The sequence below is a fragment of the Cohnella hongkongensis genome, from assembly GCF_042654645.1.
GTDB classification, from domain to species: domain Bacteria; phylum Bacillota; class Bacilli; order Paenibacillales; family Paenibacillaceae; genus Cohnella; species Cohnella hongkongensis.
Genome location: NZ_JBHSEP010000031.1, coordinates 1 through 57,671, shown reverse-complemented (window position 1 = coordinate 57,671; position 57,671 = coordinate 1). Strand labels below are relative to the sequence as shown.

The following is a 57,671-nucleotide window of genomic DNA, read 5'->3' as shown; positions in this document are numbered from 1 at the left end:
GCCCAGAAAAATCTGATCGAATTGCTTTAACGTCGAGATGCCGTCCTCCGGCATCATTTCCCCATGCTGCAAATAATATTCGCAATTCCACGGAAAGAACGTCCAATTCCATTTCAACCCGCCGTGGATATCCGCCACAGCCTCCAGACAGCGGAGCGCGGCGGGAACGACCTCCTTCCCGATCCCGTCCCCGGGTATAACTGCAATGTTGTATGCGTTCATCGATGCGCTCCCGTCTAATCGATGTGGATCGATACGAATTTCGTCTCCAAGTAATCGGCCGCGCTGTCCGGGCCGCCTTCCCTGCCGATGCCGCTCTCCTTCACGCCGCCGAACGGCCCCTGCACCGTCGTCGGCACAGCGTCGTTGCAGCCGACGATGCCGTACTCCAGCGCCTCGTGCACCCGGAACATCCGGGAAAGATCGCGCGTGTAGAAGTACGCGGCCAGCCCGTACGGCGTATCGTTGGCCATCGCGATCGCCTCCTCTTCCGTCCGGAACGTCGCGATCGGCGCTACGGGGCCGAACGTTTCCTCCTGCATGACGAGCATGTCCGGAGTCGTGCCGGCAAGCAGCGTCGGCTCGAAGAAAAACCCGGGCTCGCCGGCCTTCCTTCTTCCCCCGGTCAGCACGCGGGCGCCTTTCTCGACGGCGTCCTCGACGTGGCGCTGCGCCTTCTCCAGCGCTCTCTCGTCGATGACCGGCCCAAGATCGGTCTGCGGATCGCGTCCGTGGCCGACGACAAGCCGTTCGACGGCCGTCTTCAGCTTATCCGAGAACGCCTCGGCAATCGATTCCTGCACGTAGATGCGGTTGGCGCAGATGCACGTCTGCCCGGCGTTCCTGAACTTGCTGGCCATCGCGCCCTTGACCGCCTCGTCCAGATCGGCATCCTCGAAGACGATAAACGGGGCGTGCCCGCCCAGCTCCATCGACATCTTCTTGACCTGATCGGCCGCTCCGCGAAGCAGCTTCTTCCCGACGGCCGTCGATCCGGTGAACGTAATCTTGCGAATGGCCGGATTGCTCAGAAGCTCTCCGCCGATCTCTTCCGGGTCGCCGGTGACGACGTTCAGCACGCCCGCAGGCAGCCCCTCTTGTTCGGCCAGCTCGGCGAACTTGAGCGCCGCCCCCGGCGTCTGCAGCGCCGGCTTGAACACGACCGTGCAGCCCGTCGCCAATGCGGGGCCCAGCTTGCGCGCCGCCATCGACAACGGGAAATTCCACGGCGTGATCGCGCCGATCGGACCGACGGGCTGCCGGATCGTCATCAGCCGCTTGTTGGCGACCGACGACGGTATCACTTGCCCGTAAGCGCGCACGGCCTCCTCGGCATTCCACTTCAAATATTCGATCGCGATCTTGACCTCGCCGCGGGCTTCGGCCAGCGGCTTGCCCATCTCCAGCGTGATCAGCTCCGCCAGCTCCTCGGACGCTTCGCCCATGCGCGCCGCGATCCGGTGCAGAAGCTCCGCCCGTTCCTTGACCGGCCGCTTCGACCATGCGGGGAATGCCGCCGCAGCCGCGGCAACGGCGCGCTCCGCGTCCGCCCGGCCGCCGTACGGAGCAATGCCGACCGCCTTACCGTCGGCCGGATTGATCGTCTCGTAAGTCGCGGAAGAGAGGGCTTGCGCCCACTGTCCTCCGATATACATGGCCCATTGCTTCATTCCGCTTCCTCCTTGCGCTGTCGCGCGCTTCAAGCTTTGCCGGCCGTGCGGAAGTCCTGCAGCCGTCCGGCGATCACCGTCCGCGCCGTCTCCTTGCCGGAGGCGGCAACGTTCAAGTAATCGATGCTTTCGCTTCGCGAAAGCTGAACGATCCCTTCCATATAGGCTCGGGCAAACTCGGTGAAAATGTTGATCTTGGCAATGCCGTTATCGATGACGCTATGAATCTCGGCCAGCGGCGTCTCCGAGCCGCCGTGCAGCACAAGCGGAACGTCGACCTTCCGGTTGATCTCCTGCAGCACGTCCAGACGGAAAGTCGGCTTGTCTCCATGGTAGTGTCCGTGCGTATTGCCGATCGAGATCGCCAAATAGTCTACCCCTGTACGCTCGGCGAAATATTCCGCCTCGTCCGTGGAGGTCACTTCGTTCCCGTCTCCCGCCTTGGCGCTGCCGACGTGGCCGAGCTCCGCTTCGACCGATACCTGGACCGCATGAGCCGCCCGGACGATGTCCCGGGTCGTCGAAATGTTGTCTTCAATCGGGAGCAGGGAGCCGTCGTACATAATGGACGTGAAGCCAAGCCGCAGCGCCTCGATCGCCCTTTCCCACGTTCTGCCGTGATCCAGATGCAGCACGACGGGAACGGCCGCCCTGTCGGCTCTGCGCTTGATCGCATAGACGAGACTTTCGATATCCAGCACCGGAAAATGACGATCCACCAGCCCGACGATGACCGGCGCCCGGAACGACTCCGCCGTGTCGATTACCGCCTCCACCATTTCCAGATTCAATACGTTAAATTGCGGCACCGCATATTTTCTCCGCTTCGCGTCCCGCAGAAGCTCGGTTCCGTTGACCAAAGCCATTCCGTTTCCTCCCTTGTTGTCTCGCAGTCTTCTCGAATTCCCCCTTCACTATAAAACAGTTTCGTATTTATGTCTATACGAAACCAAATCGAATCATTTATGTTTCGAATGAAATTAATTTATTGAATTCGAAATTCGTTTCCGATACAATTAGCTCATCCGAATGACTTTTCTAAAGGAGAATCAGCGAGATGAGCTACTTAGCCGCCGAATTTCAAGGCCCCCATCAACTTCAACTCGTGCGCAAGCCGATCCCCGAGGTCCGGGGTCAGGACGTGCGGATCCGAATCAAAGCCGGTACGATATGCGGAACCGATCTGCATATTCTGGCCGGACATCATTTCGCGGAAGCGCCCGTCGTCATCTGCCACGAGTTTTCCGGATACGTCGACGCCGTCGGCGATCAGGTGAGCACGGTGAAGGTCGGCGACCTGGTCACAGTCGAGCCTCATCTGTTCTGCGGCACCTGCAAATACTGCCGGATCGGCAAGGAGCATCTGTGCTTGAGCAAGCTCGCCTTCGGCGTACATCTGGACGGAGGCTTCGCCGAGCTGTGCGTCGTTCCGGAGAAAACGGTGTACAAGGTGCCGGAAGGCATGAGCGCCGAAGTCGCCGCGCTGACGGAGAACATCGGGTGCTGCATGCACGGCGTCGATCGCCTCGAGGTCAAGGTCGGCGATTCCGCCGTCATTCTGGGCGGCGGCTTCGTCGGCATCGTGCTGGCCGAGCTGATCCGCCGCAGCGGCGCGGGCAAGATTATCGTCGCCGAGCCTAACGAGATCCGCCGCCATCTGTTGGCCAAGCGCGGCTTTATCGTCGTCGACCCTCTTCGCGACAATCTCCCGGAGCGAGTGCTGCAGGAAACGGGAGAACTGGGAGCGGACATCGTCGTGGAGGCGGCCGGCCGCAGCGACACGGCCAAACAGTGCTTCGAGCTGGCGGGACGCGGCGCGACCATCATGTTCTTCGGCGTTGTCCCTCCTTCGCAGAGCATCGAGATTTCCCCGAACGACATTTTCAAGCGGGAGCTTAAAGTGCTCGGATCGGCGATCAATCCCTATACGCATCACCGCGCGCTGGAGATTATGCCTGCGCTGGAGCTCGAAGAATTGATCACTCACCGCTACCCGCTGGAGGAGGTCGCGCAGGCGTTCGAGACGGCTCGGCAAGGCGCGGGCATCAAGGTGGCTGTTCTTCCCGGCCAGGGCGGTGACCGCCCATGAGCGGGCCGATCGTCTTCGTCGGCACGGCCACTCTCGATCACATCGCGCTCGTGGATCGGGTCCCTCACAGCGATCAGCGCATTCCGGCCCTGGAGCTGATCCAATGCGGTGGCGGGCCGGCTGCCAATGCCGCCGCCGCCGCGCGGGCGCTCGGCGCCCCCTGCTCCCTGATCTCGGCGGTCGGCGACGACGCCGCGGGAGCCGCGATCGTCGCCGAGCTGGAGCGGGACGGCATCGAAACGTCCGGCGTGCAGGTCGTGCAGGGAGGAAGGTCCTCCACCAGCCTGATCCATGTGGAGAGCAGCGGCTTGCGCGCGATCACCTACTACGGGGGCGTGCTTCAAGACTACGAGCTGTCGCGCTTCCCGGCGGAGTCCGTCCGGCAGGCCGCCCTGGTCCATGCGGACGGCAATCGCCCGGAGCTGACGCTGCTTGCGCTTCAGACCGCCAAGCATCTCGGCATCCCGACGTCGCTGGACGGAGGAAATATCCGCGAAGGGGATCTTGAACGATTGCTCCCCTATGTCGATGTATTTATTACGGACGTCAAATCGCTGCCCCAGGCGCTCGCCGAGCTTCCGCCGGAGCAGGCCTGCCTGGAGCTGGCCCAATCCGGCCCTTCCTGCACCGCCATTACGCTGGGCAAGCAAGGCTGCGTCCTGTGGAGCGAAGCTCAAGGCTTCTCCCGGGTGCAGGGCATTCCGGTGAAGGCGCTGGATACGACCGGCGCGGGCGACAACTTCCACGGCGCCTTCGCCTACGGTCTCTGGAAGGGCATGGCGCCGGCCGACAACCTCAAGCTGTCGAACGCCTTCGCCGCGCTAAGCTGCGAAGGGCTGGGCGGCCGGGGAAGATTGGCGACCTTCGAGGAGATCGACCGGCTTTACCTGCAGGGCTCGCAGCCCTGATCCCGATCCGCCGGCCCAGCGGCAGCATACTTGACTGGAAAGGATGTCACTCCGTGAAAGAAAGATGGAGCCGAATTTTGACCGCCGTCAACGCGGCCAAGGAAATGACCGTCGCCGATCTGAGCAGAAGGTTCTCCGTATCCGAAGTCACCATCCGCAAAGATCTGATCGAGCTGGAGCGCCAGGGGCTTCTCTTGCGGCGGCACGGAAGCGCCGTTGCGCTGGAGCAGCCCGCGATCCCTCCGTTCGGCATCCGCAGCCGGCTCGAGTCGGACGAGAAGGAAGCGATCGCCCGAGCCGCAGCGGAGCTTATTCACGACGGCGACTCCGTGCTGATCGACGCGGGGACGACTCCGATGGCGGTCGCCGTTCAGCTGAAGCCCAAAAAAATCACGGTGGTTACGAACTCCCTGGCGGTCGGATTGGAGCTGTCCGACAGCCCGGCCACGGTCTCCCTGGCTTGCGGCGAGCTGATCGCGGGCCGCAACGGCGTTGCCGGACCGGACACGGAGCACTACCTGGAACGGATCCGGGTAAACTGGGCCATCATCGGGGCCAGCGGCTTCCGCCCCGACCAAGGCTTCTCCACCTCTTCCGCTATCGAGGCGGCCACCAAGAAAAAAATGATCGAAGCCGCCCACAAGGTGATGCTGGTCGTCGATCACAGCAAGTTCGCCCGGATCAAGCCGGCCCTATTCGCCGCCTTCGACCGGATCGACACGGTCGTCACGTCCGTCAAGACGCCTCCGGCCGTGCTGCGGGACCTGGAGGCCCGTCAAATTCAGGTCATCGCGGTTGAATGCTAGAATCGATCGCCAATCGCCGGCCGTAATCGCCCGGCAGAAACAGGGCTGTCTCTCCGGCGCGCCGTAATAGCGCCGGGAAGACAGCCCTGTCGATTCATCGTTTACAATGACGCAATCGTCGCCTGGACCTGCTCGAACGTCGTCCGATCCAGCCCGTCGACGATCAGATCCGCTTCCGAAAAGTCCATCTGCTTCGTCACTCCGTTCGGAACGGCCAGCCCCCACAGCCCCGCCGCCTTGGCGGCGCGCAGCCCGTTCATCGAGTCCTCGATGGCGACGGCCTCGCCGGGCTTGACGCCGAGCGCCTCCACGGCAAGCAGATAGAGCTCCGGATCCGGCTTCACCCGCTTCACGTCGTCGGAAGAACGAATGACCTCGAAATAATCGCGAATCCCTTGATCGCGCAGATGCCCCTCGATCCAAGCCAGATCCGAGCTGGAGGCCAGCCCGATTCTCCAGCCGAGCCGGCGAGCCTCTTCCAGCCGCTCCACGACACCGGGTCGTAGGGGGGCGTTCTTCAAATATTCGACATGCCGGGTCCGGAACAGCTGGTGAAGCTCGTCCCGATCCAGCGTTTTCCCCGTTCTGCGCTGCAGCTCTTCATAAGGATCGAAGGCGCCCTGCGTCCCGATGCAGACGGCCCAGGTGTCCAGCGCCAGCTCCTGCCCGTGCTCCGCATAGATGCTGGAGATGGCCTCGTACGCGCCGGTTTCCGTATCCATCAGCGTTCCGTCAAAATCGAACACGACTGCTTTCAATGCCACTTTTCTCCCACGCTCCCTATCTCTATTTTTAGATAACGTCTCCATTGTACATGAAGACGCGGCTTCGTTCGACCGGGAATCGCATTTGGCTGAAATTTCGTACAAAACTCCTCCCGCTCCGTGGCTCCGAGATCGAACCCAAAAGAAGCCCGAATCGATCGGGCTTCTCCTCCACCGCGGTCAAAGCCGCGCGATCTCGAAATCCAGCGTAAAGCCCGCCGAATCGGAGCGGTACATTCTCGCCTCCCCGCTTCCGAAGCGCTGGCGCCAGCAGTCTTCGCTGCCGATGAAGGGGCGAATCGTCTCCTTCACGTCATCGTCGTCCAGAAAGCCGTCCGTCACGACCCAGACTCCCTCTCCGATTCGGCCGCTCGTTCTCCAGCCTTCCGGCGCCAGCCACGAAGCGATAACGACGGTCGCCCCGTTCTCGGCGCGACGGCGGACGGCGGACAGCGTCTCGTCCGACAGGCGCGTGCCGGCGACGACGATCAGCTTCGGAGAGCCGAGCTGCCGCTCCCCGATCCGCTCGTCGTAGACCAATACGTTGTTCATCGGATAGAACAGCGGATGTACGCGCTCCTCCGGCGCAAGCGGCACGCCCCGCTCCAGCGGAAACGACTGCTGCGGATAGTCGGCCTTTAGCTTGTGGCGCGGAAACGCGAAGCCCGGAATGTGCATGCAGCTGCCGTGGGCGGGAACAGTGCCGTGGCTGAGCAGATGCCAGACCTGGAACACGCTGCGCCCCGCTTCGCCTGCCGACAGCCCGCGATTCCCGTACAGCCGCTCGTTCTGGCCGTAATTGCAGTCGTCGGCATGAATGAATGCAATGTCGGGCTCCGCCTCCGAGTGACTCCAGGGCAGCGGATGTTCCGGCACGTACTTGCGGGCGAACTCTTCCCAGACCTCTCCGAATTCCGTCTTGCGGAACCCGCTTCCCTCGTATTTCAGAAGGACGTCGACATTCTCGGCGAACAAATGGGACGGGCCCATCCAATACCCCATTCTCAGCGCGGAAGCATACTCCTCCGGGGAATGGCCGGGAAAGCCGGACGTCCGGGTAAACCATGGACCTGCGTCGGGCCCCCACAGATCGGCGCATATCCAGAGCCGTCTCCCGTACTGCTTCGCCGCGCCCAGAGCCGTCGACAGCTGCAGCGGCTGGAACGATTCCTTCATGATTTTCGGGCACACCTCCATGCCTCCGCGCGCATGCGCGTGAAAAAGAACGGGGAACACATGCTCGGCCACGAGGGGCGCGCCGTCTCCCTTGAAGCCCCCGTTCTCCAGCAATCTCCGGAAATGGGCAGTCCTTCCGGCGACCGCCGCGACGACCGCTTCCTGCGACTGCGCAAGCGTCAAGCCGTCCGTCTCTCCCCAGTGCGGGTAAAACCCGTCCTTGCGATACTGAGCGGCATTGATCTGCAGATGCTCGGGCTCGTCGTACAGCAGCCCCATCAGGCGTCCGCTCGCGGCCGCCTCCAACACGTCGGCGTCCGCCACGTCGAAGCGATTGGTCCCCTCCGCATACGGTCCGTTGATGTTGCCGTACTCGTTGCCCAGGCAGACGTCCATCCCGCAGGCCGCGGCATCGCGGAGCAGCTCCGCATATCCGGCCGCGCCCGGCACGACATGATGAACGTAAAAATCCGCCCCCATCTGCTGCATGACGGCCATAAATTCCCGCGGAGGCGGCGTCGGGTCCTGCGCCAGAATGAGGCTTCCCGTGCCCGTCCGCATAATGGAAGCGGACGGTTCCTCCGCCCACGGATCCAGCCAGGAAACGGTTGGACCTTGGATGCCCAGACGCGGCTGGACGACCATTGGCTTCATCGCTTTTCTCCTCCTTCATGTTCCCTTTCTCGCCGGCTTCTGGTCGCCCCTTGCGACGAACGGTAAACGTCCAGGACGAGGGCCAGCGCCTCCCGCCCGGCTTCTCCGGTCACAGCCGGTTCGCGTTGTCCGACGATCGCATCGATGAAGTCGGCATACTGCCTGACGAATGCCTGCCGACCCGCGCGCAAGGCCGAACCCCCTCCGCCGACGCCTTGCCTTTTCCGGTCCTCCGCCTCGTTCACGCCTACGCCTTGCCCTTTCCGCTCCTCCGCCTCGTTCACGCCGACACCTTGCCCCTTTCGGTCCTCTGCCTCGCTCACGCCGGCGCCTTGCCCCTTCCGCTCCTCCGCCTCGTTCACGCCGACACCTTGCCCTTGCCGGTCCTCCGCCTCGTTCGCGCCGACGCCTTGCCCTTGCCGGTCCTCCGCCTCGTTCACGCCGGGGCTCCCGTCCCCTTTATTCCGATAAAGCTTGGTCAACGCTTCTCCTTCCAGCAGGGCCGAGCCTGCCGAGCCGATGATCTCGATCCTTGCGGGGAAGCCGGGATAAGCCGAAGTCGTGCACGACAGCGTACCCAGCGCTCCGCACGCGAATCTCAGCAGCGCGACCGCGGTATCCTCCGTTTCCATCCGTTCGTGGGTCATCGTCGCGGCATGTCCGGCGACTTCCGCGACAGGCCCCAGCAGATGCAGCAGCAGATCGACGGTATGAATGCCCTGATTGATCAGAACGCCTCCGCCGTCTCCCGCCCAGGTCCCTCTCCAGCCTCCGCTGTCATAGTACGCCTGGTCCCGATACCAATGGACGCAGGCGGACGCCAGCACCGGGCGACCCAAGCCGCCCGCATCCAGCAGCGCTTTGAGGCGGACGACGTCGGGGTCGAAGCGGTGCTGCGAAATGACACCCAGTCTGAGGCCGCGGCTGCGAAAGGCCGCCAGCGTCTCGTCCGCCTTGGCAAGCGCGATCTCGATCGGCTTCTCGACGATCGCGTGCTTGCCGGCTTCGGCGGCGAGGATCGCGATATCGCCGTGGCTGCCGCTCGGCGTGCAGATGCCGACGGCGTCGATATCGTCCCTGTGCAGCAGCTGGCGGAAATCCGCGTGCCCCTCCAGCCCCCAAGCCTCCGCGAAGGAGGCGAGCCGCTCCTGAGATTTGCCGGCGACGGCGACGAGCTCCGCATTCGGCAGCGACGATATCGCCGCCGCGTGAGCCGACGCGACTGCGCCGCAGCCGATCAGCCCGAATCTGATTTTGGAAGCCATCGCTTGCTTCTCCTCTCTGGACGGGTTGGATTCAAGCTTTAACGGCCCCGCTGGTCAGCCCGTCCACGAAGTATTTCATGGCGAAGCCGATGACCAGCATCAGCGGGACGGAGGCCAGCACGTAGGCGGCCATCATCGGCCCGTAGTCCGTCGCGTACTCGTTCGAGAACGACATAATGCCGGTCACGATCGGCTTAAGCGCCTTGTCGTTGATCGTAACGAGCGGCCAAATATAGTCGTTCCATGAAGAGTGAAAGTTCAGCACGGCGATCGTCCCGAGAATCGGCTTGGACAGAGGAAGCACCAGGCTTCTCAGAATGCGGACCTCCTTGGCGCCGTCCATGCGGAAGCTCTCGAACAGATCCTCCGGCAATCCCGCGAAGAAGCTGCGAAGCAGGAACACGGCGATGATGCAGCCTCCGGCGATTTGCGGCAGGATGACGACCGCGTAAGTGTTCAGCATGTCCATCGCGACGACGAGCTTGAACATCGGAATCAGCAGCAGGACGGCCGGAACCATCATCAGCGCGATAACCAGATAATAGAGAACCTCCCGGCCGGGAAAACGGTACCTCGCGAACGCGTACGCCGCGAGAGCGGATACGATCAGCACGCCGGCAACGGCGCATACCGCGATAAGGATCGAGTTGAGCGCGAACGGCACGACCGTGTCGAACGCGCGCCGGTAATTGTCCCATTGGATGACGTCCGGAAGCTTGAACACGCCCAGACTGACCTGCATGTTCGATTTGAAGGAGGTCAGCACCATGATCAGCAGCGGGAAAAAGCTGAACAGCACGAACAACGCCAGCAGAGCGATTAAAATGACGGAAACGAATTTTCCGTAGGACGATGACATCGATAAGCCCCCTCTCAGATCTGGTCTGAGTCCGACTTGATCAGCTTGTTGGAAGCGATCGTCAGCGCCAGCATCAGAATGAGCATCACGAAGCCGATCGTGGAGGCATAGCCGAAATCGTTATGCGTGAAGCCCGATTGAAACATATACAGACCGGGAACGAGCGTCTCGCTGCCCGGCCCTCCGTTCGTCATGATCAGTTGCTTGTAAAAGGACTGCATGCCGTGCAAAATGCCGAGGATAAAAATGAGCTTGAGCTGTCCCATAATCATCGGAACGTCGATGGACACGATGCGCCGCCAAGCGCCGCAGCCTTCCATGACGGAGGCTTCGATCAGCGATCTCGGGATCGCCTGAAGCGCGGCGAATACGACGAGCAGGAAAATCGGGTTCACGAACGGGAAACCCGAAAACAGGACCGAGAACAGCGCGGTATCCGAGCCGCCGAGCCACAGCTGGGGAGGAATGCCGAACAGGTCCACGATCGCGTTCATCCCGCCTACGACCGGATTATACAGAAATACCCACACCAGAATAAGAACGACGGACGGAACCGTAATCGTAACGACGAACAGCGTCCGAAACACGTACTGAAGTCTGGCGCTCTTCAAATGAAACAGCAGCTCGGCGATAAACAGCGGCATCAGCACGCCGACCGTACAGTCGAACAGGATGAACCATAGCGCGTTTTTCAACGATTTGTAGAACGTGGCATCCTTGAACAGCGCCGCGAAATTGTCCAGACCGATGAAAATGGCCTCGTTGCCGCCCTTCCATTGATAGAACGACATCTTGAGCGCCATGACGATCGGATAATAGCTGAAGACGCCCAGCAGAGCGATGAGCGGCAGCAAAAAAAGGTAAGCGTGCTTGTGGCGGTAGACCGCCCGAAGCAGGTTAAAGCCGTACGTTGACATGATAAGGGCCCTCCCGTTCCTCACGGCGCCGGGCCGGAGCGCCTTCGAAGCGGCGCCGGCGGCGGAACATCCGTTCCGCTGCCGGACGCCTCGGCCGGTCCGGTCCCGAACGGCCGGTTACTTGTTGCCGTAGTCGTTCTCCTTGGACCAGCCCTTCTCTTGCTTGACCTTCTCCGTCTCTTCCTTCATGTTCTTGGCGATCAGCTCGACCAACTGGTCGGTCGTAATGTCGTCCAGCACATAGCGTTGAATCTGCTGCAGCACGTACTGCCGGGCGTTCGTGCCGAGAATGGCCTGCGAGTTCAGATCGACTTGGTTTTGCGGTCTGTACTTCGGCAGGTACCGCTCCAGATTGGCATTCGGCTCTATGCCGCCGACCGTAGGCGTAATCCAGTTCAGGTCCGCAAGCTGCGTCGCCATGGCGGGCGAAGTATAGAACATGATGAAATCCATGACCTCGTCCTGGATGTTCTGCTTGATGGCCGACGGCATAACGACGAACGCGTCGGCCAGATCGCCGAATTCGGCGGGATTTTCGTTGGAGGTCGGCGCCAGGTCCTTCGTGATGACCGGGAACTCGAACGTATCCCAGTTAAACGGCGGCTTCATGTCGCTGGCGAACGGCTTGGCGTCGATATTGATCGTGAACGTGTGAACGGCTTTGCCCTGCAGCCACATGTCCCGGGCCTCCGTCATCGTCATCGCGATCGCGCCGGGCGCCCAGTAATCCGTGAACTGCTTGAACAGCTCGTACAAGCCGCGCACCTCCGGCTTGGCGACGTCGATGATGCCCTCGTCTACAGCTTTGACGTACTCGTTCTGCTCGTACTTGTTGTTCTTGTACAGCGTGTCGATCTGGCTGACGAACTGCTCCTGCGTCTGCTGGGCGGCGAATCTCGCGAACCAGTCCCAAGCCGACGTGACCTTGAGAAACCCGGAGAACGGCTCCGCGCCGATGCCGGCCTCGCGAATCGCCTCGAAGTTGGCGATCATTTCCGGGAAGGTTTTGGGCACCTGCAGCCCTAATTGGTCGTAGACGTCTTTGTTGTACGCGATCTTCAAGGTCACCATCGAGGTGGCGATATTGTTCAGCTTGCCGTTGCGCGTGGAGCGCATCAGGTTGAGGTCGACGTCGCGGAAGCTGTCTCCCCATTTTTGATTCGTATAAGGGCTTACCTGCTCCAGGTACGGATTCATCTCCAGCACGGTGTAGCCTTTGTCGTTATATTTGGTGTAGGGTAGATCGTAGCTGAAATCCATGACGACCTCGGGCTCCTGGTTGCCGGCCAGCTGGGCGGCCATCCAGACGTCGAAATCGGCGTTGCTCTGGGCGACTTCTTCGAAGGTGATGCTCACGTTGGGTTTTATTTTTTTGTACTCGGAGATGACCAGGTCCATGCCGGCTTTTTTTCCGGGACCGGCCCATGAGGCGATTTTGAACGAGATCGGGGCGTCCCCGCCGGTTCCGTTTTCCGCGTTCTGAGACTCGCCCGATTTGGAACCGGAGCCGCCGTTGCCTCCGCAGCCGCTGAGCAGCGCCGCGGTCAGGCCGAGTAGAACCAGCAGGGCAGCAATCGTTTTGGATGACGCTTTCATATCTGTTTTCCCCTTCCGATGGATGAACTGGCAATTCGTCTGCGAAGGCCGCCCGAAGCGGCCGCCCGCGAACTGAAATCGCTTACTCCAACGTTAACCCTTCGGCGGAAAAATGATAATGCGGCAAAGTTGTCCCGTATGTTTAATTTTTTGTCCTGCTCCGCTGATACTCGCTCGGGGTCATGCCGGTATGCTTGCGGAACACTTGGCTGAAATACCTCTGATCCTCGTAGCCGACCCGGCTCGCGATTTCGTACACCTTGTTCGACGGATTGCCGAGCAGTCGGCAAGCTTTGTCGATGCGGATCCGGGTCAAGTAGTGCAAATACGTTTCTCCCGTTCTTTTTTTGAATACTTTGCAGAAATAGCTGGGGTCGATGAAAAACGTTCTAGAGATGACGTCCAGATCGATCGGCTCCGCGTAGCGGGTATTCATGTACAACAGGATGCTGTCGATCTGTCCGCCGCCGGCAGGCTCGAAGCTTCTGTCAAAATGTGCCCGAACGCGCTGGAACGTTTCCCCGAACCAGCCTCTGCGCCCGGCCAGCGTATCGTGCCGTCTCATCCCGTCCGGCGATAACGCGCCCTCCTCCTCCAGCTTTCCCCGCGCGATCCCGATTTCCCCGAGCGCCTTGCGGACTTCGTATAACAGCTCGGCGCAGACGCGATAGACGTCCTGCGGAGCCAGTCCCGCGCGGCGGATTTCCTCGAAAAACTCGTCCAGCTCGCCCAGCATAGCCGCTTCGTCGTTCTCGCTTACGGCTGCCAGCAGCCGCCTTGCCTGCTCCTCGGGGTCCGGCAGACGACCCGCGCTCTCCCGCGGAAGCGTGTGGAAGGCAATGACGGCGCCGACTCCTTGGAACAGCTTGTGCCGCAGCGCAAACTCCGCCTGCCGGCTAAGCTCCGGAAGCCCGGACAGCACACCGGCCTCCGATACGCCGATCGTCGGAGCCGCCCCCAGCCGCTCCTTGATGTTCCCCATGCTCTCGTCCAAACACTCGCCGACCCGCCGCTCGAGGTCCTGTCCGCCGCCAAACAGCAAAGTCGCGGCTCCTTCCTCGCAGGCCATGTACAGACGAATCCCCTTGCGCTTGCAAACCTCCGCCAGCAGCTCTGTCAGCTTGTCCTCGTCAGGCAGCGGCCCCTCTCCTTGCAGCAGTGCCACCTGGTAGCAGGCGTCCGTCAAACCGAGATCGTAATACGCCAGCTTGTCTTCGCCGATCGACGAGGGGGAGACTGCCCCGGAGACGAGATCCCGAATGAGCTTTCCTCTTACGAGGGAGAAGCTTTCCGTTGCGGCGGATCGCAGGGTGTTCCAGTCCGCCTCGTTTTTCTCGAGACTCTCGATATGCGCCCGAATGCCCCCCAGCACGGATACCAGCTCCTTCTCCTCGACGGGTTTGAGCAAATAATCGGATACCCGGCTCTTGAGCGCGCGTCTGGCGTACTCGAATTCGTTAAACCCGGTCAGCACGACAAAATGAGGCGTCATCCCGTCCCGAAGACAATCCTCGATCATGTCCAAGCCGTCCTTGTACGGCATTTTAATGTCGGTCAGCACGACCTCGGGCTTCAACGTCCGAATCGCCTCGATGCCTTCCTCTCCGTCCCTGGCAGTTCCGACGATGCGAAAGCCCATATCCTGCCAATCGACGAATTGCTCCAAGCCTTTGATGATCATCGCGTCGTCATCGACGATAAGAACCGAATGCATCGCTATTCCTCCCGTTGAGTTTCGGTTTGTTGTCTGCCTCGCGGTATTCTCGCCGTCACGCACGTATAGCCGTCCGGCTCGCTGTCGATCGCCAATCCGTAGGACTCGCCGAAGTGCAGCCGCAGTCTGCGGTGAACGTTGATCAACCCGATATGCTCCTTGTCGCTGCCCGGATCGTCCAGATTGCGCTTGATTTCCGCAAGGCGCTCCGGTTCGATGCCGGCCCCCTCGTCCCACACCCGGATCAGCACGTCCTCGCCGTCCTCGCGGGCGGTTATCGAGATCCGTCTCGCCCCCCGTCTGCGGTTGATGCCGTGCTCGATCGCGTTCTCTACGAGCGGCTGCAGCACCAGCTTCAGGATTCCGACGTCCTGCAGCGGCTCGGGAACGTCGATCCGAACGTCCAGCCGCTCCTCGTACCTCAGCTTCTGCAGCTTGATATAGCTGATCAGGTACGCCAGCTCGTCGGCCAGCGTCGTACGGCCTTTCCGGTCGGATATGATATACCGGAACAGATGGCCGAGCGCCTTGATCATCTCCGCCGTTCCGGGGTCCTTATTGACGACGGCGAGCATGCGCACGGATTCAAGCGCATTGTATAGAAAATGCGGCTTGATCTTGCTTTTCATGGCGTCGAACTCCGCCTCCCGCTTCATCAGCTCCACCTGGTGAATCCGGTTTTTCGTTTCGTTCAAGTCCGCTACCAGCCGATAGAAGCCTTGCCCGAGCCCGGCAATCTCGTCCTGCCGCGCGGGCGCCGGCAACGGCCAGAAAGCGAAGTCGCCGCTGGCGATCCGCTGCTTCACTTCTTTGGACAGCCTCTTGAGCGGCAGCGTCATCCGGTGGGCCAGCAGCGCCGCCAGCAGGAACGCCCCGACGACGCAAAGGCCGGTGGACAGCATGATGATTCGCTTGATGCGGGTCTGCGTCTGCTGCATCTCCTGGAACGGAGAGGAGACGATCAGGCTCCAATCGCTGCCGGGGAGGTCGTCGAACACCGTCAGCCGATTGGCTTCTCCCGGCTCGTAGATGCCCGCCAAATCCAGCTGCCCGCCTCTCCTCGCCCCGGCAAGCGTGCCGGAGGCAAGCGATTGGCCGACCGCGGCTTCGTCGGTGCCGGAGATCATGAGCCCGTTCCGGTCGGAGACCAGAATTTCAGAGCCGTTCGCGAGATTAACCGCCGAATTGATGCTGGAGAAATCCCGCTCGGCGAAGGCGATCAGCACATAGCCGAGGTTGCGGAAGGACTCCTCCGCCTTGACGAACTGCTTGACCTTGCGAGCGACGAAAATATACTTGCCGTTATGAGTATAGCTTCCCCAGTAAGGCTTGCCGTCCAGCCGGTTTACGGCGTCCTGCCAGTCGGGTTCGGCAACCGAGGCGGGCAGAAACGTATTGCTGCCCGAGTAGGTTTTGTCTCCGTTGAGGTTAACGATGGCGATCTCCTTGGCGCGGACCCCGTGGATTTTCAGCTCGTAGAGCTGCTTCTCGAGAAGATTGGCGGCCGTTATTCTCATCTGGACGCTGCCTCTTCCGTCCGTCTTCAACAGGGGATCGATGATAGCCGAATTGGTCATGATCATCAGCGCGGCATCCGCCGCTCCGCTCATGAAGCTCGCCACATTTTCCTTGGAATGCTTCAAAGCGGTTTCCATCATGTCCATGCCGTTGCGATGAATCATCTCGGAAAATTTATTGATGGTAAACACGGAAATGATCGTTGTCGGGGTAATGATGAAGACCAGCAGAAGGATGAGAATTTGCGAACGCACGCTGCCTCCGATCATCCGTCTTGTGAACACTGGGAGGATCACCTCACTCTGTAAGCGCTGTCATTAAGCCGATGCCGTTAATGCAGATAAGTATAGCAGGTCACGCGGGTTTCGGATACTGTGAGGTTCCGGAAAAACGAACAGCGGCCGATAGGAACGCGACGGTTGGCGACGGCCAGAAGCAGACCGGTTTCCTGCTCAAGCAAACACGCCGTCGGCGTCCTCTAGACGCAGAAAAGCCGGCCCGCGGGCCGGCTTTCGTGTACTTATATGGTTTGTACGATGCGGATCAGGATTCCCCTGTATCCGCAGGCGCTCCGGCTCGTCTTTCGACGAGTTTACTTTGCCAGCGCCCCTTCTCCGGTTGTCGGATTTTTCGGCTTGCGGTGGAAGAGGCGGTCGACGCCTTTATGAAGCAGCGGGAGCACGTAGCGGTCAAGTCCGAAGCGTCCTGCGTTCGTTCCGGCGGCGAAGACCAGCAGGCCCAGAAGCAGGAGCCAAGGGTTCGTGCTTACCGTTCCGGCGAAGAGGAACATGAAGTTCATCAGCAGTCCGAAGAATGCGGCCGTCAGCGTCAGCGTCCCTAGGATGAGGCCCAGTCCGACGAGGAATTCTCCCCAAGGGATCATAATATTAATGAGCTTGACGTTCGGCAGGGCGAAGTGTTCCAGGAACGCTTGGTAGGTCGGGTAGACCGCCTCCCCCGTCGCCTTGTCGACGATCGGGTTGTTAATCGCGTTGTTCAGGAAGCCTGCCGCGTTAAACGGCGTTTCGCCGGTCAGTTTATGCCATCCGGCCGTCAGCCAAGCGTACCCGACTACGAATCTGACTATCGTGACGATGACTGCGGCGATACGGTTTTCTCTCCAAAATTTCATCATGGTGCTCACTCCCTAATGGGTTTGTAGGTTGCGGAGATTCTCTTACGTTCGATTATCCGTTGGTCTGTATCGTCCTATTCGCCGATGCGCGAGATCGATGGGTTGACATCGGGATCACCATCCTCATTGGCTGTCTGTCTTTCTGTCTTTATTGTAAGGCCATTTTCAGATTAGGATTGTGATTAAAATCACAAACTAGGGCGAGTTCATTAGGATGACACATTTCATGAAGACGTCCGTCTATTCGAAGGCTCAACGTGCCGTCCCTGAAGCCGACTTGTCATGTGGGGAGCCCGCATAAGGCCGAATTTCTCTAAAAACGCCGTCGGCGTCCTCTAGATGCTAAATCGCGCTTTTGTCGGAGGGGTTTCAGATAAGAATAGCGCATTTTATAATTTTTAAATGACCGAGAAAAAGGACCTCAGTCCCCGCTTCGGAGTGAAAGTTGAGGTCCTTTCGCGTGTGAGTCGGGAGATCGGCGAGTCGTGGGTGTTTCCGCTGTACCGCAAGGAGCATCCGCTTAAGCCGGCGGTACGTTCATTCGACCGCGCCCGAACGCAGTGTTTTCGTGTGCGCGTGCCGGAGGGACATCGATTCGATCCCCTCGTTGAATGACGTTAGGTTCAAGAGGGTATAAGCAGCGGAGCAAACAAGCGGTCCGTACGAGCGGATAGAGAGAATGGAGCCCTTTTAGTTTAGAGTTTCTTAAAACCATATGCGGAACAACTCATCTTTTCGCGCAAGGAGCGACGAAGGTGCCCTTGCCCTGAATTCGGACGACGACACCTTCGTCCGCCAGCCTGTTCATCGCCGTCTTAACGGTCATTTTACTAACCTGGAATTGCTGCACCATCTCCGCCTCCGACTTCACCAAATCGCCGGGCCGAAGCTCCCCCTTGCCGATTCTATCTTTGATATCGCGTTCGATTCGTTCGTATTTGAAAATACCGTTTTTTTTCTTCATAATCGATCACCCCCATTCTTATTTTTATTTTAAAACATACCAAATTGATTATGTAAAGTATAAAATAAATCAATTATAATTCATTACGTAAGCGCTTGCAAAAAATCGAGAGGAAGGATGAGAAAATTGAGGAGAATATTCAGGTTGTCCAGAATCGGCTTTACGGTCGTACTCGCCTGCATGATTGCCTTCTCGACCGCTTCCGCTTTCGGTCCATCGACGATGTACACTTCCCCGAACACCAATCCTAGCCCGGGGTCGCTGTATCCGCGCGTGCTTACGCTCAAGCACAACGGGATATACAACGGCCGAATGCTGGCAACGTTCGAGAGATACGTTAACGGAACACCGACTTTCCCCATTTATGAAAGCACGAACGGAGGCGTCAGCTGGACGCAGATCTCCCAAGTCGCCGATACCGTGAACGGATGGGGATTGAGGTATCAGCCCTTCCTCTTCGAGCTTCCGCAGGCGATCGGCAGCATGCCGGCCGGCACGATTCTCTGCTTCGGCAACTCGATTCCGAACAATCTGTCGCAAACGAAGCTGGATCTGTACAAGAGCACCGACCGGGGCCAAACGTGGACGTTCGTCAGCTCGATCGCCTCGGGAGGAGCGGCGCATCCGAACGGACAAGAGGATCCGGTGTGGGAACCGTTCGCCCTCGTCTATAACAACAAGCTGATCGTTTATTATGCCGACGAACGAGATCCGAACCACAACCAGAAGCTCGTTCATCAGACGTCGACGGACGGCGTCAATTGGGGGCCCGTCGTAGAGGATATCGCGCTCGGCAACAAACGTCCGGGCATGCCCGTCATCGCCAAGCTGGGCAACGGTAATTATATTTATACTTACGAGTACGGCGGCGCGCCGGAGGCCAATTTCGCGATTTACTACAAAATCTCTTCCAACCCGGAAAACTTCGGAGCGGCCAACCAGCCCGGCACGGTACTCCGAACAAGGGACGGCGTCGTTCCGACCAGCTCGCCGTACGTCACGTGGCTGTCCGGAACCGGACCGAACGGGACGATCGCCGTATCCGCTTATTCCAGCTCGGACATTTACCTCAACTCGGAGAACGGGGCCGCCAACAACTGGACTCGCGTCAGCAGCCCGGTTCCGGGCGGCTATAGCAGGGCGCTGGAGCCGCTGGCCGACCAGCACAGCCTATTTATCATTTCGAGCGGAGCTCTGCCTAACGGCAGCAATCGCAACTCCGTCGTATACGGAAGCTTGGATATCGGAGACGGCAGCCTGATCAAGCGCCTGAAGTCGCATTCGCCGTCCAACTACTTCGTCAGGCACTACGAATTCGCGGCGCGCATCGATCCGGATCCGATCGCGACCATCAACGATTCCAGGTTCCGGATCGTGCCGGGACTCGCCAATTCGTCCGGCGTCTCGTTCGAATCGGTCAACTTCCCGGGCTATTACTTGAGGCATTACAACTACGCGCTGCGATTGGAACGCAAGGACGGCACGTCCCTCTTTAATCAGGACGCTACCTTTAATCGAGTGGCCGGATTGGCGGATTCGTCGAAGTCGTCGTTCCAATCCTACAACTTCCCGACTCGTTATATCCGGCATTACGACTATCAGCTCCGCATCGATCCGATCAGCACCGCGCAGGAGAGAAGCGATGCGACCTTTGAAATTCAGTAGCCGCAAGCCCAACGCCCTCGGCATTCGCTGACAGAGAATCGCGTGCGATAAAAACGGGAAGTGTAAGGCGAGTCTGATGCCTTCACTTCCCGTTCCTCTATTTTGTTCCTGCTACTCCTGCACCCTTAGAGAAACCGCGACCTTAAACAAATCGCCGTCGACGTCAATCGTCAGATCGCCTTCATGAAGGTCCACGATCGATTTCGCAATGGCCAGCCCCAGGCCGGAGCCTTCCGTATGACGGGAAGAATCCCCTCGTTTGAACCTCTCGAACAGCTCCTCCCTATTTTCGCTGATTTCATATTTGGACACGTTCTTAAACGAGATTGTCACATGAGCGCCCGACGTCTGGATCGTAATATAGACGCGCGAGTTTTCCAGCGAGTACTTCAGGACGTTCCCGATTAAATTGTCGAAAACGCGAAACAGCTTCTGCCCATCCACGAAGGCGTATACCGGAGCTTCCATATTGGGCAGCCGGAATTGAAGTCTGGAGGCCTTGATCGCGCTATCGTATTCTGCAAGCGTCTGCTGCAGCAGCTGGACGAGATCGACTTTTTCCTTATTTAATTCGACATTGCCGCTGGCCATTTTCGACACCTCGAACAGATCGTCGATCAGAACCTTTAACCGCTGCGACTTCTGATCGATAATTTCCACATAGGCGATTCTGTTCTCGTCCGAGACCTCCTCCTTCTTCAGCAGCTCGGTATACGTAATGATAGAGGTCAGCGGCGTCCGAAGGTCATGGCTAACATTGGTGATCAGCTCGGTTTTGAGACGTTCGCTCTTGGCTTGTTCATTCTGCAGCTTGGATACTCCTTGCTTTAATACGTTAATGTTTTCCGCAAGCGTGGCCAGCACGGACGTTCCCGACACCCCCAGATCCGGACCCAGCTTGCCGACAGCGAGCTCATTCGTCTTTAACACGATTCGATTAAAGTACCCGATTTTCTTCATCAGGACCATCAGGAGAGGGAACCCAACGGCCGCAAGCAGCACAAGATAGACCGCTATAAAAAAGGGATCCACGATCGTCATTAACGCCGCTAAACCTAAACCGAATACGATCGTTAATACGATAAACAACTGCACCCCGGTGCTCGTTTGGAGAAAAGCGTCTTTCAAGCTGCTCTTAACTTGACGTATTAGTGCCGTTACACTCTGCCAAGCCCTATTTAAGAGTGCGCTGTGCCATTCCTCTTGGATAGACGGCCAGGCCTTCATTCGCGCCGCCATTAGCTTTCCCTGAGCCAGCGTGATCATTAAACCCGCCGATGCCGCCGCCATGGCGATCAACATCCTCCAGCCGGAGTCGAAGGGATTATTCACGACATGAAGGAACCGATCGGTCATGGAAAACAGGAAATAAAGAGTGATCCAGCCTGTCAGGACGATCCCTGCGACACGCACATCGATAGGAAGCTTATTGTAAAAGGACGCCTCACTTTCGACTGCGGCAGGCACAACCCTGATCTTCTTCCTGGCGAAAAGACAAAGGAGAAGAGAAACGATACTCGCTAAAGTATAGGCCCACAACCCCATTTGTTCTTGTTGGTACTTATCGTACTTGATCGAAAGGGAGCTGGACGAGGGCAAATCCTTAGGGACCGCAATCTCCCCCTTGAACGGAATGAGCGAGCCCGCTCGTTGATCGTATGGGCGCAGCCAATAAAAAGACTCCGAATTTTCGGTGGGGATCGAATAGCTCGAAATCGATTTCATGTTCTGGGAGTTCAGCTTGTTTGTCATCGCCTCTCCATCGGCCAGAACGAGATTCGTATAGACCCGATCGGACAGGCTGCTTGTAAAATAATATTGAAGCTGTCCCTTGTAGCTTAGAAAATCCAAGTAATACTGCTCTCTTCCTTGGTAATACTCTTCTACCCTCTTTTCCTTTTCAGCGATAATCTTTGCCCTAGCGTAATCGTCGCTTTTGAAAATCTGAGCGATCTCCTCGATCTTTCGATCTCGTTCCGCCAGGTAGATCTCCGCTGCGTCTGGGTTATTCGCCGATTCGGCTTCATGAATCAGAGGTTCATACTCGTCTTTGAGGATGGTCATTTGATTCGTTAGATTTCCAAACCCGTTGCGATACTCCTCGATCTCCTCTTGCGTTACCGTCAGCGATTGCTTCGCTTTCTCCAGCGGAATATGGTTAAGCTCAAACATGTTGAGATATTGAGCAAAAAGGTCGAGCTCGTGGCGAAATTGCGGCGTGTGAAAATAGTCGCGATGGACGTAGCTCGAGCCGTAAGTGGATACGATGAGAAGCCCGCTCAGGCCGAAGGTAACCAGCAACCCCCACACGCCAAAGCTTAATCTACTTTTCCATTTTGTAGCCAATTCCCCACACCACCTTTAAATAGGTTGGATTTTTCGGATCGATCTCGATTTTCTCGCGAATATTTCTAATGTGGACGGCTACCGTATTTTCCGCGTTAAAGCCCGGCTCCTTCCATACCCCCTCGTAGATTTCACCGATCGAGAACACCCGGCCGGCGTTCGACATCAGAAACTCGACGATTTTGTATTCGATCGGGGTCAGCTTGACCGGTTCGCCATGAACGGTAACTTCTTTGGCCGATTTGTCCAAGGTCAGGCCCTTCAGATCAATCACTTTCTTCATGCCTTCGTAGGAGCCCAGCGTCACATATCTTCTCAGCTGGGATTTCACGCGAGCGACGAGCTCCATCGGATTAAACGGCTTGGTCACATAGTCGTCCGCGCCGACGTGGAGACCCAATATTTTGTCGCTGTCCTCGCTCTTGGCGCTCAGCATCAGGATCGGAATGTTTTTCTTCTCGCGAATCCTGGACGTTGCGGCAATTCCGTCGAGACGGGGCATCATCACATCCATAATAATAAGATGAATCCGATGCTCGTTAATGAGATCCAGCGCCTCAACCCCGTCCTTCGCTTTCAGTACCGTAATGCCCTCATTTTTCAAATAAATCTCGATAGCGTCCCGTATTTCCTTGTCATCATCCACAACGAGCACGAAGAAATTCTCCATCCTTCACTCCACTTTTCCTAAGTCGTCTTTCCATATCTTAATCCTAAGCGGTAAATATGAACATCCGTGTAGGATAATTATGAAGAAGTTATTAAGGTTTTGGGGGGTGCCTTTTCCGTGATGAAATATTCGATGTTTAGCATTCATTCGCTGACTGCATCGCCGAATACCGTGATGATATGCTGGACAATACAAACGCGGCAATGATGGCGATGAGTACGCCGAGTATCCCGAACCAAGTAATGGATGCAAGAGAAACATGGTTAACGATCAGCCCGCCGATTCCTGCGCCGAATGCCATGGCAAGCTGCATCATGGAACTGTTCAAGCTCAGCATGACGCCCGAGGATTCAGGAACGAGCGTAACCAGGTTGAATTGCTGTGCCGGAGCGGATGACCAGGCGGCAAAAGACCAGAGGATCAAAATGGCGAATACGGCAATGACCGACTGTCCGACGAAGGATAGCAAAATCAACGAAATGACGTGAAGCACCATCCCTGCAACGAGTGTAAATAGAATGCCACGTTTATCCGCGCTGTAGCCGCCGACTTTCGACCCTATCAAGCTAGCAATGCCGAACACGAGCAGGGCTGCGCTAATCAATGATTCATCTAAATGAGTCACCTCTAGCAGAAATGGGGAGAGGTAGGTATAGGCGAGGGAATATCCTCCTAACCAGAAAAAAGTAATCGCCAATGCAGCCAAAACCTGAGGTTTTTGTAACAAGGCTAATTGCTTGATCAAACGAACAGGCTTGTCGCCCTGAATACGTGGAAAAACTGCAGCAATGACAAACATGGCCATAACCCCGACAATTGCGATGGCCAGAAATACTGCTTTCCAGCTAAAAGCCGAGGCTATCATTCTTCCGAGCGGGACTCCGACGATGAGCGATGCGGTTAAGCCCATGGTGACGTTTGCGATGGCGCTGGCCTGCTTGCCTGGCGGAGCGATTTTGGCGGCGATGCTGAGTGCGTTAACAGTAACCACCCCCGCGCCTAACGCCGTAACGATTCTCCCCGCAATGAAGAAACCAAAGCCGGACAATATAGATGTGAGCAGATTCGCAGCAATAAAGAAGCCCAGCGAATAAAGGAGGAGCCTACTCCGTTCCATTTTAGCCGTTAGCGCCATTAGAATAGGCGTGCCGATCGCATAGGCAAGAGAATAGACCGTAATGAGCTGACCCGCTGCCGCAACGCTTGTTCCTAATGCCTCTGCGATCCGGTCCAAAATCCCGGAAATGACATAATTAGATGTTCCTACTAAAAAGGTGATCAAGACTAGAATATAAACCTTCCATGTGCTTTTCATCATTCACACTCCTGATGTGTTTTAAATTCCCCACGGCTTCAGGCTAGCGGCTGAAGGAGGGCAACACATTCAATACGTCACTAGTTGCTTTAACAACACATGTTGTATTTGTATGCTATAATAACAACCGAATGGTCCGCAATCATCAATAACCATAAACCGTTGTATAGACAACACCATTTCTATCATGTCGTTTTACTGGGGGGATCTTAACCATGACAATTCAAAAGAATCAAGCCGATCCTCGTGTGATACGTACACGGCGGCTCCTTCAAGACGCTTTTGATTCCTTAATTCAGGAAAAAGATTTTGAATCGATAACCGTTAGAGATATTGCAGAGCGGGCTACTGTTAACAGAGCGACTTTTTATGCGCACTTTGTAGATAAATTCGAAATTCTTGAGGCCAGACTAATGGAATCATTTATGACGATCATGAATCGTAAAATAAGCGGTCATGAAGGTTTAAATGAAGAAACCATTCAGAGTATTTTTCTTGGGTTATGCGAATTTCATAAGGAGCTAGGCACTCTATGCAAAAAAAGAAATACATCGCTTGTACCTGCATTCGAAATTCAAATAAAGAAACAAATTCAAACGATACTTCTTTCTTTTATAGACAAAGACAAGATGCTGCCGACTCCAAACACGCCATTTTTAATAAATACAGCTTCTATCCTGTTAAGTTGGGGGATGTATGGTGCGGCTTACGCTTGGAACAATGAGGGGCGTCTAATAAGTGCGGAATCATTCGTTGAGCAGACTATGCCTTTAGTGATGAACGGAGCCAAAGAACTGCTGGGATAGGTCCTGTCGCTATTCTCTGCCCCTCATGTTACATAAAAAATCACCAAACCCGAAAGGGGATTGGTGATTTTTTATGACGCCGCTGCACGTGAAGGTCTGGAATTTGCCATGGAAGAGCAACAAGTTCGCCCTGTTCAACTTCGGCTTCCACGGTCTCTAACTCAAGAACAGCTTGCCGAGAGCATCGGAGTCTCCGATGCCTATATTGGCCAAATCGAAAGAGGCGAGCGCTCCCCTACTCTGGAAACTCTCGTTAAAATAGCTAGTCGTTTGGGAGTCACGATCGATTATCTCCTGCATGACTCCCTCGTACCGGGCGATGATAACGTTATCGACCAGATCAGGCAGCTGTTTATGAACCGTTCGGCCAAAGAGAAACAGATGGCATTAGATGTGATAAAGGTGATGTTTTATGATGTTATTTTATGCTCTTCGCTTCTTCCCCGGACTCCACTTCCCCCATCTTCTTAGCTTGTCCTCTAGAAGTGCTCCATGCCAGTAGTCCACCCGAAATTGATCGGCTTCTTTCCTTGCCTCAACAGTTAGATCCGAGGCTGTTACAAGCAGGGACAGGATGCAGTCATGGTTTCTTTTCGCCGTATTTAACTCGCGAATGACATTAGAGCCAACTTTATTTCCGTCCGAATAGCATTTCGCTTGAACCGCCTTTTTCTCGCCTCTCTGGTCAATAATAACGAGATCGACCCCGCCATCTTTCCCTCCAACACCAACTTCATGTACGACATACCCATTATCACGGAAATATAAAGCAAGAAGACGCTCGAATTCAGCCCAGCCCAATTGGTTTAACGGAAGCGAGAGAATCACCTCGTCCGGGCGACAGGCATTGGATTTTCTCTGGTTTGAGCCCCCGTTCCTATTAGATGTCGAAACGCTTCTCTTAGCTGCAGGCTTACGCTTTCTCTTCCTCTGTTTTTTGGCAGGTTGCAGCAGGCCTGCTATGGCCCCAAGTACGATTACACCGATTAAAAACCATATAAAGGCGGGCGGAATTGGAAATTCCAGTCCTTCAAATGAGATCGCCTCGAGTCTCATGAGTTGTCTCCTCCGATTTTAGTTTTTTGATAAACGGAACATCCGCCGGAGCCCATTCGAACTTCGCCAGCTCCCTCTTCTCCACCCATTGGCACTCCTCGTGATCGACCAGCCGAATGTCGCCTCGGATGTATCTCGCCTTATAAGCGATCAATCGAATCTGTACCGCTCCGTAATCGTGCTCATTCACCCCGAATCGCTCGTACGGCTCGATCTGAATGTTCATTTCTTCCTTCAGTTCCCGGATCAAGCAAGCCGCTGGAGACTCGCCGGGCTCCAATTTGCCCCCCGGGAACTCCCATAATCCCGCTTGAGATTTCCCTTGCTTGCGCTTAGCGATCAGAAGCTTCCCTTGCTCGTTCTCAATAATAGCCGCGGCTACTTCAATCATGTTGTTCACCCTCTAGGACTAGCCCATTTAATCGATTGGCTTGGTCCAAATGATAGTCGTCCCAAGTGAGCTTAACTTTCCCCCGGCGCCGCTTTTCTCTCCATTCGCGAAGCTCCTCTTCCGAATCCAGCCGAAGCTCGGCGATCTCCTCTGCCCGATTAAAGATGTACTCCGACGTGAGCAGAACCTTCTGGATCCCGTGACCGCCCGGCAGGATCGGCCTGCTTCTGCGCGTCCACTCTTCCACGTCAAACCTGACGTACAGCTCAGTCGTCGCTTTTCTCCGGGATGGAATTTCTTTAATCTGCTCCCGTGGGAGAACGCTCCACGCTTTAATCCGACCGTACAGGAATACGCCCGCATTCTGCCGTCCAAATTTATCGATGGATTGGTATATCGCCACGGTCTCCAGCTTCGCCAAATCCCCATGATTGGCAAAACGGCTTAGAGGGACGTGATAGAATCGATGCTCCTGCAGCTCGCGCAATTGATCCTTATGGCTAAGCGGACCGACGAGCACCGTCTTCCCGGCTAACTGTTCGGCGTAATAGTCCTTCGTTCCGCTGGGCTGCGTGGCGCGCTCGAACGCCTTCTCCGGACTATCCAGGATCAGTTCGTCCAGGAATCGTTCGACGAGCGAAGTCGCGCTAGGCAAGAACGGGAGTGCCCCGACGTTCACAAGCTCGATACTGCGGTAAAAAGGATGCTCACGATACTCTTCCTCATTCGGGTACGGAAAAAGGACATAAGCCCCGAACATCGTGCGTTCGAATTGCCGACGATCACCATTCGATTCATACACTATAGCGTCTCTATAGCGATGCATCGTATTGATGTCCTCTTCTTGAGGACCCGGCGTCCCATAGTCTCTCTTATAGGGTGTGCCTTCGTACGCCGGATTAATTCTGTACTTGGCGTCGAATACGTACTTATATTCCATGGCAGAATCCTGTTTCTTAAGCGTGAGGATGTTGTCCGGCCTTTGCGATACCGTCTGGCTCCGGTCACCCGCTGGCAAGGCGTTATAGTACAAGGTAAACACTTCACCATTGCGCGGATTCCGATAGACCATTCGTGCGCTCTGCGTCCGATCCAACGTTACGAACAGCCCGCCCCGGTTTAGCTTGATCGCGTTCTGCTTCACCAGCTCGTATTTCCGGCTTAGCAAATCGTGGATTTTCAGGAAACACCAATATTCGTATAGCTGGGCCAGATCTTTCATCGATAACCGGAACAGATCGTTTTGAATGGAGAGTCCCTTCATCAACATCAGATAGCCCCGGTACACCTCGCGATAGCCGGGAGCCATCTGCAGCACCAACGATATCGTGAACTGGCTAATCTCACCTACCCGAAGAAAGTCAAACTTCAACAGACGTTGCAATTCCGACTGCATCCGGTTGAGCTTGCCCTGCAATATAGGATCGTTCGAGCGTCCCTTCTTGTGAGTCAGTTGCTTGATGCTTTTCAAGCGTTGTTGAATCCGAAAAAGCACCCACCGGACGAACCGGTTCTCGGGCGTATCATAGTCCACATGACGTTTGGTCTCCAGAACGTGGGTCGGTATATAGCTCTTATGGCGTATTCGAAAAAGCCCCTGCCCTTCGACCTGCGCAAGCAAGTGCGGACGTTTCGATAGGAATGCAATGTTGGCGTGTCCCGCTTTCTTTACCCGCGCCGAATCGACCACTCGGTTTTCTACGTGAAGCCGGTGATGCGGAGCATGTTGAATCCATTCCACTTGGCGAACGAGTTGTTGGAACATCGACTGAAGAATCACGAAAAATTCGGTCAAGCTCTGATTGGTGGTCTCTTTTAACCCCGTCAGGTTGTACGTCTTACGCAAAAAATCGAAGGATAGGTTGTAGATCTGCTCGTTCACATCGCGGAGGATGGCTTCGTAATCCTTTTTGTAGTCGATTTTCGAAGGGAAGATCTCCAACTGCAGGCGAAAGACGGGCTCCCCGTGCAACCGAAGCTCCAACTCGGTATACCCGACTTCGTTCTTAAAGTTCAGAACTCCCGACAATAGCCGTTTGCCCTTGAGCAGTACGGATTCGCGCAGCGAAACATTATCGTGGTGAAAGGTTAACGGGATATCCGGCTCCAGCTCGACGACCAACTCGTAGTCTTGCGTTTCGTAGAAGAGCGGCGGACTCGTCTCCCCCTGTTCCCATTCGATCAACCGTTCCGCTTCGGGCGAGTATCTGGCTACTGAGCGAATCTCCAACCCCGATTTCAACGATTGCGGCTGCATTCTTGCTTTTACCCATTCGGTCTCTTGACGATGTAGCTGCAACGTCTCGACCGTCGGATGGAACGGCTTCCCTTGCAAATAGAGCTGAAACCAGTTCGTCTCGATATGAATCAATTCGACCGTTCGATTAAGAGAGCCAGTAGGAGGTAAAGCCATCCTCGTCCAACCTCCGTAGCATAAAGACGATTTTGTTCGCGCTTTGTGGGTATTTGGCGGACTCGACCGTCTTGGCCAGGTTGCTCCACAGCTCGGAAGCATCGTCCTCGAGCTCGCCTTTATTGAGCTTCTTGCCAAGCGCGATCTCGAGCAACTGCAGAAGAACGCGCTTCACCGATCGGTTGCTTCCCTGGATACGCGGCAAAATTTTCTGCAGCAGCTGATAGTCGAGCGCTTCATCGTTCGTTAACAATCCGGCCTGTTCGTTGTAGAGCAGGTAGAAGCAAATCGCATCCCGGATACGGAACCCGACATGGGAATGGATCTGCTCGAGAATATCGTTGATTCGGACCAGTTCGCTGGTCGCTTTTTCGATTAATGGGATATTCGAGCCCTGATACGCATCAACCAGTTGCATATAATCCGCGCGTAAGAACGCATTCGGTGCCGGCTGTGTAAGAACTGAATTCGCGCTTGGTGATGGATACACATCCAATTGGATTTCGTTAAATTCGATCGTGTTCGCCCGGTCGAGCACCTTTTTGCTGAAGGGATGGGTCGTTTCGTCCATGTTGACGGTGCCGATCAGGTACACGTTGTCCGGAATGTGAAGTCGACCATACTTGGACCGGTCCTCCTCATTCACGAGAGCGGATGGGCGTATGAGCGGATCGGTAACGATGCGGTCCTCTTGCCGTTTCTGCGTCTCCAGGATGCTCAGCATATCACTAAAATAGTGCTCGACCCGTGCCAAGTTCATCTCGTCCAAGCAGATAAAATATGGCTTGTCCCGATTGACCGGATCAGCTGCTTCTACCAGCACGTCCGTAAGAGGACCCGGGCGAAAACGATCGCTGAGGTCTTTGTAACCGATCAGATCAGACGGGTCGCTCCAGTCGGGCCTGACCGGGATTAAAGTGTATTGACCGTTGTCGCTTGTTGCACCGATGGCCTCAGCGAAGAGCTGAACGAGCTTCGTTTTCCCGGTGCCCGATACGCCCGCCAAGATGACGAAGGGCTTTGTTTTCAAGGACAGGTAGAAGTTCTCGATCAGATGATCGGGAAAAGAAAAGCCTCGTTGTCGGATGTATGCTTTCACGGCGTCCAGTCTTTCGCTTGCACTTAAGTTAGGCATGGGCGGTTGTATGGTAGGCACGCTGGATTGCTCCTGACCGTCATTGGATTGAAGAACCAATTGGACATATTGCTTGTAGTTGTCGACCAAGTTTTCCAGATCAGCGGATAGTTGCTCCTCTGCCGGCAGATTGTCCCGGTCGTACTTGTAGTAAGCGACTGTTGATACTTGGTAGTCGTAGCCTAATCCGTCTGATGTGAGATGTATTTCTTCATCCTTTTGGAGACCCTCCAGCGGAATCATCGCTCGAATCTCTTGAACTTTATTACGCAAGTATTTGTGCGCTTCGGCTTTGCCTTTTTTGTTTGGCTCTGTGACTCCTTGCATAAGCGTGAGGTATACCGAACTCATATCCTCAGAAAATAGATAAACGATATATTCCCCTTGTTGTGTAGTTTCCGTAATTCTACGATCCATAATTGCGATCCACGGAATCCTTGCCCAGGTCCCCATGCCGACGGAAGCCTGAACCTTTAAGTTGGAATCATCCTTAATAAATGAATACTCCCGTATGCCTGTGGGGATCTGATGACGTACGTATTGGCCAAGCGAGTTATTTTTTAGCGGCTCCCGTTTCGCCGCCGTGTACTTAGTAAGCACGTTCAAGAGTGCTTCTCTTATTGTAAAATCCGAGGAATGACGCTGTTGGTGATACTGAGCCAATTCATGTGTGGCATGATCGTACAATTCGATGAACACTTCCTGATTCCATGTGTTATACAGGCGTTCCTTTAACCCAATGCTCTGTTCTTGCGGATTTACATCAAGGATGCTATTCAGCGCCGAGATAGGCGAGTAAATAATTTGGGTGATGTGCGTCATCGTGACATCAGTCCAACGAGGAATGTTGTTTACAGGCGAATCGACTGGCTCCCCACGTCTTTCCCGTTCTTGCAGGAACGCCAAAAAGCGGGCCTTCACGTTCTCAAGTGAAACCTCGCGCTGATTCGTTTGGCTCATTTCTTGCAATAGAGCGATGATGAGCACCATCTTGTACGACTTCTGCTTATGAGTGAAAATACCGGACAACTCGGCTGGTAAGCTCATGAAGAAACCACCTTGTCTGGAAGATGTAGGATTAGACAATATACCTACAAGTTCGACAAGGTGGTTTGGGGTTCCTGCTTTATACTTTTTCAATACATGTTGTATCAGGTCATCAAGACGTGATACCTATCCCTCTGAAAGATATCTGAGTCTAACCATCTCTTATTTTACTCTTTCACAAACTCGAATATCTCAGAAACATTGTCTACATTCAGAGCATGCATTATTTTGTCCAGGTTTTCTGGAGACCAATGCTTAGCTTTATTTTTCACCATATCATCTATGGTATTCCAACGAATACCTGTCATTTCACTAAGTTGCTTTGTATTTATCTTATTCTCTTTCATGAGTGACTCTAGCTTTAAAATTAACAATTGAAACACCTTCTGCCCTTTGAGATAAAAGTAATTTCAACGAATTTAGTTGATTTTCAACGAAAATCGTTGTATTATCAAAAGAGAGCTCCTTGGCTCCATATTGACAATTAGGACGAAGTCTGACCTTATAATGAGTTACTATATCTTTATGCAGTTAAGTTTTACTAAAGATATTTTGATTGTGGTACTTTATATAATCATTATTTATATTATGAAGAGGAGCAACAATGAATGAGTTTGTACTAATAGGGATTCCTCCTAGATCCAAAAGTACATGATGATTGGGACAAACACACATCATGTTTTCTAGTACATCTGGCCCAAAATGGGGCTCGCCTAACGGTTTTATATGATGGACTTCTGAATAATAACTTTTTTCTCTAATCTCAATTTTCACACCACACAATTGACAGGTATTATCGTATATTTGTTTTATTTTCTCTACAAATAATCTATTTCTTAACCGAACAGATACTTTTCTTTTATTCGAAATAATTTCATTGTTAATGTCAAAAGATTTAGAATCTTTATTACAACTTCCAATTACTTGTTTGTATTTAGGGTCAGTTGAAATACCTCTGGGCACATGTAAATCATACCCATGTTGTAAATGAGGAGACGAAATATATTCTTCAACTGAATCAAATAATAAATATCCATGCATGTCAAAGAGAGCACCAGGAAAATCTCTTAGATGATGGTACCACTTACCGTCTGATCGGTATAACGCATGTTTTGCCCCTACTCCCCAAGCATAATTAAGTGTTCTACCATTAATAGGTTTCAACTGTGCACCTCCAAGAAAATAATAACTCACAATTATAATAGTGGGTATATTCATTTAGAAATTCAATTCCATTTAATGTTCTATTCAATTATAATTAACTGGTTATAATAACATACAAGCAGGTGTAATTACAATGAAAAGAGAACTGCGATTGCTAATAAACAAGTGCAAACCAACCTTCACAACAAAATATGGATACGCATTATGCGGTGATTCATTAAAATTGCTAGAGAAAATACCGAAAGATTCTGTAGATTTAATAATGACTTCTCCACCATTTGCGCTATCAAGGCCTAAAAAATATGGAAATGAACCTCAAGAAGGATATGTAAATTGGTTTATTGAAAAGACAGCTGATCATCTACTTAGAATCTTAAAGCCAACCGGAAGCTTAATTATCGATATCGGGGGTAGTTATAAAAAAGGGGCTCCTGTTCGTTCGCTTTACCATTTCGAACTTGCTATAGAACTAGTGAAAAAAGGGTTTCATCTTGCCCAAGAGTTTTATTGGTTTAATCCGGCAAAAATGCCTGCCCCTATTCAGTGGGTGAACATAGAACGTATTCGGGTAAGAGATTCCGTTAATCCAGTCTGGTGGTTTTCAAAATCGGAGAAACCAAAAGCTGATAATAAAAAAGTATTAAAATCTTATACCAAAAGTATGAAGCGATTATTAGAACGGGGCTATAATGCAGGCCCTAGAGACTCAGAACATGTTGTTGGACATAATTGGTCGGTTGATAATAAGGGGGCAATTCCAGAAAATCTCTTTATATCTGCATGGCCTTTTACCCAAGAAGTCGTTGACAACGATGGAGTCCATAATTTACTAGCAATTCCAAATACAGTATCTAACGATGAATACTCAAGAAGATGTAGGAAATTTGAAAGGCACAAGCATCCTGCTCGGTTTCCTATTGAGCTGCCTGATTTTTTTATAAAATTTCTGACAGAACCAAGAGATGTAGTTTTTGATCCATTTGGAGGCAGTTGTTCAACTGGAAAAGCTGCAGAAGATTTAGGAAGGAGATGGTTCACTTGCGAGATAGATCCCTATTACGTGGAAACTTCACGTCTTCGTTTCTTCCCTACATTACATACAATTACCGGGAAAAAGAGAAGCATGAAAAAAAAGAGAGGAATAAAAGCACCTACAAGATCGGCTAAGAAGGCCTTGAAAAGGAATAAAAAATATATTGGACGGTTATCGAATGGTATTTATTAATATTCTCAATTGTTACTCCTCATTTCATCATTACAAGCAAAGAGTCCATATATGGACTCTTTGCTATACGTGTTTTCCTAAACTATGGCTGTATATTCTCTAATATGAGAAGTTGAGATCCAGTAATCTACTAACATCGTAAGCGATACCGATTGATCTTTTGTAAGACTAATACCTAGCTCAAACTGATGCTGCAACCCACGGCGACTGAAGTTAGCAGATCCTAGATAGCCTTTTTCTTCATCAGAAAGAAGTACTTTTGCGTGGAACACAAGACCTTTCTCGTCTGGATCAACAGGATGGAAAATTCGGATTTGCTCGGTTGATCCAAATACACGCTTCAGGTATTCAAATGCCCGCTCATTTTCTGAGTTGCTGCATTCACCGACTATCCAGTCCACCCTTACATCTTGCCTTGTTTCAAATAAAGCTTTTAAACTAACTGACAAATGCTCCATCCCCGCAACTGAATAGTAAGGTGCTATAAAAATAAGCCGTTTCGAAGTCCTTTGGATAAGGTGTAGGATCCAGGAATTAAGATATTGAAAACGATCCGCAATACGAGGTGATAGCTCAACAGACGAAGGAGGAGGAGTCCAAAGTATTTTTTCGCTCGTCTGTAAGTACCTTTCTGCCGAAATCACATCGGTAATAGCATATGCGACTTCAAAGAACCGTTGCATTTCAATCTCCTTCAAAACCTGGTATATCCCATTAGTCACTGACAAGTATCCCTTTTCTACCAATATACGAAACAAGCTAATTATGATACTTTCATTAAGAGCCTTTCGATTAAAATGGGTCCACTCTTTAAGTGTGAACCCTTCCTGTTTTGTTCCTACGTATCTGAATATTCCTGCCCATTCTATTAAAAAACTTCGTAGTTCATACCGATAAACCAATTGAAGTAACGAGTCAATGACGATCACATCCCCATTCTTGAAGCTTTTCGTCTAAAAGGGGCGAGAAATATCCAATAATTCGCTCACTTGAATTATATTCAGGATCAACACCATCGATCAGCAGGTTTCTGCTCAAACCATGGTTGAAATATGTACAAGAAAACTTCAAATACATACAGGCGTGACAAGCACCGCTATGATCATGACATACGGGATCATAGAGGCATGTATTCATTTTCTCATACAACCCTCGAATCCAACGTGACAAATCATTATCAAACGCAGCTGTGAGTGCTCCCATTCCTCCACCTTCCAGTTTCGTCACATATATTGCCGTTGCTAAAGAGGAAGGAAATAAGTATTCCGATAAACTGTCAATATCTAAACCTAAAATAGATTTGCCTGCCTGAAAAAGACCATGTGTAAACGAATGAAGTAAACGGAATGTCATTATAGTAGATAACATCTGTGAATCATCGAGATAATCGGTTGGTTTTAGTTGCGCTAAATCCTCTTGATTGACCGCTGAAAACTTACACAAATCATAGATGTATGCATGGGCCGATTGTATCGTTACAGTAAATTGCGGTTCATTCACCCATTTGTTGAGAACGAGCCAAGCAAGTACTCGTCTGCTGTCCATCTTAAAAACAACAGCTTCATTTTCATTTCTTAATACAGGAATAACAATTTTTTCACGGTCTTTAACACGCTGACGGAATGGATTCAAGATTGCCTTCCTACGATCAAATGATTTACGAGTAAATCCCATGGCCATCATCAATACGGGGAAATTTTCAACCAAGGCTGCTGTTTCCATGCCATAGTTTTCTAAGTCTTGTTTTGCCTCAAGATATGTAGTTTCACTAACGATATCGTTTGATTCATGTGCTTCCATGATTCTGTCATTTATTAATACAGCATCACTTTCAAGCCAAGTATAAATAAATTCGTGAAGCGAACGGTCTTCTTCTATTCGCTCAATCGGAATTTGACCTCCAAATAACCTCTCAACTTCTTTCACAACAACATCATCATGGGAATCAAGTGGGATGTTTTGTTGCTTTGCCATTTCCAGCAACATTTTTTTTTGTACCTCATTTGCACCAGCCAAAAGTTTTAATAATTGATTATCTTTTTTTTCAAAATTGGAGGCATACGACTCACGATTTATTGACGGAATACCAAGTAGAGCACCGATCTGATAATAGGCAAAGTATTCATGTTCTTTCCTGTTTTGCATGAGATCCTGGTTGAGATTAACAAAAGAACGTAACGCAGGATAATAAATATCACCCTCTGATAAATGAATTCCCCCCATAAAATTACTTTTCATCGATTTTGCTATTGGCAACCTACTATTACGAGAACCTAAACTACCTATATGGCGTTTCTTTTTGTAGTGATACCATGTTGAAGTCGCGAAACTTCGTGTATCATGCATTGAAATGCCATCATATCTCGCTTTCCAAGCTTTAGTATCCGGGTTAGACGGCACCTGAAGTGGTTGTATATCACCATTATTATGAATCAGAGCATAAGGGAACTGCCTCAGTTTACCTTTAGAGCAAAACTGGCAAATTAAACGTGTGTTTTCACGCTGGGCTTGCCTTAGGTCATTGTAAGGATGGACATTCTTGCAATGCGTACAATAAAAAACAAGTGGAAACACATCAAAATGTACTTCTTCGATTTCAGCAAAATAGTACATATGATCTTGTCTTGGATAAATATCTACATTTAATTCATCATTTATTGCCCACTTGCCCACAAAATCCTTAACAATGTTTAACAGAAGGTCTGTATTACCTGGCAATTCACGTAAAGTCAAATTATTAACTTGAAACCAAGTTCCCTTTTCAGAAAATACCGCCCCCGGGAGGTATTTAAACAAGACTTGGCTTCGTCCTCTTATCAAATCCGCCATTAATTATCATGCCTCCTTTAGAACAAATCAGAAACACCTAACACACGTGCTGTCTCTCTTCCACTATTTAGTGGAATACCCGCTTCAATATCCCGGAAGCTAGTAATAGGATTAAGTACATCCTCATCTTTAAGTTTTCCGCTTGCGCCATTGAGCCTATTTTCCAATTCATAAAAATAAGTACTAATGAACCGTTCTGCCTTCTCGATAGCAGTTAGTGGAAAAACTGTACGGTCAGTACCGATTATTATTCGCTGCAACTGCTCAATAATTTCAAGTTGAATTGCTCGACCATTTGCGTTCTTTTTCGCAATGTAACTACGGTACTCGGGTGCACTAAAAATGGTTTTAGAATGATTTTGCGAATGAAGATTAAACAGTAGTCCTGCCAAAATACCCGGCATGGACCGCTGAATAGCTTTGATCGACATCCGGTTTATCGGCACCGGATCAACCAAGCGTTCCATAAACATATGATTTTGATTAAAAAATTGATACTGAGACCGTTCTCTCAAATCATTTGGACGGAAACTAACAAATACAAGTCCTGCATGCGAACGAGATGAACGGCTACTTGCTTGGATATACTCTGCTTGTTTTGAAGGCATACCTGCCATAAAAAAAGCATTAATTCGATCTAGATCAACACCATGACTTATGAGGCTTGTTGCAATTAAGGCATGAAGTTTCTTCCGGTAATCTGATATAGAATGTACGACGCCTTCGGATTCTATACGATCAATGACCTCAACGATTTTGCCCATTTCGTTTTCTCCGAGAAGAATCTCAATATCCAAATCGAATTCTTGCCCCAATTCCTGCATTAATCCTGGCCTTATCGTCTCCAAAATTCGTCGTCGAATATCATGTGCCATGGTTTTTTGATTTACATAAACAACTGATAGATCATACTGAGCGAGTAAAGTTAGAAAGCTCGTATCATCTTTGATGCTCTGAAAACCAAAGGAAGACCAAACGGTCGATGCCTGTTCATAGAGACGATAAATCTCTTTCTGATATAAATACAACGCTCGCCCAATAACCTCATCTTGCGATTTGGAATGCGATAATACCCCCATGTATAAACGTCTTTCAATGTGGGGAGTGCTTGTAGCATAAAAAGATTCGCCTTTCTTGTAGCCCATAGATGGATACTTTCGTGGCTTACGTAGATACAAGTGTTTAATATGGTGTTCGTACGATTCAATAGTAGCCGTTGCCGCAACAATTTTAGGAATATGAAAGGATTTACGACCAAGGCTACGAGCTAACTCATTTAGCACTCCCTCATAATGTCCATTTAATACACCTAGTTCTTCTTTAAGAAGATGAAGCTCGTCCTGGATAAGGAACGACGGGATGGGATCATAGAAGGAAGCTTGTGCTTCCTGTGTTGCTACTTTATCTGCCGTCGCAACATTTTCATTACAAGAATTGAACTCATCATAACGCCCTACAATACAACTGTCGGAATAAAAACCATGTTTGCTACATATACCTCCGATCTGCCCAAATAAATGAGAGAACTCACGATATCGCCCGAGGATTGCCAGTTTATCGACCGTACCACAAATGACACTTGGAATAAAACGATATACTTCTGAATCCGTGATGTAGAGCGGTAAAACGCCATGTAAAGTTGGACTTTGAAAAACAAAACAGTCGGCATTGGTACAACGGTGAAGTATTCGCCATTGATGTTCATCAAAATCAAAATTTACTTTCCCGTCACAATACGGACATCGGTGAAGTATCATAGTTTTTTGTTTGATAGCTTCTGACGAAAGTATGCTTTTCTTCAGTTTATCCGTGACAAAGTTAGGAGTATTCCCAGATCCCGCAAAATAACCAATTGAGAAAGGGGTTGCCTTTCCTCTACATTCTGGAGTCATCTCTCGTACTTCTTCTGCATAAACAATAATTTTTGCTAAACGATCGAGCTGATTCTTCGATAACATTCGAAGCGGAAACCGAACCCATGCTGAACATCCTCGCTTTTTTCCGCGAAGTCTATCAAAGAACAAACCAGTTACAATAAGTCCTAAATAAGCCTCTGTTTTACCGCCCCCTGTCGGAAACCACAAAACATCCGCATATTGCGCCGATTCTATAATTTCATCATAATATGGATCTGTTTCAAGCACTTCTCGAGTGAAAAGACTTGGTAATAGCCGTACAATAAAAATAATCTGAAAAAGACGCCATGAGTTATACTTGCCTTTACCTGCATTGAGAAATACACGATTCATAAGGTTAAAGGCATGCAGTAACCTCTTGTCTCTGTTTTGCGAAAGAACGTACAGCCCCAACTCAAATGAGCGGATCTCCGCTTCAAACTCGTCGCACTCAAGCTGACATTGTTCTCGTTCGGATTCATTTTGTAGGGGCTGCTCACTGTCCCCCATCTGATTAATGTAAGTTTTCCAGCCTGTTAAATATGACTGCATAGCAGTTAATATATCAGTTAGTTTTGGCACTGTTGAATCCGGATTCATTAGATCTTCAAAGTATGCTTTTAGCTCCTCTTTTGTACGATAAAGCGGCTGAAAAAAATCTGGAACAGCTTCTGACTCGAATAGGATATCTTGATCTTCCTTCCTTGACAGGCCTACACAATTAATGCCCTTAACCGAATACCTCTTATCATACTTATAATCCCGAGGTGCGCCATCAAAATCATAAGCCTTATGAAGTCCTGAATTACACTGTACCTTCAGGGATACGTCAAAAAACTCCAACGGGTGCCCAGTCGGCTTTTCTTTTAACTCATTATTAGGAACGTACGTTTTGTTTATAATGGAAACGACAACACGATAAACCCGCTCCCCATCAAAATCCCTATACGGGCGGACCTCCACGTTAATTTTTGCATCCCACCGTGGTAGATTTATATGAGGACTCTTAATCTTCGCCAGACTTGCTTCGTATGATTCATTATTGCTAGGGCGGGTTTCCAAAGGGACCGCACCCGTTTTTTCAATGGATTGTTGCGTAACAGAGAATAGATTCTGCCATTGCGACATATCATCCACCGCTTGTTGAATGAACGGTTGAATACTCTCTTCCCAACTCTGCGATCCCCCCTCCACATCAATACTTATTTGAAAGGGCTCAACAGTGATTGGAAATGCTCTGTATTTTTCAAACAACGTTACACCTTTATCAGCTATTTCAAGTGCGGCTAATTCCTCGACTGCTTCCTCTTCAGTTGTTGCTAATTTGTTTACATCGAGTTCACTAAGTTGATCTGGTTCTCTTTCCTCGGACTCATCATCTGCCAAATCAATTGATTCTTCATTTTCAGTCTCTACCGGTTCAATCATTGAAGAGACATTTTGCCTGGCTTCCAAAACAGAAAAAAAAGCATCCTGTTCAGAAAAAGTTGGTATTAAACGAGGATAAAGTTTAAATGTAGCACCAATTAATAGATTTATCTTACCCTCTTCATCTGGACGCACTAAAAATTCAAGGCCTAGGTTACAATTTTTAGCCAAACTTCGATATTGAGGTTGTGGATCACTCTCGCCTTTCTGATTAACCTGACTAGAGAACGATTCATAATCGGGAAAAAGAACTCCTGAAAAAAAACGTCGTGTAGGAGCAGAGCCAAGAACAACGTCCTCTCCCCTACCAAGCATGCCGTTTTTAATCACTTGCTTCATATGCTTCACAAATATAACTTCATCGTTTGGATGAATCTTTTTACTCAAAACCAATCAGTCCTTTCTTAATTAGTTTTACAGCCATTTGCTCTGTGATAGCTTTTTCGATATAAGTACTTGGTACGTGGTAATCCTTCTCAGACTCAACTTTAAGAATTTCTACAAGTTCAATTGAAGCCATGATATCATCAAGCGGCAGTTTAATATCTTTCCCGACTTCGACCCACTCTGATGCATAATCCGTCGCGGCTTGCGCTGCTATATCAGATATGACTACACCAAGCACTTGACCTAACTGGATATGAATATTCCATAGTCGACGCATTGCTTTATAGATTGTTTTCCATTTCTCTAAATACCCTTGTTCCCCAATTATTTTTGCTACTGCACGTACATTTGCTGCATTTTTCACAGATGAAACATCACCATTAATCCAGTTTGCGATAGTATAAGTCGTCTCGACGTTGCCTCCATGTTCCTGGATAGCCTTCCGGATGCTTTCATAAGTGTGCTTTTTAAAATTATGGGGCTTATGAAAGTGATTCCAGAGCAAGTTAAGCATGTCACGCCACTCTGCTACATTAAATTCAATCCACTTCATGATCATCGTGTTCGAGGATAATTTTAGAATCGTTTCGAATAATTCACGGCGCTGGTTTTTTTTAAGGATGATCCATGAATCACCAGGTTTTGCAGCGAGAGGACTCATACTTTCTAAAGTGCTTTTTTTTACTATTTTCAATGGAACTTCAGACGGAACAAACCATACCAGCTGATTATCGTTTTGGTGAGAAGTTTTTCCTGTTATTTTCACGCATATGATCCGGTCACCAACAACTGTGTCTTCAATGTGCATATCGCTTAAAATAGGAATAACACTGTTATCGTCGTCCTCATCAATTTCCTGTTCTTCTTGCTCTCCCAACATTCCAAGTAACATTTCATCTTCGAACAACGTATCGATCGATGTAAATGATTCAGATGCCACAAAGTCACTAGCATTCATCGGTTTCACATTAATCGTTCTCACAAAAACATTTGTTCTTTTTGTTGGTAACGGCCTTAAAGAAGTCAGGTCTACTTTGGGGATGCTCAACAAACTATGAATGAGATCCTCAATGTAGCCATTATTTTGTCCGAAAGCTTTATTTATTTGATATCGATACAAATTGATCTCATGCTCATATGAAATGCAAGAGACTTTACTTTTTGCATGTATAAAGAAAGCCCCAATGTATTTCAGTTTCCATGGACTCAGTAAAACGACATGGTCGGGTGCTTTATTATCTTCCAAGTAGATCTCTTTCAATTGGTTCTTTGCCCATTGATCTTGAGTGATGACGGAAATGTATTCTGCTTCCTTTGCCGTCCACTTCGTTTGCATTCGAATCCATAATTTTAACTCTTGGGCTGCAAAGTTGTTTGCCACGACAACAGTCACCTGTTCGTTCCGAATTGTATGTAGTAACCGCAGTAGAGCTTCCCCTTTGGGAGTTCTGGGATGACCATACAACAATTCGTACAATGCTACGATGTCACGGACAAGTTGTGGAAGTATATGAGCGATTAGTTTCCGATCTGCTTCTTCCTCTGAAGTAACTTTGAGTGTTGCTTTCACGATATCTAAAAGCTTTGACTTTCCATTTATCTCGCGTACTTGTTCATAAATTTCAAGAGGCACCGGCAGACTTAGCATATCATTAACTAGGCTTTTGAGTTTTCGGAAAACCGGATGCTGCTGGCCATCCTTATGTCGGGTAATCGATAAAGACTCATCAATTTCCTTAACCAATTCCTCAAGTGCGTTAACACCTTTGAGCAGGTAAACATCAATGCTATCTTTCAGTTGAATATACGATTGCGATGCCGATAAACTCCAAGATGCCGTGACAGGATTAAGTTCGATTTGATCTCTCAACTGAAAAACTTGTCGCAGATAGTCGACTCCGTATGAATCAATCGGTATGACAAGATCCATGTGTTTTTTTATACTTTGGTACACTCCATCATCAAAAAGCGGAGCTATCACAATAATATGAGGTGCAAATTTTTTTGCCCATTCTAGAAGCTCTGCAATCCGTTTTCGATGACGTAAAGGTTGTACATCGACGATAATAACTTGCGGTAACATATCGAGTTGTTCTGGTAATTGGCGGCGAACTGCCCTAAAAAGCGAAATCCAAGGAAGCGATCCATCATTCTTTTGTACATGCTTAGTATCTTTAGAAAAAGTGAACTTTTTAAAGCGGTTTGCTTTCACTTCGTAAGTATTGATGTACTGCCACAGTTGATTACTCTGAATACTCGTTCGGCCAATGTGTGAATAAAGTTCGATATTATCACTAATGATTAAAATTCCGGTTCCGGGTGGAAATTTCGCGCTGAGTTCTGGAGAAATCTTTTCTGCCAAATGTTGCAAAATGAGATGGTATGACAACATGAGTGGAAAGCTATACGAAAATGGTGGGGTTAAAAAGGCAAGGTTACATTTATGGCTTGTTTTCTTTGACTTCAAAAATGCCTTTAATGAAAGAGACAACAGAATATTATCCAAATCTGATGTTTGTACTTTTGCTGTTGTGGTGCCTTCCTCATCATTTTCAAAGGTTGTAAGAGTTTCAACTAAACAAAAAAGGTCATGATTCAACATGCCTCTTCCAAGATCTTTATAGGAAAAATCATTCACAAAGTCAAGGAGTCCAGGTAGCGTGAGATCTTGGAGGCTATCCGAAATCAAAAGTCTATCAGGTCTAATAGCATTCAGAATGTTTGCAGTGTTAAGTGATTTACTCATAGCAGTCCCTCTAATCAAATTTATTAAGGACTAAGGATCAGTACAATAGTAACAATTCGCCATCATTAAACATATTCCTTCATTATCCAGTATTTTATTATCCTCCAACCCTGTGGTTTCCAAATACCAAAAAAAAAGGAAACGGATGCGTTTACCTGCAGCAACAGTCTTACGGAGGTCCTCACCAACATGATCATTGTTCTGTTTTCGCAATTAGCTGTTTCGGAATCTATCTTTTTGACCATGGAACGAAAGCAATCCCCTAGAAAATAAGTGGTACATGGTATGAGGCCTGTTTCATATTCTACTCTTGTTCGCTACGGAGTAGCCCTGTTCGAGTTCAACACCAATTAAACTACTAAAACAACATAGAACTGCGCTGGACTGATCTCGTCACGACTTCTCTTTTACGATGATCACGAACGTTCTTCCAGTCTATTCACTTTTTTGCTCGCTGTAATAGAGAAAAGGTTAACCCAAGGTAGAACTGGACATCAGCTATTACCTTAATAATTTTTATAACATCCAATTCCTTAGAACCATAGTCTTGAGTCAATAATACTATAAGCGGCTATAATTCCCCATATTAATAATCACTTATGCTAGTTATAGCATCTGGAGTTACAGAGAAAGCACTTACAGTCAAATCAACCTCAAGTCGGGTTCCCGTCACTTCCTTGAGGCTTATAGGTTCTGGCTTCTCGCCACAGCAAAAACTCTGACCTTATGCAGTCAGAGCTTTTGTTTTATCGTTTGCCCAGACGCTACTATTTAATCCCTAATGACGGTGTTGGATTCGGAACTGATACCGGAATCCAACATATCCCCATCAATCCTTCCCCGATATTAACAATATCGTTCGTCCCCCTGAAACAACGGCCGCGGTTATTTCCTTCGCGTTACCCCCCATTCAACCCCCGCACAACCTCCAAAGGAACCTTCAGCGCCCGCTCCTCCGTCAGCAGGCCGTTGACTTCCTGCTGGACGTCGGTAATTTGCGTGTAGCAGTAGCCTACGATGTAGCCGGTTTGCTTTACCGCCCGGTGGATGTCCTGTAGCCGCTTCACGAACGAATCGACGGAAGCTTCCTGATTGCCGTATCCCCATCCGATTTCGTTCTTCAGGGCGACGCCGCCGAATTCGCTCAGGATGATCGGTTGGCCGCCGTAGCGGTAGCCGTCGGCATAAGCGTATTTCCTGTTATTAAAGGCGATCTCATTATTTACGATGCGGTCTTTATCCCTGTAGCGCTCCAGAAATTCTGCGCCGCTCTCTACATAATCGTGAAGTGTTAGAATGTCCGACACCGTATGCTCCCAGCCGTCGTTAGACACGACTAGCCGGGTAGGATCGAAGGCTTTCGTCAGATGGTAGATGGACTCCGTGAACGCCTGCTGCCTTCGATCTGTGGCAATATTCATAATGCCCCACGATTCGTTGAACGGCACCCAGGTAATGATGCTGGGATGGTTGTAATACTGGCGCACAACCTCCATCCACTCGGATGTGAAATTTTGAACGGCATCGTCGTTGAACTCGAAGGTCGCCGCCATCTCCGACCATACGAGCACGCCCTTCACGTCGCACCAGTAGAGAAATCTCGCATCCTCGACTTTCATATGCTTCCGAACGCCGTTGTAGCCCATCTCCAGAATCGCGTCGATATCGCGAAGGATCGCTTCTTCCGACGGGGGAGTCAGATGGCTCTCCGGCCAGTAGCCTTGGTCCAGCAGCAGCCGCTGATAGATTGGTTCGTTGTTCAGCAGCACTTGTCCGTTCCTTGTCGAGATCTTCCTCATCCCGAAATAGGAATAAACATGATCCAGCTTCTCGTCCCCGCGGTACAGAATAAATTCGACATCGTACAGATTCGGACTCTCGGGCGTCCAGTAGCACATCTTCCAAGGTCCGTTCATCTCGTGCAGGAGGTCGACCTCGAGCTGAAGCCATGCGCGGTCGATAGCCAGACTGACGCGCTTCACCTGATGGCCTTTCAGACTAATAATCGTCTCCAGTCGAAGGTCGCTGCCGGACAGGTCGCCCTCCACATGATAGTCCAGCTTCACTGTCCGCTTATCGATATCCGGCGTCATCTTCACCTGTTCGAGACGGATCGGGCTCACGTACTCCAGCCAGACGGTCTGCCAGATTCCGGTCGTCTGGACGTAGAAGCATTCGAAGCTATCCCGAACCCAGCGCTGCTTCCCGCGCGGCTGGGCGGCATTCATGCTGTCTTCGGCCTTGACCGTCACGCTGTTGCTCTCGCCATAGACGATATAGGGCGTGATGTCGAAGGAAAAAGCCGAATAACCGCCTTGATGCCGGCCGACGAAGCGGCCGTTCACCCACACCTTCGCCACGTAATCGACGGCCTGAAAGTGAAGAATCGTTCGCTTGCCCGATTCGGCTGCGGGAATATCGATCGTGCGCCGGTACCAGATATGGGCATGATGCTCCTCTTCGCCTATCCCGCTTGCCTTTGTCTCGTAGGTGAACGGAACGGCGATCTTGCGATCGCCGCCGAACCGCTCCGCCCATCCGTTCTGCTCACCGACATCCTGATCGTCGAATCCGAAGCTCCACTCTCCGTTCAGGTTGGTCCATTCCGTGCGGACGAATTGCGGTCTCGGATAATCCTTGATATACATTTTAGTCGTCATACGGATTCCCCTGCTCCTTTTAACTTGATGCCATAATGTAACTCGCTCGCTTCCACCCGGAATCGGGCCTCCCTCTCCGCGCCTTTCCCGTCTTACCCTTTGACTCCCGTCATGGAGACGCCTTGCACGATATGCTTCTGAAGCAAAATATAAACGATCATCGTCGGGATGGCCGCAATGGCGCTAGCCGCCATAATCGTATTCACATGCAGCACGTTGTTCGCCAGGAAGGTCGGAAGTCCCGTCGCAAGCACCATGTTCTCTTCCGAATTAATGGCGATATAAGGCCAGATGAAATTGTTCCAGGATAGGATGAAGTAAAAAATGCCGATCGAGACCATCGCCGAGCGCGTTAGCGGCATATAGATCGACCACCACAGCCGAAGATCCTTGCAGCCGTCTATTTGCGCAGCCTCCATATAATCCTTCGGCAACCCGTTCATGAATTGCAGAATCAAGATCAGTCCAAGCGGATTCGTCAGGCCGGGCAGAATAATTCCCCATTTGCTATCGAGCAGATCGAGACTCAGAACCGTTTCATATAAGGGGATGAGCATAGCCTCCGTCGGGATCAGCAAACCCGAGGCGCACAGAATGAACCAGAACGCTTTCGTCTTGAACGATTTGCGCGCGAACGCGAATGCGGCAAGCGAGCTGGTCGCCACGGCAATGACCGTAGTCGCCGCGCCGATAACCAAGCTATTGAACGTCCATTTCAAGATTTGGGATTCCGTGAGCACCTTGTCGTAATTTCGTATCGTCCAATCCGAGAAGTCGATCCATTCCTGGATCGTAATCGCGGACACGCCTTCGGGCTTAAAGGACACGACGAACATCCAGGCCAGAGGGAGAACAAATACGACGGCCAACAGGACGGTTAACCCATAGATTGCGGCTCTAGCCACTGTATTTTCCCTCCATTACGATGGTTTCCTGTTCATCAGCGCGTATTGAACGGCGGCGATCAGCAGCATAAAGATGCAGAACAGCGTAGATTGCGCGGCCGCAAGACCGAACATGTCCTTCTTGAAGCCCGTGACGTAGATAGTACGGACGATCGTATTCGTTGCGTCTCCCGGGCCTCCGTTCGTCATGATCTGCACTTGCCCGAACAGCTTTAACCCCGCAATGATCTGGAAAAAGATTTGCACCTTTAAAACGGAGGATAGGCCGGGCAGCGTAATATAGCGGAATTTGCTAACCGCCGACGCTCCGTCGATGTCGGCCGCCTCATACAGATCCGGAGAGATTTCCTGAAGCCCCGCCAGGAACAGCACCATGACGAACCCGACGGTCCACCAGGCGGTCGCGATTACGATCGACCACCATGCCGCGTTCGGGTCGGTCAGCCAATTCACCGAAGATAGCCCCACCGACTCGAGGATCACATTCACCAGCCCGTTCTTCGAGTCGAACATCCGCAGCCAGATGAAGCTGATTACGGACACGGAGAGGACATACGGAAGGAAATAGATGGACCGGAACGTCGTCTTGAACGGAATTTTCCGTTGAATTAACAGAGCTAACGATAACCCCAGCACAATGATGACCGGAACGATTAACAGCACGAAATATAAGCTGTTCCATAAGCTCCTGAAGAAATCGCCGCCGGACAGCAGCTTCGTGTAATTATCGAGGCCAACGTATTTCTGCATGCCCAGAATGCCCCAGGAATGAAAGCTGATCCACACGCCGCGAATAAGCGGCCAAATATAGAAAACAAGCAGCGGGATGATAAAAGGAGACAAATAAGCGAGCGCCGACAATTCCAGCTTGAGATGTCTCTTCCACCGGACGCCGGCTCCTGGTTGAGCGTTCACGTTCATTCTCCTCCAACGGTTGGCGGGCCAACCTTCTGTCTATAAGATGAAGGAGCCGCATCCTTCCTACGCGGCTCCATTCCTTGCGGCCAATCAGTTCTGGACGATCTCGTTGATCTCTTTTTCCATGCCGCTTAATCCCTCTTCGACCGAGATGGTCTTGAAGATAATGCCCTGAAGCGTCTCCTTGACGACCGTGTCGATCGCATTGTACCGGTCGGTCTTAGGCGCGTATTTCACCGTCTTCTGAGACTGGATGAACTCTTCGCGGTAGGGCAGGTTTAAGTACTCCTCGCTCGCCGTAACGGCTTTGCCTGCCGGCACATGGCCCGCCTGCGCCCAAATTTTGCCGCCCTCCATCGTGAAGTACTTCATGAACTTCATAGCCGCCACTTTCTTCTCGTCCGTCACGTAATCCGGGATGACGAGCGTGTGCGAGCCGGACCAATGGGACTCGCTGCCGAAGAACGGAGGAATGGACGTAATGCCCACGTTCAGCCCTGCCTCGCCGAGATGCCAGCCCGCTTCCCATACGCCGCCGAACCACGTCGCGGATTTCCCGCTGTGGAACGTGTCCCAAGGCGTCTTGTCGTTAATGTCGCTGAGCCCTTGGTCGTACAAATCCAGATAGAAGTTCAGCACGCTAATCGCCTTCTCGTTGTTCAGATCCGCCTTGCTAAGGTCTTCCGTCAGGATGCTTCCTCCGGCTTGGTAGTACAAATTGTAGAACGGCTCGTGGAAGTACGGCGTATTAACGCCGAACGGCGTGACGTCCGGCACCTTGTTTTGGATCTCCGTCAGAAACTGCTTGAAGCCCTCCGGGGAGATGTCGCCGAACTTCGGCGTGCCGTCCTCGTTCAGCAATCCCGCCTGACCTAACAAATCCTTGTTGTAATAGAACATATGGAAATGCGTATCGAGCGGAACGGCATAGGGCTTGCCTTCATAGCTGACGCTCTCTACGTTCGCGTCCGTAATCTCGCTGAAGTTGAACTCCGCCTTGGCGGCAAGCTCATCGAGCGGGCTGAGTTGGCCTGCCTTCACGAACGGAGCCAATCGGTCCGCATGGGAGACGGCCACGTCGGGGCCTTTGCCCGAAGCCAGCGCCGTGCCGAACTTGGCGTAATACTCGTTGGACTCCAGTCTTAACGTCTTTACGGCGACTTCCTGCTGCGATTCGTTAAATCCGTTCACGATCTGATCGACGAAATCTCCCTCGCCGCCGCCGAACAGATTCCAGAACGTAATCTCTACCGGCTCGGTCTTCGCGCTGCCGCCGGAGCCGCTGCTTGTCTCCGAAGGCTGGCTCGTATTTGCCGGCTTGCTCGAGTTGCCCGAGCAGCCCGCCAGAATCAGGACGGTTGCCAGCGCGGTCAGCAGAATCGATGTCTTTTTGTTTCTTGCCATTGGCCGTTTCCCCTTTGTCTCATGAAATTCGGAGCGTCGCGCCCACCCTCTCGCCAGATTGTAAGCGTCTACAACCTGCTCCTGAACTCCATTTTAATCCTTGTCGAACCTTGCCAAAACGGAATTAACCGCTCTCTCTGTCGTAAAATACCGCTTAACCGCAAACCGCACGAATCCCCGATCGATCCGTGCGGTGTAGAATTTCATCCTGCCGGTGTCCGATCTACAGATCCTTCAGACGACCCGACTCTCTCCCTGTATTCGCTTGGCGTCATGCCCTCCATCTTCTTGAACAGCTTGGAGAAATATTTGGAGTCCGGGATGCCCACCTTCGAGCAGATCTCGCCGCTCCTCAGATCCGTGCCGCGAAGCAGCGCCTTCGCTCTCTCCAGCCGGACCTTGGTAATGTAGTCGATAACCCCTTGGCCCGTTTCTTTCTTGAACAGGTTGGCTAAATAATTTTTGCTTAAATGGACGTGCTGGCTGAGCACCTGCAGCGACAGCTCCCGGTCGTAGTTCTGCTCGATATAGGCGATGACCTTGGGGATTGCGCCCTGATCGCTGGAGTAGACGCTGCGCACCTTCCGAATCAATTCCTCGTATACCTCGACGAACCACCGCTTCATCTCCTCCAGCGTTTCCAGCCCTTTGATCTGATCGTACAGCTCCTTCTTCCGCTCATATACCCATTCGTGATCGTTCGTTAACTCGGAATACATCGCCGTCAGATTAAGCAAGAGCTCGATGGAGATTAATTGCACCCTCTCGTAATCCAGCCTCGCTTCCGCATCGTCGAAAATATGGATCACGTACCGGCTCATCGCCTCTTTGTCCAGAGAATACAAATATTCGTTAAGCTTCTTGTTCATCATCGGAGCCGGAACGCTTCCCGGTTCGGCTCGCTGCCGGGGCTCCGAATCGATGACGATTCCGCAGCCCAGGAACAGCTTCAGCTTATACCGGTGCTCCGCTTGCGAATACGCGTCGCGAAGCGCCGCGAGCGACGGAAACGGACTGCTGGCCCCGACCGTCACCGATACGCCCCAATCGTCGGATAATCGGGCGATGACGCGCTCGCCGATCCTCGCGGCGGTATCGCTCTCTACGTCCTTGATCAGCACGTTCCATTCCCCCGCGCTTCCCGAGAACTGCTCGCTGACGCAGCCTTCGGAGGCACACGCTTCCCGAATAGCCTCGACGCCTCGCGTATGCAGCAGAGCCCGCTCGCTCTCCGACATCCGCTTGCCGACCTCCTCGATAGAGTCGGCGCCGATATGAAGCAGCGCAAGCCGTCCCTTCCACTCGGACAGGCCCAGGGCTTGCAGTCTCGCTTCCGTCACGTGAGCGGCAGATAAGGTGCCATTCGCAAGCCCCATCAGAAGCGTGTCCGCAGCCCCCGATTCCGCAGAGGACTCGCCCGCTTGCGGCTCGGAGAGACGCCCGCTTCCCGCCCGCTCTTCGTCGAGCGAGGATTTCAGGTTCAACATCACCTGCTCCAGATCCTTCGGCATCATGTCCGATTTGATTAAATAATCGGTCGTCCCCAGCCTCAGAGCTTGCTGCGCGTAATCGAAATCCTCCAGGCAGGTAAGCAGGATCAGCTTCGCCTGCTTGTCCTGGGCTCTCACCCGGCCGATCAATCCCATGCCGTCCATGACCGGCATCTTAATATCGGAGATGACGACGTCGGGAGCCAGCTCCTCGAAGGCGAGCAGCCCCTCCTTGCCGTTGGCCGCTTCCCCGACAACCTGAAAGCCGATGCTCTCCCAATCGATCATCGCCTTGATGCCGTATCGAACCAAATGCTCGTCGTCCACGATCAACACTTTATACACGGCTGCTCTCTCCTTTCATCACGGGAAGCGTAATGACAACGGCGGTTCCCTCGCCGGGGCTGCTGGCGATGTCGAGTCCGTAATCCTCGCCGCAGATCAGCTTGATGCGCTCTTCTACGTTGGAGAGACCGACGCCGAGGAACGAAGCGCCCTTCGGCAATTCGCCGAGGTCATGCTCCCCCGGGCCGTACAGCGCTTGCTCGAAGCCTTGCCCGTTATCCTTGATCTCGAAGAGGAGGCGGCTTCCCTCCTGCCAGCATCGGATCGTAATGACTCCGCCTTCCGTCTGGTCGGCAAATCCATGCAGGACGGCATTCTCCACGATCGGCTGCAGGATCACCTTCGGCGTTCTGTACAGCTTCACTTCGTCGGCGATGTCGTACTGGACATCGATCCGGCCTGCAGCCCGCAAATTTTGAATGCCCATATAGCACTCGACATGTTCGATTTCCTCTTGCACGAGTACCGTGTCGCTTCCTTTTCCAATACTGATATGCAGCAGCCTGGACAATAATCGGGCCATCTCCGCCGCATGGTTCGCTTTCTGGAACAGGGCCGTCCACTTAATCGCATCAAGGGTATTATATAAAAAGTGCGGATTAATCTGTGCCTCCAGCGCTTTGACTTCTGCGATCCTTTTATTGTTCTGCTCCTGATAGACCGCTCTCACCAGCTCCTCGATTCTCTCTACCATATCGTTGAAATGATATTGCAGACTTCCGATCTCGTCCTTACGGTTTTGCCGCTTGATTCGGGTCGACAGATTGCCGATATGGATTTGCTTCATCGCTTTCACCATCGCCTTCAGCGGGCTGGACACGGAGCTGGCCATCGCATACGCGGTAACGATCGAGAACAGGACGCCCGCCATAATCACTATAGCAATCACCTGGATGACCCGATCCGAGTCTTGGTACAAGCTCGAGCGCTCGATGACGTGCACGACCCTCCAATCATTGCTCTGAAGCTGCAAGTAATTGACCATGACTTCCTTCCCTTTATAGTGGGCAACGAAGCTGTCCTCCGTCTCGCCGCTATGCAGGAAGGAGCTTTCGTCCCCCTCGAACCACTGTTCGGCGGAGGTCAGCAGCATCGACTTGTCCGCATGCGACAGTATAGCTCCGTTCCTGTCGATAATGAAGCTTTCCGTGCGCAGCTCGCTTTCGGCGTTTCTCTTCAAGATGTCGCTGAGCATCTCCTCGCGAATGTCCAGTACGACCGCCATGCCGAGCTGACGGCCGTCATGAATGTTGAACACTTGCTTGGATACGGAGAATACCATCTCTTCGTGGCTGTCCGCCGTATCCGAAAAAAAGCCGAGCCGCGTCGGAAACCATACGAAGTCGTTCCCGGCCGACATCGTCCGGTTATAGAAGTCGGCCCGATGCTCCTCCTGATCGTCCCAGCGAAAAATCCCTTTAATGTACATCGAATCCGTCATGAAGGATACCGATTTGAACTCCGGGGAGACCGCTGTATAGTAGGCAAGCTTGGTCGTCAGCGACAGGTTCTCGACAGCGCTTTCATCGCGCTTCTGAATTCTGTGCAGCAACGACATGATCTCCGGACTCGTAATCATCTGCATGACCATATCCTTGTATCCCGATAGCCGGGTGTCCATATTATACACGGTCTGCCTGATGAGCTGCTTGGAGGAGTCGGCGACCTTCTTGTCGATCGCATCCTTACTAATCGAATACGAGACCATTCCCAATATAAAAAGCGGGACCAACGTGATCGCGATAAGAAGCAGCATCCATTTGTACGTAATGCTCGACTTTAGCTGCTGCAAGCCTCTTTTTATGACACCCATCATCTTCATCTCCATACTCGCCTCGGGGGGCGGGCGTGTCGAAATAAAAATAGACCCCGCCGCAAGGCAGGATCCTCGTCCTTCTTTCATGAATCGGCGGGCGGTTTTCCTCTCTCAGCCTCTATATTATACCAGTTCAATCCGGCGGCCGCCCCGCCAAAATCGCTCCCGGCAGCGGGGAAGCGTTCGAAGCCTCTCGCGGCCGTCCTTTTTTGCCCCGGACAAATTCCCGCTTCGAAAATATAGGCATATATGTATCCTATTGATAACGATGGAGGGATACGCGGCTTATGAACAAAGGGCATGAAAAGCATCTGGCTTGGCACGAAACGATGGAAATTCATGAATTGGTGGCCTTTCAATCCAACTGTCTGATGGATCTAAAAATGAATATCGCTCAGGTGAAGGACCCGGCCCTGAAGGCGCTGTACGAAGAAGCGATCGCGGGACTGGAGCATCATCTTAAAGAGCTGGTCCCCTACTTCAAGCTTGCTCCCGTGCATACCCGGGGCGCGCTGCCGAGCGACATGACCGCCTTCTTCGCCGCTCATCTGCTGATTTGCGCCAAAACCTCCGTACGGAATTACGCCATCGCCATCACCGAGACCGCTACCCCTTCCTTGCGCGCAACGCTCCAGAATCAGCTAAACAAAGCGATCGAGCTGCACGGCAAAGCGTTCCGCTATATGTACGAACGCGGCCTGTACCCTTCGTACAACCTCGAGCAGCTGCTGGCGAACGATACGAAGCATGCCCAAATGGCGATCCAAATGTAATGTCCGCCCGTACGCCAACAAGGACCTCAGCACTCACGCAGGTGAGGGATGAGGTCCTCTTGGGCTTACTTTTCGTGCTCCGGGCGTTTGACCTGCAGCGGAGGCGGGATCAACCAGCCCTTATCCTTCAGAAGACGAAGAATTCGTCCGGCAAGGACCACCTTCTCCGTATGATACTTGGCGAACAGCGCGGCGATATCCTCCCGGATGCACATGGCCATGGCCGCGCTGCAGGCGACCAGCCCTCCCGATATGTCGACGCTGAGGGCGGCGGCGATTTCCTGATCCATAAATCGGGCCCCCTCCGGGATGTCCTCCAGCTTAACGGCCGGCTTATCGGCCATGGCGGGCGCCGGAGTGATCCCGTTCGCATTCAGCAGCTGGTCCAATTCCTCGATTTCTTTTTTCGCTTGTTTAATGTAGTCGGAAATAAGCTCCTTCAAGTCGTTGTCTCCGGCATGGTTCAAGAAAACCTGGTAACCCGATGCGGCGCCCTTGGCCGCTTTGGACGATCCCCATACGCTGGATATTTCTCCATAATGCATCGGCTCGTCCTTGGGATTTCCGCTTAATACGCCCATTAACCGTCCTCCTCAGTCCTTTTGTATAGCTGCCATTCGACTGTAGTATGTCTTCGTCGCGTTAAGCTATACCTCTTTTCCCAGAGGCGGACGGCATGGACGGGCAGCAGCCGTACCCGACCGCAAGCGCGGTCGGGTTACCCTTCAAGGCTCTGCCTATGGCGGGCACGCTTCGTCGCGGCCGACAGGCCGGCGCATACGAGCAGCAATCCGGTCGTAACGAAGATCCAATGGATGTTCAGGAACAACCCCAGCGCCCCTCCCAAGAGCGGTCCCAATGCGGAACCGAGCTGGTTGGCGCTGGCCGTCATGCCGAACGATCTGCCCCGGAACTCTTCATCGGTGCCCTTGACGAACATCGTCTGGATCGCCGGCACGATTCCCGCGATCATCAACCCGAACAAAAATTGAACAAAGGCGAACAACCACAGCTGATGGACGAAAAATTGCAGGCTCGCGACCAGACCGCCGCCGAGGAGACAGAGGGCCAGAATCGGGGCGAACCCTCTTCGCTCCCCCGCCCTTCCCCACAGCGGAGAAGCGATAATGCCGGCTATTCCGATCAAGGAGAAGACCAGACCCGATGTGAGCGCGGCATCTTGAACGCTCCCTTGCAGGTTCGCGATATGCAAGGTGAGCAGCGGCTGAATCATATTAAAGGAAACCTGAAAAACGATCAGAAGAAGCAGCAGCTTCTTCAGCATCGGATTGGAAAGAACCACGCGCAAATTATCCCGATAGCTGGACCTTCTGCTCTCTGTCGGCTCAGTCCCTTCCTTCACCCAGATGAGGACCGCCAGCGTAGCTGCCATGATCGTCGCTCCGGACACGATGAACGATTGCCGGAAGCCGAACAGATCGGCCAGCAACCCGCCGAACAACGGCCCGAGAATTCCGCCCGTCATCGTCCCCGCTTGCATCATGCCGAGGCTCCAGCCCATCTTGTGCTTCGGCGCCACCGAGGCCACAATCGCCATCGAGGCGGGGACGAATCCCCCGACGAAGCCGTGCAGCATTCGCACGACGACCAACTGCTCGGGCGTCTGAACGGCGGCGACCAAGGCGTATATTCCGGCCAGACTGAACCCCGCGCGAATCACCATATTTCGTTTGCCGTATCGGTCCGCCAGCGAGCCCCAGAGCGGAGCCATCACTGCTCCCACAAGGAAGGCGGAGGAGTGCACGATCCCCGCCCACAGATTCACCGACGACTCCTTCACGCCCAGATCGAACAGAAACAAGGGCAAGAAAGGAACCGCCATCGTATAGCTGGAGCTGCAGAGCAACACACCGCCCCATAAGATCCACATCGTTCGCTTCCAGGATAGGGTGGCGTTATCTCCGTCGTCCCGCTGCACACCATCCCCCCCTCGTATGCCATGCTTCGGCCTATTTCCTCGTTGCCTTTTATCCCCTTCCAAGCGAACACCTTGTCTTTATTAAACCATACTCGCCGGCCGTCATTCCAGCTTGAGCTTCATTCCGCTACTTCATGCCGTGCTCGTCCGCTTCGCTCCCCTGCGTGCGGAATGCCTCCTTGTCCGCGGGCACCGCCACGATTTACCTCTACGGGTGCAGTTCTTCCAGACGCGTAAGATCGTCTACCCAAACCCACTTCATCTCATAAATCGTATCTACGTCCAGCAGGTCGAAAATCTCTTCAATCTCCTTTTGTTCCTCGGAATGATCTAATGTATAGTCTGTAAAATCGAGGACTTCGGTAAAAGTCTTGCGCGATAGATCGTCAAAAAACAACTTCTTGATGTGCTGGGCCGTTTCGGATGTAAGCTTGATCGCGATCGCATTTTTCTTTTTGGAGTGCTACGATAAAAATGCAGTCGAAAAACACCCTCATATGAAATAAAATGAAAGCTAACGAGGGAGCGAACGACAATGAATCGGTACGACAAAGTATTCAAAGAAGAAGCAGTAAGATTGAGCGATGAGATTGGCCCCAAGAAAGCCGCAGAGCAGTTGGGCATTCCCTACCACACCTTGCAGGAATGGAGAAAGAGAAGAACGCTGCACGGCGACGGCACGCATATCGGGAGCGGACGCGCTTATGCTTCTGCCGACAAGACCGCGCGAGAAATTGAATTAGAAATCGGCGAGTTGCGACGCGCGAATGAAATTCTCAAGGATGCATTAGGGTTTTTCGCAAAAGACCGGAAGCGATAAAGGCATGCCAGCTCTATGCTTACATCCGTGAACGACGGGATCGATGGACCGTCAAGCAGATGTGCGAAGTGCTTGCTGTCAGCGAATCGGGCTATTACCGTAGCTTGAAGCCTACGCCCAAACAGGAGCGGCAGCAACGCCTTCTGGTCAAAATCAAGGACATCATCGGCGAACATGAAGACAACAGTAATTACGGCGTCCAGCGTATCCTGCTGGCGCTGTCACAAATAGAGATTCAGACCAGCTACAGCACCGTCTAAGAAGGCCAAGCGACATCCGAACGGCATTACACGCGAGGATGTTACAGCTCAGAAGAGCGAGAACCTGCTTCGCGGAGACTTCAGGTCTTCAGCACCTAATAAAAAGTGGCTATCGGATATCACCGAAGTCCCATGCTCAGACGGCAAGCTGTATCTATCGGCTGTAATGGATGGTTTCAACGGAGAGATCGTAGGCATTGCCATGGATGACAACATGCGCAAGGAGCTCTGCATCTAAGCTTTTGAGAACGCATGTAAAGCCAGGAACGCTCGCGGAATGAATTATCACAGCGATCGAGGCAGCCAGTTCACGAGCCATGCTTTCCGCGAGAGTCTAGCAAATCGCGACGCCGTTCAAAGCATGAGCGGCACGGGGCGCTGTTATGATAACGTGCGGATGGAAAGCTTCTTTGCAACGCTAAAGAAAGAAAAGCTATACAAGATCCGCACGGAGCATTACCCGATGGCGTATATAAAGTCGGTTATCTTCAGGTACATCATGATTGACTACAACAGGCGGCGGATCTACACCTCTAATCCAGGGGGCTGGCCGCCGGTTATTTATCGCGAAAGAATGCTTTCACGAGCAGCGTAGAAACGGGATTTCTGCATGAGTGTGTTTTCAAACTGCACTTTTATTGACAACTCCATCCTATGCTCACGGCAGAAGTCCCAATAACTATTAGACTGGTGTGACTCTTCCCATTTTCGAGCAAAGTTCCAAACATAAAAAAACAGATACACCCATGGTCATACCTTGATGAAACGCAAACATACAATATTATAAAACGCTCGATTTCAATGAAATTAATTAAGGGGATGGTGAGTATGATTGAATTGGTAGATCGGCTCGAAGATGTTATTGAAAACATAAAGCAATTCAATATTGACTTGGGAAAGTGCGAAACACTTCAAAAACGCCTCTCTAATTTCAGAGTGTGGTACTACATAGAATCAATTAACCACTTTGGCCCAAGTAAATTCATTGGATTTAAGAATATGAATTGTGAAAGATACATTATAGAAACTGCAAAAAAGGTTGTAATAAACGGAAAACGGCAAAATGCAATCAGAGGCATTGAGACAGAAAAAACACTTAATAATCTGTTTAAGAATAAGATCGAATTGATATCCTCTGTAGATCGTCGTTATGAAGAGTTACAAACTAGACTCATTAAGCTATTAAACAAGCATAGAAAGAAATTGAACAGCGGGGCGAAGATCTATATCCTCCCCTCATAGACTTCCCATATTGCTAAGAATGCGGAGGATAGGCCCGCCGTTAGTATAATCAACGATTTGTAGCTCAAGCAAACGGACTCTCAGACAGCCCCAGCGCTGCGCGAAAAAAGTTAAGACCGGACATGTTCGGATTGACGCGATATTGCTCATATTCCTTTCTCCTTACGAGCTATGCAGCACTTCTCCGCTGGGCTGTTGACGGTCGTGAGCCTGCCTCAGCGCCTGCAGCACCAATTCCTTCGTCATTCGGTCGCTCATGTGCCAGCCGACGATCTTGCGGGAGTACAAGTCCATTACACTCGCCAGGTACAGCCAACCTTCCTCCGTCCCGACGTAGGTCATGTCTGTCACCCATTTCTCATTGGGCTTGCTTGCCGTAAATTCCCGGTTCAATACATTTTCTTGCACCGGCAAGTTAGGTTTGGCGTTCGTTGTGGCCTTATACTTTTTGACCGTTCTGGATCGCCACTGCTGCTTGTTCATGATCCTTGTCACCGTTCTCTCGGAGATCACGACGCCTTGCTGGCGGAGCTTACTGGCGATCTT

The 57,671-nt window shown here is 51.8% G+C and carries 48 protein-coding genes (1 of these 48 running past the window's edge); 13 read left to right on the top strand and 35 right to left on the bottom strand.

What is annotated here, in order from left to right; all coding sequences use genetic code 11:
• The 3 genes in view from ACFO3S_RS26665 to ACFO3S_RS26655 are tightly spaced (at most 29 nt apart) and all read right to left on the bottom strand, a layout consistent with a single transcriptional unit that may run on beyond the window.
• Positions 1-222, bottom strand: partial view of a tartrate dehydrogenase gene (locus ACFO3S_RS26665; protein WP_378102476.1) — the beginning only. Its footprint begins 843 nt before the window's first position; the window shows 222 of its 1,065 coding nt (coding positions 1-222); the start codon lies at positions 220-222; the stop codon falls past the left edge of the window.
• A 14-nt stretch (positions 223-236) separates the two neighbouring features.
• Positions 237-1,670, bottom strand: coding sequence for an NAD-dependent succinate-semialdehyde dehydrogenase (locus tag ACFO3S_RS26660; protein ID WP_378102473.1), 1,434 nt, complete (start codon positions 1,668-1,670; stop codon positions 237-239).
• A 29-nt stretch (positions 1,671-1,699) separates the two neighbouring features.
• Entirely contained in the window at positions 1,700-2,536 is an 837-nt protein-coding gene (locus ACFO3S_RS26655) for a class II fructose-bisphosphate aldolase (protein ID WP_378102470.1), read from the bottom strand.
• A gap of 191 nt (positions 2,537-2,727) precedes the next feature.
• On the opposite strand from ACFO3S_RS26655, the gene ACFO3S_RS26650 reads away from it, so the two are divergent.
• From ACFO3S_RS26650 to ACFO3S_RS26640, 3 genes are read left to right on the top strand one after another with little or no spacing between them, the layout of a single operon-like run.
• Positions 2,728-3,759 (top strand): zinc-dependent alcohol dehydrogenase family protein, encoded by a 1,032-nt coding sequence (locus ACFO3S_RS26650; protein ID WP_378102468.1) that lies wholly within the window; start codon positions 2,728-2,730, stop codon positions 3,757-3,759.
• Entirely contained in the window at positions 3,756-4,667 is a 912-nt protein-coding gene (locus tag ACFO3S_RS26645; RefSeq protein WP_378102466.1) for a PfkB family carbohydrate kinase, read from the top strand. Before ACFO3S_RS26650 ends, ACFO3S_RS26645 begins: the two co-directional genes overlap by 4 nt.
• 53 nt (positions 4,668-4,720) lie before the next feature.
• The gene (locus ACFO3S_RS26640) at positions 4,721-5,473 is read left to right on the top strand and encodes a DeoR/GlpR family DNA-binding transcription regulator (RefSeq protein ID WP_378102463.1); all 753 of its coding nucleotides are present in this window, start codon (positions 4,721-4,723) and stop codon (positions 5,471-5,473) included.
• 101 nt (positions 5,474-5,574) lie between these two features.
• On the opposite strand, the gene ACFO3S_RS26635 is transcribed toward ACFO3S_RS26640, so the two are convergent.
• The 10 genes from ACFO3S_RS26635 to ACFO3S_RS26590 all read right to left on the bottom strand — a co-directional run bounded on the left by ACFO3S_RS26635 (position 5,575) and on the right by ACFO3S_RS26590 (position 18,035).
• Positions 5,575-6,237: an HAD family hydrolase gene (locus ACFO3S_RS26635; RefSeq protein WP_378102460.1), complete on the bottom strand. Its 663-nt coding sequence runs from the start codon at positions 6,235-6,237 to the stop codon at positions 5,575-5,577.
• Positions 6,238-6,417: 180 nt separating this feature from the next.
• Complete coding sequence (locus tag ACFO3S_RS26630) at positions 6,418-8,067, bottom strand: hypothetical protein (protein WP_378102458.1); 1,650 nt, start codon at positions 8,065-8,067, stop codon at positions 6,418-6,420.
• Positions 8,064-9,332, bottom strand: coding sequence for a Gfo/Idh/MocA family protein (locus ACFO3S_RS26625; protein ID WP_378102456.1), 1,269 nt, complete (start codon positions 9,330-9,332; stop codon positions 8,064-8,066). Before ACFO3S_RS26625 ends, ACFO3S_RS26630 begins: the two co-directional genes overlap by 4 nt.
• A gap of 31 nt (positions 9,333-9,363) precedes the next feature.
• A complete protein-coding gene (locus tag ACFO3S_RS26620; protein ID WP_378102453.1) occupies positions 9,364-10,191 on the bottom strand; it encodes a carbohydrate ABC transporter permease in 828 nt (275 codons plus the stop codon).
• 14 nt (positions 10,192-10,205) lie between these two features.
• Positions 10,206-11,108, bottom strand: a complete 903-nt coding sequence (locus ACFO3S_RS26615; RefSeq protein ID WP_378102451.1) for a carbohydrate ABC transporter permease — start codon at positions 11,106-11,108, stop codon at positions 10,206-10,208.
• A gap of 117 nt (positions 11,109-11,225) precedes the next feature.
• Positions 11,226-12,704, bottom strand: coding sequence for an ABC transporter substrate-binding protein (locus ACFO3S_RS26610; RefSeq protein ID WP_378102450.1), 1,479 nt, complete (start codon positions 12,702-12,704; stop codon positions 11,226-11,228).
• A 142-nt stretch (positions 12,705-12,846) separates the two neighbouring features.
• Positions 12,847-14,418, bottom strand: a complete 1,572-nt coding sequence (locus ACFO3S_RS26605; RefSeq protein WP_378102448.1) for a response regulator transcription factor — start codon at positions 14,416-14,418, stop codon at positions 12,847-12,849.
• A gap of 2 nt (positions 14,419-14,420) precedes the next feature.
• Positions 14,421-16,220 carry a cache domain-containing sensor histidine kinase gene (locus ACFO3S_RS26600; protein WP_378102446.1) on the bottom strand — a complete coding sequence of 600 codons (1,800 nt, stop codon included), beginning with the start codon at positions 16,218-16,220 and terminating at the stop codon, positions 14,421-14,423.
• Positions 16,221-16,528: 308 nt separating this feature from the next.
• On the bottom strand, positions 16,529-17,071 hold the full coding sequence (locus ACFO3S_RS26595) for a DoxX family membrane protein (protein WP_378102445.1): 543 nt from the start codon (positions 17,069-17,071) through the stop codon (positions 16,529-16,531).
• A gap of 727 nt (positions 17,072-17,798) precedes the next feature.
• Entirely contained in the window at positions 17,799-18,035 is a 237-nt protein-coding gene (locus ACFO3S_RS26590) for a GntR family transcriptional regulator (RefSeq protein WP_378102443.1), read from the bottom strand.
• Positions 18,036-18,179: 144 nt separating this feature from the next.
• On the opposite strand from ACFO3S_RS26590, the gene ACFO3S_RS26585 reads away from it, so the two are divergent.
• Positions 18,180-19,700 carry an AbfB domain-containing protein gene (locus ACFO3S_RS26585; RefSeq protein ID WP_378102441.1) on the top strand — a complete coding sequence of 507 codons (1,521 nt, stop codon included), beginning with the start codon at positions 18,180-18,182 and terminating at the stop codon, positions 19,698-19,700.
• Between the two features lie 111 nt (positions 19,701-19,811).
• Here the strand turns inward: ACFO3S_RS26585 and ACFO3S_RS26580 are convergent, their stop codons facing one another.
• The 3 genes from ACFO3S_RS26580 to ACFO3S_RS26570 form a co-directional block, all read right to left on the bottom strand.
• Entirely contained in the window at positions 19,812-22,046 is a 2,235-nt protein-coding gene (locus tag ACFO3S_RS26580; RefSeq protein ID WP_378102438.1) for a sensor histidine kinase, read from the bottom strand.
• On the bottom strand, positions 22,024-22,716 hold the full coding sequence (locus ACFO3S_RS26575) for a response regulator transcription factor (RefSeq protein WP_378102436.1): 693 nt from the start codon (positions 22,714-22,716) through the stop codon (positions 22,024-22,026). Before ACFO3S_RS26575 ends, ACFO3S_RS26580 begins: the two co-directional genes overlap by 23 nt.
• Before the next feature lie 136 nt (positions 22,717-22,852).
• On the bottom strand, positions 22,853-24,031 hold the full coding sequence (locus ACFO3S_RS26570) for an MFS transporter (RefSeq protein WP_378102433.1): 1,179 nt from the start codon (positions 24,029-24,031) through the stop codon (positions 22,853-22,855).
• Between the two features lie 215 nt (positions 24,032-24,246).
• Between ACFO3S_RS26570 and ACFO3S_RS26565 the strand changes: the two genes are divergently transcribed.
• Positions 24,247-24,837: a TetR/AcrR family transcriptional regulator gene (locus ACFO3S_RS26565; RefSeq protein WP_378102431.1), complete on the top strand. Its 591-nt coding sequence runs from the start codon at positions 24,247-24,249 to the stop codon at positions 24,835-24,837.
• A gap of 63 nt (positions 24,838-24,900) precedes the next feature.
• The gene (locus ACFO3S_RS26560) at positions 24,901-25,308 is read left to right on the top strand and encodes a helix-turn-helix domain-containing protein (RefSeq protein ID WP_378102430.1); all 408 of its coding nucleotides are present in this window, start codon (positions 24,901-24,903) and stop codon (positions 25,306-25,308) included.
• Here the strand turns inward: ACFO3S_RS26560 and ACFO3S_RS26555 are convergent.
• From ACFO3S_RS26555 to ACFO3S_RS26530, 6 genes are all read right to left on the bottom strand, one after another.
• Positions 25,261-25,893 carry a restriction endonuclease gene (locus tag ACFO3S_RS26555; protein ID WP_378102428.1) on the bottom strand — a complete coding sequence of 211 codons (633 nt, stop codon included), beginning with the start codon at positions 25,891-25,893 and terminating at the stop codon, positions 25,261-25,263. The two genes, ACFO3S_RS26560 and ACFO3S_RS26555, sit on opposite strands and share 48 nt — an antisense overlap.
• Complete coding sequence (gene mutT / locus ACFO3S_RS26550; protein WP_378102426.1) at positions 25,868-26,284, bottom strand: 8-oxo-dGTP diphosphatase MutT; 417 nt, start codon at positions 26,282-26,284, stop codon at positions 25,868-25,870. The genes ACFO3S_RS26555 and mutT overlap by 26 nt, the downstream gene beginning before the upstream one ends.
• On the bottom strand, positions 26,277-28,697 hold the full coding sequence (locus ACFO3S_RS26545; RefSeq protein ID WP_378102423.1) for a DUF2357 domain-containing protein: 2,421 nt from the start codon (positions 28,695-28,697) through the stop codon (positions 26,277-26,279). Before ACFO3S_RS26545 ends, mutT begins: the two co-directional genes overlap by 8 nt.
• Entirely contained in the window at positions 28,669-30,879 is a 2,211-nt protein-coding gene (locus tag ACFO3S_RS26540) for an McrB family protein (protein ID WP_378102421.1), read from the bottom strand. Before ACFO3S_RS26540 ends, ACFO3S_RS26545 begins: the two co-directional genes overlap by 29 nt.
• Positions 30,880-31,046: 167 nt before the next feature.
• On the bottom strand, positions 31,047-31,253 hold the full coding sequence (locus ACFO3S_RS26535) for a helix-turn-helix domain-containing protein (protein ID WP_378102419.1): 207 nt from the start codon (positions 31,251-31,253) through the stop codon (positions 31,047-31,049).
• 157 nt (positions 31,254-31,410) lie between these two features.
• On the bottom strand, positions 31,411-32,043 hold the full coding sequence (locus ACFO3S_RS26530) for an HNH endonuclease (RefSeq protein WP_378102416.1): 633 nt from the start codon (positions 32,041-32,043) through the stop codon (positions 31,411-31,413).
• Positions 32,044-32,176: 133 nt separating this feature from the next.
• On the opposite strand from ACFO3S_RS26530, the gene ACFO3S_RS26525 reads away from it, so the two are divergent.
• A complete protein-coding gene (locus ACFO3S_RS26525) occupies positions 32,177-33,268 on the top strand; it encodes a DNA-methyltransferase (RefSeq protein ID WP_378102414.1) in 1,092 nt (363 codons plus the stop codon).
• Between the two features lie 77 nt (positions 33,269-33,345).
• On the opposite strand, the gene ACFO3S_RS26520 is transcribed toward ACFO3S_RS26525, so the two are convergent.
• The 10 genes from ACFO3S_RS26520 to ACFO3S_RS26475 all read right to left on the bottom strand — a co-directional run bounded on the left by ACFO3S_RS26520 (position 33,346) and on the right by ACFO3S_RS26475 (position 52,088).
• Positions 33,346-33,966: a phospholipase D-like domain-containing protein gene (locus ACFO3S_RS26520; protein WP_378102411.1), complete on the bottom strand. Its 621-nt coding sequence runs from the start codon at positions 33,964-33,966 to the stop codon at positions 33,346-33,348.
• Between the two features lie 217 nt (positions 33,967-34,183).
• Positions 34,184-36,097 carry a hypothetical protein gene (locus ACFO3S_RS26515; protein ID WP_378102408.1) on the bottom strand — a complete coding sequence of 638 codons (1,914 nt, stop codon included), beginning with the start codon at positions 36,095-36,097 and terminating at the stop codon, positions 34,184-34,186.
• A 17-nt stretch (positions 36,098-36,114) separates the two neighbouring features.
• Positions 36,115-39,807: a helicase-related protein gene (locus ACFO3S_RS26510; protein WP_378102405.1), complete on the bottom strand. Its 3,693-nt coding sequence runs from the start codon at positions 39,805-39,807 to the stop codon at positions 36,115-36,117.
• Complete coding sequence (locus ACFO3S_RS26505; protein WP_378102403.1) at positions 39,800-42,553, bottom strand: DrmE family protein; 2,754 nt, start codon at positions 42,551-42,553, stop codon at positions 39,800-39,802. Before ACFO3S_RS26505 ends, ACFO3S_RS26510 begins: the two co-directional genes overlap by 8 nt.
• Positions 42,554-43,452: 899 nt before the next feature.
• The gene (locus ACFO3S_RS26500) at positions 43,453-45,213 is read right to left on the bottom strand and encodes a glycoside hydrolase family 2 protein (RefSeq protein WP_378102400.1); all 1,761 of its coding nucleotides are present in this window, start codon (positions 45,211-45,213) and stop codon (positions 43,453-43,455) included.
• Positions 45,214-45,305: 92 nt separating this feature from the next.
• Positions 45,306-46,118 (bottom strand): carbohydrate ABC transporter permease, encoded by an 813-nt coding sequence (locus tag ACFO3S_RS26495; protein WP_378102398.1) that lies wholly within the window; start codon positions 46,116-46,118, stop codon positions 45,306-45,308.
• 15 nt (positions 46,119-46,133) lie between these two features.
• The gene (locus tag ACFO3S_RS26490; protein ID WP_378102395.1) at positions 46,134-47,033 is read right to left on the bottom strand and encodes a carbohydrate ABC transporter permease; all 900 of its coding nucleotides are present in this window, start codon (positions 47,031-47,033) and stop codon (positions 46,134-46,136) included.
• Between the two features lie 93 nt (positions 47,034-47,126).
• Positions 47,127-48,440, bottom strand: coding sequence for an ABC transporter substrate-binding protein (locus ACFO3S_RS26485; protein ID WP_378102394.1), 1,314 nt, complete (start codon positions 48,438-48,440; stop codon positions 47,127-47,129).
• Between the two features lie 203 nt (positions 48,441-48,643).
• Positions 48,644-50,275, bottom strand: coding sequence for a response regulator (locus ACFO3S_RS26480; protein ID WP_378102391.1), 1,632 nt, complete (start codon positions 50,273-50,275; stop codon positions 48,644-48,646).
• Positions 50,268-52,088: a cache domain-containing sensor histidine kinase gene (locus ACFO3S_RS26475; protein WP_378102388.1), complete on the bottom strand. Its 1,821-nt coding sequence runs from the start codon at positions 52,086-52,088 to the stop codon at positions 50,268-50,270. The genes ACFO3S_RS26480 and ACFO3S_RS26475 overlap by 8 nt, the downstream gene beginning before the upstream one ends.
• A 290-nt stretch (positions 52,089-52,378) precedes the next feature.
• On the opposite strand from ACFO3S_RS26475, the gene ACFO3S_RS26470 reads away from it, so the two are divergent.
• On the top strand, positions 52,379-52,864 hold the full coding sequence (locus ACFO3S_RS26470) for a spore coat protein (RefSeq protein ID WP_378102385.1): 486 nt from the start codon (positions 52,379-52,381) through the stop codon (positions 52,862-52,864).
• 65 nt (positions 52,865-52,929) lie between these two features.
• On the opposite strand, the gene ACFO3S_RS26465 is transcribed toward ACFO3S_RS26470, so the two are convergent.
• Positions 52,930-53,445 (bottom strand): DUF3231 family protein, encoded by a 516-nt coding sequence (locus tag ACFO3S_RS26465; protein ID WP_378102382.1) that lies wholly within the window; start codon positions 53,443-53,445, stop codon positions 52,930-52,932.
• 137 nt (positions 53,446-53,582) lie between these two features.
• The gene (locus ACFO3S_RS26460) at positions 53,583-54,803 is read right to left on the bottom strand and encodes an MFS transporter (protein ID WP_378102379.1); all 1,221 of its coding nucleotides are present in this window, start codon (positions 54,801-54,803) and stop codon (positions 53,583-53,585) included.
• 535 nt (positions 54,804-55,338) lie between these two features.
• Here ACFO3S_RS26460 and ACFO3S_RS26455 point away from each other — a divergent pair.
• From ACFO3S_RS26455 to ACFO3S_RS26435, 5 genes are all read left to right on the top strand, one after another.
• The gene (locus tag ACFO3S_RS26455) at positions 55,339-55,623 is read left to right on the top strand and encodes a transposase (RefSeq protein ID WP_378102377.1); all 285 of its coding nucleotides are present in this window, start codon (positions 55,339-55,341) and stop codon (positions 55,621-55,623) included.
• A 68-nt stretch (positions 55,624-55,691) separates the two neighbouring features.
• On the top strand, positions 55,692-55,883 hold the full coding sequence (locus ACFO3S_RS26450; protein ID WP_378102374.1) for a hypothetical protein: 192 nt from the start codon (positions 55,692-55,694) through the stop codon (positions 55,881-55,883).
• Positions 55,884-55,908: 25 nt separating this feature from the next.
• On the top strand, positions 55,909-56,121 hold the full coding sequence (locus ACFO3S_RS26445; protein ID WP_378102524.1) for a DDE-type integrase/transposase/recombinase: 213 nt from the start codon (positions 55,909-55,911) through the stop codon (positions 56,119-56,121).
• Positions 56,122-56,160: 39 nt separating this feature from the next.
• On the top strand, positions 56,161-56,478 hold the full coding sequence (locus ACFO3S_RS26440; RefSeq protein WP_378102372.1) for an IS3 family transposase: 318 nt from the start codon (positions 56,161-56,163) through the stop codon (positions 56,476-56,478).
• Between the two features lie 233 nt (positions 56,479-56,711).
• A complete protein-coding gene (locus tag ACFO3S_RS26435; protein WP_378102369.1) occupies positions 56,712-57,125 on the top strand; it encodes a hypothetical protein in 414 nt (137 codons plus the stop codon).
• A 162-nt stretch (positions 57,126-57,287) separates the two neighbouring features.
• Here the strand turns inward: ACFO3S_RS26435 and ACFO3S_RS26430 are convergent.
• The coding region (locus ACFO3S_RS26430; protein ID WP_378102367.1) for a DDE-type integrase/transposase/recombinase at positions 57,288-57,671 on the bottom strand (384 nt) is incomplete at its 5' end.

Bases quoted from the DNA above. Each gene is read 5' to 3' on its own strand.
- ACFO3S_RS26660 (WP_378102473.1), bottom strand. From the start codon at position 1,670: ATGAAGCAATGGGCCATGTATATCGGAGGACAGTGGGCGCAAGCCCTC.
- ACFO3S_RS26655 (WP_378102470.1), bottom strand. From the start codon at position 2,536: ATGGCTTTGGTCAACGGAACCGAGCTTCTGCGGGACGCGAAGCGGAGA.
- ACFO3S_RS26650 (WP_378102468.1), top strand. From the start codon at position 2,728: ATGAGCTACTTAGCCGCCGAATTTCAAGGCCCCCATCAACTTCAACTC.
- ACFO3S_RS26645 (WP_378102466.1), top strand. From the start codon at position 3,756: ATGAGCGGGCCGATCGTCTTCGTCGGCACGGCCACTCTCGATCACATC.
- ACFO3S_RS26630 (WP_378102458.1), bottom strand. From the start codon at position 8,067: ATGAAGCCAATGGTCGTCCAGCCGCGTCTGGGCATCCAAGGTCCAACC.
- ACFO3S_RS26625 (WP_378102456.1), bottom strand. From the start codon at position 9,332: ATGGCTTCCAAAATCAGATTCGGGCTGATCGGCTGCGGCGCAGTCGCG.
- ACFO3S_RS26620 (WP_378102453.1), bottom strand. From the start codon at position 10,191: ATGTCATCGTCCTACGGAAAATTCGTTTCCGTCATTTTAATCGCTCTG.
- ACFO3S_RS26615 (WP_378102451.1), bottom strand. From the start codon at position 11,108: ATGTCAACGTACGGCTTTAACCTGCTTCGGGCGGTCTACCGCCACAAG.
- ACFO3S_RS26610 (WP_378102450.1), bottom strand. From the start codon at position 12,704: ATGAAAGCGTCATCCAAAACGATTGCTGCCCTGCTGGTTCTACTCGGC.
- ACFO3S_RS26605 (WP_378102448.1), bottom strand. From the start codon at position 14,418: ATGCATTCGGTTCTTATCGTCGATGACGACGCGATGATCATCAAAGGC.
- ACFO3S_RS26595 (WP_378102445.1), bottom strand. From the start codon at position 17,071: ATGATGAAATTTTGGAGAGAAAACCGTATCGCCGCAGTCATCGTCACG.
- ACFO3S_RS26590 (WP_378102443.1), bottom strand. From the start codon at position 18,035: ATGAAGAAAAAAAACGGTATTTTCAAATACGAACGAATCGAACGCGAT.
- ACFO3S_RS26575 (WP_378102436.1), bottom strand. From the start codon at position 22,716: ATGGAGAATTTCTTCGTGCTCGTTGTGGATGATGACAAGGAAATACGG.
- ACFO3S_RS26570 (WP_378102433.1), bottom strand. From the start codon at position 24,031: ATGAAAAGCACATGGAAGGTTTATATTCTAGTCTTGATCACCTTTTTA.
- ACFO3S_RS26565 (WP_378102431.1), top strand. From the start codon at position 24,247: ATGACAATTCAAAAGAATCAAGCCGATCCTCGTGTGATACGTACACGG.
- ACFO3S_RS26555 (WP_378102428.1), bottom strand. From the start codon at position 25,893: ATGAGACTCGAGGCGATCTCATTTGAAGGACTGGAATTTCCAATTCCG.
- mutT (WP_378102426.1), bottom strand. From the start codon at position 26,284: ATGATTGAAGTAGCCGCGGCTATTATTGAGAACGAGCAAGGGAAGCTT.
- ACFO3S_RS26545 (WP_378102423.1), bottom strand. From the start codon at position 28,697: ATGGCTTTACCTCCTACTGGCTCTCTTAATCGAACGGTCGAATTGATT.
- ACFO3S_RS26540 (WP_378102421.1), bottom strand. From the start codon at position 30,879: ATGAGCTTACCAGCCGAGTTGTCCGGTATTTTCACTCATAAGCAGAAG.
- ACFO3S_RS26525 (WP_378102414.1), top strand. From the start codon at position 32,177: ATGAAAAGAGAACTGCGATTGCTAATAAACAAGTGCAAACCAACCTTC.
- ACFO3S_RS26515 (WP_378102408.1), bottom strand. From the start codon at position 36,097: ATGGCGGATTTGATAAGAGGACGAAGCCAAGTCTTGTTTAAATACCTC.
- ACFO3S_RS26505 (WP_378102403.1), bottom strand. From the start codon at position 42,553: ATGAGTAAATCACTTAACACTGCAAACATTCTGAATGCTATTAGACCT.
- ACFO3S_RS26500 (WP_378102400.1), bottom strand. From the start codon at position 45,213: ATGACGACTAAAATGTATATCAAGGATTATCCGAGACCGCAATTCGTC.
- ACFO3S_RS26485 (WP_378102394.1), bottom strand. From the start codon at position 48,440: ATGGCAAGAAACAAAAAGACATCGATTCTGCTGACCGCGCTGGCAACC.
- ACFO3S_RS26475 (WP_378102388.1), bottom strand. From the start codon at position 52,088: ATGGGTGTCATAAAAAGAGGCTTGCAGCAGCTAAAGTCGAGCATTACG.
- ACFO3S_RS26470 (WP_378102385.1), top strand. From the start codon at position 52,379: ATGAACAAAGGGCATGAAAAGCATCTGGCTTGGCACGAAACGATGGAA.
- ACFO3S_RS26465 (WP_378102382.1), bottom strand. From the start codon at position 53,445: ATGGGCGTATTAAGCGGAAATCCCAAGGACGAGCCGATGCATTATGGA.
- ACFO3S_RS26455 (WP_378102377.1), top strand. From the start codon at position 55,339: ATGAATCGGTACGACAAAGTATTCAAAGAAGAAGCAGTAAGATTGAGC.
- ACFO3S_RS26440 (WP_378102372.1), top strand. From the start codon at position 56,161: ATGAATTATCACAGCGATCGAGGCAGCCAGTTCACGAGCCATGCTTTC.
- ACFO3S_RS26435 (WP_378102369.1), top strand. From the start codon at position 56,712: ATGATTGAATTGGTAGATCGGCTCGAAGATGTTATTGAAAACATAAAG.